Here is a 55,725-nt window from a genome sequence, read left to right as displayed (position 1 = left end):
GTGCTGTTGCCCGTGAAGCCCTCCTCGACGAAGAGCCGCCGCACCAGGCCGGGCACGGAGTCGACGTCCTCGGCCAGCCGGTCCAGCTCGGCGAGCCAGGGAGCGGGGTCGAGGTCCGGGTCGGCGCCGGCGGCGAGGGCGAGGGCGGCCTCGTCGAGCGCCGGTTCGGCCCGGGCGACGAGTGCGACGAAGCGGGCCACCGGCCCGTCCTGCTCCACGGCTCAGCCCGCCCCGCCGTGCGGCTCGACGAGCAGCCGGACGGTGGTGCCGGTCGCGTCGCTCCAGACCTGCAGGACGTCGCTCAGCTCGGAGGCGAGCCAGAGCCCGCGCCCGCGCGCGCCCGCCGCGGGCGGCGCCACGATGCCGGGGAACGGCACGGCCATGCGGCCGACGTCGTGCACCTCGGCCACCAGGCCGTTCCGCGTCCACAGCCGCAGCCGGCCGTGCCCCGGGCCGTGCTCGACGCTGTTCGTGGCGATCTCGTTGACCGCGAGGACGAGGTCGGCGGTGCCCTCGGGGTCCAGACCGGCCAGCGGCGCGGTCCGGGCCACCAGCCGCCGGACGGCCGGGAGGGCGTCGATCGTGACGGCCAGTTCGGCAGCGGGCGGGCCCAGGTCCGGCGGGGGCGGCGGGGGGTAGTCGGCGAGGAGCTCCACCGGGTCGCGCACCCCGGCCGTCGGCAGGCTCTCCCCGCCGACCCGCAGCGCCGCGTGCGTGGCGCGGACCAGGTCGAGGTCACGGTCGGCGGGACACGGGCAGAGCATGGTGACCGGCAGGCCGTCGAGGGCCACGTTGAGGGCCGCGTCGAGCCGGATCCAGTGCCCGCGCTCGACCCCGGGCAGGTCCAGGTGCTGGGCGATCACGGTGGTGCGCGCGTCGGGGTGCGGGTCGCGGCGGATCGCCCGCGCCCAGCGGCCGGCGACGGTGAAGGCCGGGACGCGGTGCACCTCGGCGGGCTCCCGCCACTCGATCCCGGACGCGGCGGACCCGAGCAGGGACTCGAGCGCGGCGCGGTTCGGCCCGTCGAGGACGGCGACGACCCGGCCCCCGCCGCGGAGGGCCTCGTCGACCGGCGCGTGCAGCTCACGGGCCAGGAGCGCGGGCTCGCGGTAGGGAACGCCCTCGTGGACCATCCCGTCGGGCCGCTGCCGGGCCGCCCCCTGGACCGTCCCCTGGTCCATGCCCTGCCCCACCCCCGGTCGACGCTTCGCCAGCGCAGAGTAGTGCGCAGGCACGGGGCACGCCGAACGGAGCAGTACCGGTCGCGGAGCGTGCGGGTACCGGGCCCCGCAGCGGCTGCTACCGGGCCCGCGACAGCACCGTCGCGGCCGCGCCGCCGACGAGCAGCAGGCCCGCGGCCGGCCACACCGCCGCGGAGCCGGGCAGGTCGGTGAGTGCCGCCGCCGGGACCGAGGCCGCGGCGGCCGGGGCGACGGCGAACAGGAAGGTGCCGCTGCGGGTGCCCGCACCGTCCGGCACCCGCCGGTCCACGGTGTAGCTGCCGGCGCTGAGCCCGTCGTCGAGTCCGACGGTCGCGGTGCACGCGCGGAACACGAGGCCCGGGGCCAGCGCCGCGACCGCGATCACCGACCGCCAGGTCCGCACGCGGGAACGGTACGGAAGCGAAGCGCTCGCGGAATTTCCTGCGGGTGACCGATGATCCCGAGGGCGCGGCCCGGAATGGCCCGCGGCCGACGTGACCCGGAAGCGGCCCGATCATGGCTCGGACGGGTGGGTGATGTGACGTGGCCGACGGAACCGCAGGTGACCTGCGTGTCGGCCGGCCCGGGTCGCGCTGCACGATCGGGTGCGATTCCGTGGTCGCACGGTCACGGAATGCGGTCGTCGCGCCTTTTCCGTCGATTCCGGAGAAAAACCTCGAACGCGCTCCGTCGTTGTGCGGCCGGAGTGCGATCGGCCCGTCGCCCGGCGGGGAGTGGCGATCCGCGGGTGGCGAGGAGGTGGGCTGCATGACGGCCGAGCTCACCGATCCCGCGCGCTCGCCGGACCCCGGCGCGTCGGCCGTGCACCTGCTCGACGTCGCCTCCGCCGAGGCGCTGATCCGCCGGTCGGGCGGGGAGGACCTGCCCGCCGCCGTCGGCTGGGGGGTGCTGGTGCTCCCCGTGTTCGGCGCCGATCCCGAGCTGAGCGTCGAGTTCACCGGCCGGCCGGACGCGGGACCCGACGGCGGGGAGTCCGAGGAGGACGCCCCCGCCGGCCCGCGCTGGCTCGCCTGTGCCGACCTGCGCCGGGTCCGGCACGACGTCGTCGCGGTCCGCGGGTTGCTGCGGGCCGGTCCCGCGCTGGCCGCCCCGGCCGAGGAGCCGCCGCCGCCCGAGGGTGCGGCGCACCGGGTGCAGGGCGTGTTCCGGATGCGGCCGATGCCGGGCCGGAAGATCGAGATCCGGCTGGCCGCGGCGCTCGCCCCGGCGGGTGGCGTCGAGCCCGGTGCGGGCGCCCCGGCGCGCCTCGAGCTGCGGGGCACCTTCGCCCGGTGACCCGGCCCGGCGGCCGCGGACGGGGTGCCGTGGGGTCGGCCACGGACGCCCGCCGGACCCTCTCCGATGTGGCAGGGTTGCGGGCGGAAACCAGGCAGGTACTGCACGCACTTCACGAGGTGGTTCGATGCGCGTCTTCAACGGTGTGGACGAGGTCCGCGAGGCCAAGGGCACCCGGCTCGGCGAGTCCGAGTGGGTCACGGTCGAGCAGAAGCACATCGACCAGTTCGCCGAGGCCACGGGCGACCACCAGTGGATCCACGTCGACGCGGCGAAGGCCGCCGAGGGTCCCTTCGGCAAGACCATCGCGCACGGCTTCCTCAGCCTGTCGCTGCTGCCGGTCCTGGTGAAGGACGTCTACTCGATCGAGGGCGTCCGGATGGGCATCAACTACGGCCTGAACAAGGTGCGGTTCACCGCGCCCGTGCCCGTGGACAGCAAGGTCCGCGGGGTCGTCGAGCTCGTCGACGTCGAGGACACCAAGGACGGCGCCGTCCAGCTGACCACCAAGGTCACGGTGGAGCTGGAGGGCTCGGAGCGGCCCGCGGTCGTCGCCGAGTGGCTGACCCGCCAGTACGTCTGAGCGGGAGAGGAGGGACATCATGCGCGACGCGGTGATCTGCGAGCCGCTGCGGACCCCGGTCGGGGGTTTCGGCGGGTCGCTGCGGGACGTGCCGGTGAAGACGCTGGCGTCGACCGTGATCGCGGCGCTGATGGAGCGCACGGGCCTGCCGCCGGAGTCGGTCGACGACGTGCTGCTGGGCAACTGCTACCCCACGATGGACTCGCCGGCGATCGGCCGCGTGGCCGCGCTGGACGCGGGGCTGCCGGTCACGGCGTCGGGGCTGCAGATCGACCGGCGCTGCGGGTCGGGCCTGCAGGCGGTGCTCTACGCCGCGATGCAGGTGCAGACCGGGGCCAGCGAGGTGGTGCTGGCCGGCGGCGCGGAGTCGATGTCCAACGCGTCCTTCTACTCCACCGCGATGCGCTGGGGCGCCAAGGGCGGGCCGGGCGTGATGCTGCACGACTCGCTGGCCCGTGGGCGGGTCACCGCGGGTGGGGACCACTACCCGGTGCCGGGCGGGATGATCGAGACCGCGGAGAACCTGCGCAAGGAGTACTCGATCCCGCGCGAGGAGCAGGACGAGTTCGCGGTGAAGTCCCACCAGCGGGCGGCGGCGGCGCAGGCCGAGGGCCGGTTCGCCGACGAGATCGTCCCGGTCACGGTGAAGGGCCGGAAGGGCGACACCGTCGTGGAGGCCGACGAGCACATCCGGCCGGACTCGAGCGTGGAGACGCTGGCGAAGCTGCGCCCGATCATGGGTAAGCAGGACGCCGAGGCCACGGTCACCGCGGGCAACGCGTCCGGGCAGAACGACGGCGCGGCGATCTGCATCGTCACCAGCCCGGAGAAGGCCGCCGAGCTGGGCCTGCGCCCGCTGGTCAAGCTGGTCTCCTGGGGCGTCGGTGGCGTGCAGCCCAAGACCATGGGCATCGGCCCGGTCCCGGCCGTCGCCAAGGCCCTCGACCAGGCGGAGGTGGCGCTCAAGGACGTCGACCTGATCGAGCTGAACGAGGCGTTCGCCGCGCAGGTGCTCGCGTGCACCCGGGAGTGGGGCTTCACCCCGAGCGACTTCGACCGGATGAACGTCAACGGCTCCGGCATCTCGCTGGGGCACCCGGTCGGCGCGACCGGCGGCCGGATCCTGGCCACCTTGGCCCGGGAGATGGTCCGTCGGGACGCCCGCTTCGGGCTGGAGACGATGTGCATCGGCGGCGGGCAGGGCCTCGCCGCACTCTTCGAGCGCGTCTGAGGTGTCCGTGGGCCTCGACCCCCACAGCCCCGACCCGCACGGGGTGGACGAGGCGGACGAGCTGGGCACCCAGCTCGTCCGTCTCATCCGGCTGGTCGACCGCGCCCAGGCGCAGCACCAGGCCGCGAACCCCGACGCCGTCGACCGCGCGGCGTACCTGCTGCTGGTGCACCTGGTGAAGGGCGGGCCGCGGCGGACCGGCGCGCTCGCCGAGATGGTGCACTCCGACCCCTCGACCGTGAGCCGGCAGGTCGCGCAGCTCGTGCGGCTGGGCTACGTGGCGCGCACCCCGGACCCGGAGGACGGGCGCGCCTACCTCGTCGCCGCGACGGCGGAGGGCGAGCGGGTGTTCGCGGAGAACCGGCGGCTCCGCAACGAGCGGATCGCCGCGATCATGGCCGACTGGACGCCGGAGGAGCGGGCCACGCTCACCCGGCTGCTCGGCCGCTTCACGACCGGCATGGAGGAGCAGTGGTCGCGGCCCTGAGGCCGCGACCCTCCCGTTCCCGTGGTCAGTGCTCGGCTCAGTGCTCGGCGGACTCGCCCTCGGCCTCGGCCTCGGCGGCCAGGCGCGCCCGCTCCCACGATGCCTTGATCTCGCGCTCGGCGTCGGCGCGGCCGACCCACGAGGCGCCCTCGACGCTCTTGCCCGGCTCGAGGGTCTTGTAGATCTCGAAGAAGTGCTGGATCTCCGCCCGGTCGAACTCGGGCAGGTGGTGGATGTCGCGCAGGTGCTCCTGGCGCGGGTCGTCGGCCGGGACGCAGAGGACCTTGTCGTCGCCGCCCTTCTCGTCCTTCATCCGGAACATGCCGATCGCGCGGGAGCGGATCAGGCAGCCCGGGAACGTCGGCTCCTGGACGAGCACCAGCGCGTCGAGCGGGTCCCCGTCCTCGCCGAGGGTGTCCTCGATGAAGCCGTAGTCCGCCGGGTACTGGGTGGCGGTGAACAGCGTCCGGTCGAGGCGGAGCCGGCCGCTCTTGTGGTCCACCTCGTACTTGTTCCGGCCGCCCTTGGGGATCTCGATGAGAACGTCGAAGTCCACGGGATGCTCCTTGTGGTCGGTCGTGCCTTCAGGTCGTGACTGGTGCAGGCCGCGACGGCGACGGCGCGGCGACTACCTCTAGTGTGGGGGACCGCGTCGCGCCGGTCGTGACCGGCCGGGGCCGGGAACCGCGCCCGGCGCCGCCGGTGTCAGCGGTCGGAGGGAGCGGTGGGCAGGTGGGACTGGGCCGCCGGATCGGCGACACCCTGAGGCTGCCGACGAAGCCGGGGCGGATCGTCCTCGTGGTCCTCGTCGTCCTGGCGCTCGCCGCCGGCGCGGGTGGCGCGGTGGCCGTCCAGGCCCCGAACGTGCTGTCCGACCTGGGGCTCACCCGTGCCGCCCGGGCCGCGAAGGATCTCCCCGCGCCCGTCCCGGAGCTCACCGGGCTGCGCGCCGACGCGCCCCTGCCGAGCTCCGCCGGGCTGGGTTCGGTGCTCGACCCGCTCGCCTCGTCGAGCGCGCTCGGCGACTTCGCCGGCGTCGTCGTGGACCCGGCGGCGCAGGCCGGTGCCGGGTCCCCGACCGCACCGCTGTGGCAGCAATCACCGGAGGAGCCTCTCGTTCCGGGCAGTACCGGCAAGCTCCTGACGGCGGCGGCCACCCTGCTGACCCTCGACCCGACCGACCGGCTCGTCACCCGCGCCTTCGCGGGCGCCGAGCCCGGGCAGGTCGTGCTCGTCGGGGGCGGGGATCCCACGCTCACCGCGCTGCCCGAGGGCCGCACCGGCACCTACCCCGAGCCCGCCCGGCTCGACGACCTCGTCGCCGCCGTGCAGAAGGCGACGGCCGGGCAGAAGGTCACCTCGGTCGTGGTCGACACCAGCGCGTGGACCGGGCCGGTGCTCGCGCCCGGCTGGGACCCGGCGGACATCCCGGGCGGCAACGTCACGCCGATCGTGCCGCTGATGCTCGACGGCGGCCGGCTCGACCCGACCCTGCAGGACGGCCCGCGCACCACCACCCCGGCGGTCGACGCGGGGGAGGCGTTCGCGAAGAAGCTGGGCCTGTCGGCGTCGGCGGTCACCGAGGGCACCGCCCCGGCGAACGCGAAGCCGCTCGGCCAGGTCTACTCGGCGCCCGTGTCGTCGCTGGTCGAGCACCTGATGACCAGCTCGGACAACGTCCTCGCCGAGACCCTGGCCCGGGACGTCGCGCTGAGCCGCAAGGCCGATCCCTCCTTCGCCGGCGCGTCCGAGCAGGTCCTGGCAGCACTGTCCCAGTCCGGGTTCGACGTCACCGGTGCCCACATGGCCGACGGCAGCGGGCTCTCCACCGAGGACCGGGTGCCGCCGCGGCTGCTCGGCGCGATCCTGGCGGCGGCCGCCGCACCGACCGGGCCGGGCGAGGGCACCGAGTTCCTGCGCCCGATCGTCTCCGGGCTGCCCGTCGCGGGCGGCGACGGCACGCTCGACGACCGGTTCGCCACCGGCAGCGCCTCCGCGGGCCGGGGCGTGGTGCGGGCCAAGACCGGCACCCTCACCGGGGTGAGCGCGCTGGCCGGCGTGGTCACGGACGTCGACGGCCGGCTGCTCGTCTTCGCGCTGATGTCCAACGGCCAGTCCCCGGCCACCGTGCGGCCGCGGCTCGACACCATCGCGGCCACGCTGAGCCGCTGCGGGTGCCGCTGACTCCCGCGTAGCGTGGCGGAGGTGAACGCCCCCACCGGTTCCGCCGGCGCCGACGTGTCGGCCCCCGACCCCGACACCGTGTCCGGCCTGCCCGTGAACTGGGGCCTGGCCCGGCGCACCGCCGCCCGCCTGGTCCCCGCCGGCCCGCCGGTGAGCGCCGCCGTCGCGACCGAGCTGGTCGAGCGGCTGCGCACGGACGCGGCCGTGGCGGAGGGGCACGTCCGGGCCGTGACCCGGATGGGCGAGGGCCTGCCCCTGCTGCCCGCGGACGTCGTCGACCGGCCGGCGTGGGCCGCCGCGGCCGTCGACGGGATGGCCGAACTCACCGCGGGTGCCCGGTTGCCCCGCACCGCCCGGGCGGCCCGCGCGGTCACCTCCACCACCTCCGGCCTCCAGATCGGCGGGGTGCTCGCCTTCGTCGGCGCCCGGGTGCTGGGCCAGTACGACCCGTTCGGCGGGCCGGCGAAGGACGGTCGGCTGCTGCTCGTCGCCCCGAACGTCTACGCCGCCCAGCAGGCCCTCGACGTCCCGTCCGAGGACTTCGGGCTGTGGGTCTGCCTGCACGAGGCCACACACCGGCTGCAGTTCACCGCCGTGCCCTGGCTGCGCGAGCACTTCGCCGCCGAGGTCGGCCGCTTCCTCTCGATGAGCACGGCCAACGGCAGCGCCATGATCGAGCGGCTGCCGGAGGCGGTGCGGGCCTTCAAGGAGGCCAAGGGGGACTCGCTGGCGCTGGTCGAGCTGCTGCAGGGCCCCGAGCAGCGCGCGGTCCTGGACCGGCTGATCGCGCTCACCACGCTCCTGGAGGGGCACGCGGACCACGTCATGGACGCGGCCGGGCCCGAGGTCGTCCCCACCGTCGAGACGATCCGGGCGCGGTTCACCGTGCGCCGCCGCGGCGGCGGGATCGTCGACCGGGTGCTGCGCGCGCTGCTCGGCGTCGAGGCCAAGGTCAAGCAGTACGCCGTGGGCTCGGCGTTCACCAAGCACGTGGTGGGCGCCGCCGGCATGGACGGCTTCAACAAGGTCTGGAACTCGCCGAACACACTGCCCACGCGCGCGGAGCTCGCCGCCCCGGACCAGTGGCTCGCCCGCGTGGCGTGACCGACCCGCCCGCGGCCGACGCCCTTGCCGAGGTCCGGCGGGCGGTCCGGGCGGCGCTCGGGCGGCTGCCCGCGCAGGTCCGCGAGGCCCCGCTCGTCGTCGGGTGCTCCGGCGGGGCGGACTCGATGGCCCTGCTGCTCGCCGCGCACGCCGAGCGGCCGGGCGGCGTGGTCGCCGCGATCGTCGATCACCGGCTGCAGGAGGGGTCCACCGACCGTTCCGAGGCCCTCGCCGTGGCACTGCGCGCACGGGGCATCGACGCGCGGGTGCACGCCGTGACCGTCGAGGGTCCGGGCGGCACCGAGGCGGCCGCGCGCCGGGCCCGCTACGCCGCCCTGGCGGCGGCCCGCCCCCACCCCTGCTCGCCGGTCCTGCTCGGGCACACCCTCGACGACCAGGCCGAGACGGTGCTGCTCGGGCTCGGCCGCGGCTCCGGGGCCCGGTCCCTCGCCGGCATGCGGGAGTGGGACGAGCCCTGGCTGCGCCCGCTGCTCGGCCTGCGCCGCGACCGGCTCCGCGCGGCCGCCTGCGGCGGCGATCCCGTGCCCTGGGAGGACCCGCACAACACCGACCCGCGGTTCGTCCGGGCCCGGCTGCGGGCCGAGGCCATCCCCCTGCTCGACGACGTGCTGGCCGGCGGGGTCGCCGAGGCCCTGGCCCGCACGGCCGCCCAGCTGCGCGAGGACGACGAGGCGCTCACCGTATGGGCGGACCGCGTGCGTGAAGCGGCGCGGGACGGGAACACCCTGCGGGTCGACGTCCTCGGGGGAGCTCCCGCCGCGGTCCGCAGGCGCGTGTTGCGCGCGTGGCTCCTCGAGTCGGGCGCGACCGCGGTGACGGACGCCCACCTCCGTGCCGCCGACGACCTCGTCGGCGCGTGGCGCGGGCAGGGCGGGCCCCGGCTGCCCGGTGGGTTGGACGTCGTCCGCGAGCATGGAAGGCTCGTACCCGCACGGCCGGGCTGACCGCCCGCGCCCAGCAGAACGACCGCCGAGCGAGAGGGTCACACCCCGTGTACGACGAGGACATCGCGTCCGTCCTGGTCACCGAGCAGCAGATCGGCGAGAAGACCGCCGAGCTCGCCGAGCAGATCGGCAAGGACTACGCCGACATCTGCGGTCCCGGCGGCCGTGACACCGACCTGTTGCTCGTCGGCGTCCTCAAGGGCGCCGTGATGTTCATGACCGACTTCGCCCGGGCCATGCCGCTGCCGGTGCAGCTGGAGTTCATGGCGGTCAGCTCCTACGGCTCGTCGACCTCGTCGTCGGGAGTGGTGCGGATCCTCAAGGACCTCGACCGCGACATCGCGGGCCGGCACGTGCTGATCGTCGAGGACATCATCGACTCCGGGCTCACGCTGTCGTGGCTGCTGAAGAACCTGGAGTCCCGGCAGCCCGCCTCGCTCGAGGTCGTCACGCTGCTGCGCAAGCCCGACGCGGTGAAGGTCGAGGTGCCCGTGAAGTACGTGGGCTTCGACATCCCCCACGAGTTCGTCGTGGGCTACGGGCTGGACTACGGCGAGCGCTACCGCGACCTGCCCTACATCGGCACGCTCGACCCGTCCGTCTACGCCTGACGGGCGCGGCTCAGGAGGCCGCGCCCACCGGCGGCCCGGCCGGCGGGGCCAGGTCCTCCACCGCCACGCCGGGCGGGGTCGAGGTGAACGGCGCGGTGCCGTCGACCAGCGAGAGGTCGCCGAGGTCGCCGTGGGTGTTGGCGTAGGCCAGCACCCGGGACAGGTCGGACACGCCGTTGCTGACCGGCAGCGGCGCCAGGTTCAGCGTGGAGAGCAGGCCGATCGCGCGGCCGGAGGAGTCGAGGAACGCGCTGCCGGAGTCGCCCGGGACGCCCGGGCTGACCGTGTAGACGATGTGCCCCCAGCCGTCGCCGACGTCGCCGGCGCTGACGCCCGCCTTCGGGCTCAGCGCGCTGACGCCGCCGCGGACCGGCGAGTTGCCGTAGCTGAAGGTCTGCGCGCCCTCCGGCAGCCCGCCCGTCGCGACGCCGGTGGGGCCGCCGAACCACGGCACCGTCGGGTTCGTGACGGCCACGGCCTCCGGCGGCAGCTTGACCAGCGCGAAGTCGTTGTAGGCGCAGGTGGTGGGGTCGGTCTCGCCGCGGCGCTGCATGGTGACCCAGGAGCTGTAGACCATCGTCCCGGTCGCGGTGAAGCCGCGGTCGCCGCGCACGGTCACCGCGGTGCCGGCGGGCATCGTGGCCGAGGTGCAGCCGTCCGTCTCGGAGGACTGGCCGGTGCCCGCGCAGTGCGCGGCCTGCCCGAGGTAGACCGAGCCGTCGCCGCCGCGGAACACGAAGTTGCTGGTGCAGGCGCCGCCGCCCTGGGTGGTGGTGCCGACGCCGGGGTGCACCGCCGCACCCTCCCGGGGCGCCCAGGTGGGCGCGGGCGCGGCCGCCGGGGCCGTCGGCGCGGGGCGCGCGCTCGCCGTCGAGGGGAGGAGCACGGCCGCTGCGGCGACCCCCGCCACCGCGGCGGCCACCGCCGCCCGCCGGGCCCACGAACCCGGCCCCCGAACGGCACCGCCCGACCCCACACGCATCCGCCACCCCTTGCTTCCCCGACGACCGTGACGACCGCCCGCCACGATTCGGTCCCGCGAGTACCCGCCGCCAGGGTCCAACGACACGTCCGGCGCCGGGATACCCCACCATCACGTGAACGTCCGTCGCGAGCGGGGTGGCCGGTTCGGTGCGCGCCCGAGACGGCACCGAGACCGGTCGGGGCGGCTCCGGGCCTCGGGCCTGCGGGGACGCGCGGGAACACCACCCGGCCGTCGATCGTTGACCTGGCACGATCACCCCGCCGGCCCGCGCCCGGCGCGGTGGCGCGCCCTCGGCCGGCGGAAGCTATCCTGGCGGATCAGGCCGGTCGGCGCGTCGCCGCCAGCGCGGGACCGGAACGCACACTCGGGAAGGTGAAGGCCACCAGGGCCGAAGCTGCATGGACCGCAAGCGCCTGCTCCGCAACCCCTTGATCTGGATCCTCGTCGTGGTCCTGGTCTATTTCGCGTTCTCCGTGCTCTTCGACGACACCCGCGGCTACACGCAGGTCCCGACCTCGACGGCGCTGCAGCAGATCGACGCCCGGAACGTGGCCGACGCCACGATCGAGGACAAGGAGCAGCGGCTCCGCCTCGACCTGACCAACCCGGTCGACGGCAGCACGAAGATCATCACGCAGTACCCGGCGGCGTCCTCGAACGCGGTGTTCACGAAGCTGCAGGACGCCGGGGTCGCGAACTACAACACGATCGTGCGGCAGGACTCGTTCCTGACCACGATGCTGATCTACCTGATCCCGCTGGGCCTCGTGCTCCTCGTCCTGTTCTGGATGATGAACAACGCCCAGGGCGGCGGGAACCGGGTCATGTCCTTCGGCAAGTCGAAGGCCAAGCAGCTGTCCAAGGACATGCCCAAGACCACCTTCGCCGACGTCGCCGGCGCGGACGAGGCGGTCGAGGAGCTCTACGAGATCAAGGACTTCCTGCAGAACCCCGGCCGTTACCAGGCGCTCGGCGCGAAGATCCCGAAGGGCGTGCTCCTCTACGGTCCGCCCGGCACCGGCAAGACGCTGCTGGCCCGCGCGGTCGCGGGCGAGGCGGCCGTGCCGTTCTACACGATCTCCGGCTCGGACTTCGTCGAGATGTTCGTCGGCGTCGGCGCCTCCCGCGTGCGGGACCTGTTCGAGCAGGCCAAGCAGAACTCGCCCTGCATCATCTTCGTCGACGAGATCGACGCGGTCGGCCGCCAGCGCGGCGCCGGCCTCGGCGGCGGCCACGACGAGCGCGAGCAGACCCTGAACCAGCTCCTCGTCGAGATGGACGGGTTCGACGCGCGCGGCGGCATCATCCTCATCGCGGCCACCAACCGGCCGGACATCCTCGACCCGGCGCTGCTGCGCCCGGGCCGCTTCGACCGGCAGATCCCGGTCGGCGCCCCCGACCTCGCGGGCCGCAAGGCGATCCTGTCCGTGCACTCGAAGGGCAAGCCCTTCGCCAACGACGTGGACTTCGACTCGCTGGCCAAGCGCACCGTCGGGATGTCGGGTGCGGACCTGGCGAACGTGATCAACGAGGCCGCACTGCTCACCGCGCGGGAGAACGGCTCGCTGATCAACGGGGCCGCGCTGGAGGAGTCCGTCGACCGCGTCGTCGGCGGCCCGCGACGCAAGGGCAAGATCATCTCCGAGCAGGAGAAGAAGATCACCGCCTACCACGAGGGCGGGCACGCGCTGGCCGCGTGGGCGATGCCGGACCTCGAGCCGGTCTACAAGCTCACGATCCTGCCGCGCGGCCGCACCGGCGGGCACGCGCTCGTCGTCCCCGAGGACGACAAGGGCCTGATGACGCGCTCCGAGATGATCGCGCGGCTGGTCTTCGCCATGGGCGGGCGCTCGGCCGAGGAGCTCGTGTTCCACGAGCCGACCACCGGCGCGTCGTCGGACATCGACCAGGCCACCAAGATCGCCCGCGCGATGGTGACCGAGTACGGCATGAGCGCCCGGCTCGGCGCGGTCCGCTACGGCCGCGAGCAGGGCGACCCGTTCCTCGGCCGCTCGATGGGCAACCAGGCGGACTACTCGCTCGAGGTCGCCCACGAGATCGACGAGGAGGTGCGCAAGCTCATCGAGGCCGCGCACACCGAGGCGTGGGAGATCCTCAACACCTACCGGGACGTCCTGGACAACCTGGTCGTCGAGCTCCTGGACAAGGAGACGCTGACCCGCCGGGACCTGGAGCGCATCTTCGGCGACGTCGAGAAGCGGCCGCGGATCACGGCGTTCAACGACTTCGGCGAGCGCACCCCGTCGGACAAGCCGCCGATCAAGACGCGCGCCGAGCTGGCCCGCGAGCGGGGCGAGATCTGGCCGCCGGAGACCGAGCGCGAGCCCGCTCCCGTCGGGTCGTACCCGGGCGGCGGCCACACCGTCCCGGCGCCGGGGCCGAACGGCGGGCCCGGGCCGCTGCCCAGCCCCGGCCCCAACGGCGGCGGCTACCCGGGCGGGTTCCCCGCCGAGCCGTCCGCGCACGGGGCGCAGGGCAACGGCGCGCACGCCCAGGGCAACGGCGCGGCCCACGGCGCGGCCCACGGGGCGGGCAACGGCCACGGGCACGTCCCGCAGGCGGCCGGCGGCCAGCAGGACCGGCAGCCGCCCTACGCGGTCGCGCCGAACTACGGTGCCCCGCCGGACTGGCGCCCCGCGACCACCCCGGCCGGGCAGACGTGGCCGCCGCCGAACTGGGCCGCCCACCAGGGTGACCGGACGGCGCAGGGGCACGCACCGGGTTACGGTCGTGAGCAGGGGCAGGGCCAGCAGGCCTCCCCGGAGCAGCCGACGCAGCAGTTCGGGCAGGAGCCGCCCGCGCAGCGTCCGGCCGCTGAGGGTCCGGACGCGCCGGGCCCGCAGGGCCCCGACGCAGGGAGCAGGAACTGAGCACCGGAACCACCGACGGCGAGGCGCCGGCCTACACGGCGGCGGAGCGGCGGGCCGCTGCGGGCGTCGACCACGCACGCGCCGAGGCCGCGATCCGCGAGCTGCTGATCGCGCTCGGGGAGGATCCCGACCGCGAGGGCCTGCGGGACACCCCCGGCCGCGTCGCGCGCGCCTACGAGGAGATCTTCGCCGGGCTGTACGTCGACCCGGCGACGGTCCTCGAGCGGACGTTCGACGAGGGCCACGGCGAGCTCGTCCTCGTCAAGGACATCCCCCTGTACAGCACCTGCGAGCACCACCTCGTGCCCTTCCACGGGGTGGCGCACGTCGGCTACATCCCGTCGGTCGAGGGCCGGGTCACCGGGCTGTCGAAGATCGCCCGCGTGGTCGACCTCTACGCGAAGCGGCCGCAGGTGCAGGAGCGGCTGACCGGGCAGGTCGCCGACGCGCTGGTCCGCAAGCTGGACCCGCGCGGCGTGATCGTGGTGATCGACGCCGAGCACCTGTGCATGGCGATGCGCGGCATCCGCAAGCCGGGCTCGCGCACGACCACCTCCGCCGTCCGGGGGCTCTTCCAGACCTCCCCGTCCTCGCGCGCGGAGGCGTTGTCGCTGATCCGGGGCACGTGATGGCCGGCGGGCTGGACGGCCGCGTCCCGCATCCCGGCCGCTGTGTCGTGATGGGCATCCTCAACGTCACGCCGGACTCGTTCTCCGACGGCGGGCGCTACCTCGACCGGGAGCACGCCGTCGCCCACGGGGTCGCCATGCGCGACGCCGGGGCCGACCTCGTCGACGTCGGCGGGGAGTCCACGCGGCCCGGCGCGGGCCGGGTCGACGCCCCGACCGAGCGCGACCGGGTGGTCCCGGTGATCCGCGACCTGGTCGTCGAGGGTGTCCGGGTCAGCGTCGACACCACCCGCGCGTCCGTGGCCGAGGCCGCGGTCGAGGCCGGTGCGGTCGTGGTCAACGACGTGTCCGGCGGGCTGGCCGATCCGCGGATGGCCGCCGCGGTCGCGTCGCTGCGCGTGCCGTGGATCCTCATGCACTGGCGCGGGCACAGCGACCGGATGCAGGAGCTGGCGTCCTACGAGGACGTCATCGGCGAGGTGCGGCAGGAGCTCGTCGCCCGGGCGGACGCGGCGGTCATGGCCGGGGTGGACCCGGACCGGCTGATCCTCGACCCCGGGCTGGGCTTCGCGAAGACGGCCGCACACAACTGGGCGCTGCTGCGCCGGCTGGACGTGCTGGTCGCGCTGGGCTTCCCGGTGCTGGTCGGGGCCTCGCGCAAGCGGTTCCTCGGGCAGCTGCTGGCCGACGCCGAGGGCAAGGTGCGGCCGCCGGCCGGCCGGGACGGGGCCACCGCCGCCATCAGCGCGCTCGCCGCGCACGCGGGGGCCTGGGGCGTCCGGGTGCACGACGTGGAGTCCACGATGGACGCCGTGGCCGTCAGCACCGCGTACCGGCTCGGCTCCTCGCGCGCCCGCACCGGGCCGTGGCTGGGGGAGCCGCCGGCGTGAGCGGGCCGGAGACGGATCGCATCGAGCTGCGCGGCCTGCGCGTGCGCGGGCACCACGGCGTGTTCGACCACGAGAAGCGGGACGGGCAGGACTTCCTCGTCGACGTCGTGCTGTGGCTGGACCTGCGGGAGGCCGCCGCCACGGACGACCTCACGAAGACGGTGCACTACGGCGAGCTGGCCGAGCGGGCCGCGGCGATCGTCGCGGGCGAGCCGCGGGACCTCATCGAGACGGTGTCGGCCGAGATCGCCGACGCGGTCATGGAGGACGAGCGCGTGCAGGCCGTCGAGGTCACCCTGCACAAGCCGAACGCCCCCATCCCGCTGGACTTCGCCGACGTCGCGGTCGTCGCCCGCCGCTCCCGGCAGGACGGCGGCCGGGGCCGGGTGATCCCGGCGTGAGCCGCGCGGTGCTGTCGCTGGGCTCCAACCTGGGGGACCGGTTCGCCCACCTCCGCGGGGCCGTTGCCGGCTTCGGCGACGCGGTGGTCGCCGCCTCGCCGGTCTACGAGACGGCGCCGTGGGGCGGTGTGGAGCAGCCGGATTTCCTCAACGCGGTCCTGATCGTCGCTGACCCGGCCGTGGACCACTGGGGCTGGCTGCGCCGTGGCCAGGAGCTGGAGAAGGCCGCCGAGCGGGTCCGCGAGGTCCGGTGGGGCCCGCGCACGCTCGACGTCGACGTCGTCACCGTCGACGGGGTGACCAGCGACGATCCCGAGCTGTTGCTGCCGCACCCGGGTACCCCGGAGCGCGCGACCGTGCTGATCCCGTGGCTCGACGTGGAGCCCGACGCGGTGCTGCCGGGGCACGGGCGCGTCGCCGACCTGCTCGCCGCGCTGCCCGCGGGCGAGGCGGACACGGTGCGGCCGCGGCCGGACCTGGTCCTGCGGTGAAGCCGATCCGGCACCGCGACCTGCTCGTCGCCTTCCTGGGCGCCGGGATCGTGGCGCACCTGGTCGTCAGCCTGACCTACGGCACGCTGCCGTCCTTCCCCGCGCCCGCGGGCGTCACGCTCGGCGTGCTCGGGCTCGCCGAGGCCGTCGCGGGGTGGATCCTCAAGGGCCGCGTCGAGCGGCGGTCCGGCAGCAAGCCCGTCGAGCCGCTGGTGGCGGCCCGGGCGGTGCTGGTGGCGCAGGCGTCGGCCGTCGGGGGCGCGCTCGTCGGCGGGCTGTGGGCCGGACTGCTGGCGTACGTGCTGCCGCGGGCCTCCACGGTCACCGCGGCGGCGTCGGACACCACGGCGGCGGTCGTCGGGCTGGTGTGCGCGCTCGTGCTGGTCGGCGGGGCGCTCTGGCTGGAACGGTGCTGCCGCACGCCGGACGACCCGGACGAGCAGCGTCGCGACGGCGGCTCCGGGGGCGGGGCGGCCACCCGGTAGGGCGCCCGGTGACGGCCGGTGGATGTCGGTGGCGGAAAGTAGGCTCGCCGCATGGGCTACCCCGTGCCGACCGGACACCCGCCCGCGGAGCCGACCACGCGGCACACCCACGCCGCGCGCCGCAAGGGCGTGCTGCTGCCGGTCGTCGGCCTGGTGGCGCTGGGCGTCTGCGGGCTCGTGGTGCTGGGCCTGGTCGGCAACTCGGTCGGCCCCGGCGGGGTGCTGGTCGGGGCGCTGTGTGCGCTGCTGCCCGTCGGTCCCGTCGTCGCGACGTTCCTGTGGATCGACCGTTGGGAGCCCGAGCCGCCGCGGATGCTGCTGATCGCGTTCCTGTGGGGTGCGTGCTTCGCGGCGCTGTCCGCGCTGATCATCAACTCCAGCGCGGCCCTGGCGGTCGACGCCCTGTTGGGCCGCGGCAGCGGGGACGTGCTGGGCTCGGTCGTGATCGCCCCGTTCGTCGAGGAGGCGCTCAAGGGGCTCTTCCTGGTCGGGCTGCTCGTCTGGCGGCGCCGGGAGTTCGACGGCATCGTCGACGGGATCGTCTACGCGGGCCTGGTCGCCGCGGGCTTCGCCTTCACCGAGAACATCCTCTACATCGGCCGCGCCTTCGCGGAGGACGCGGTGGCCGGGCAGAGCGGCGGGGTGCTCGCCGTGCTACTGCTGCGCGGGGTGTTCTCGCCCTTCGCACACCCGCTGTTCACGTCGATGATCGGGATCGGGGCGGGCATCGCCGCCGCCAGCCGCAGCACGGCGGTGCGGGTGCTCGCGGTACTCGCCGGCTACCTGGTCGCGGTGCTGCTGCACGCGATGTGGAACGGCGCCGCGTCGGTCCTGGGTGGGACCGGGTTCGTGCAGGTCTACGTCGTGATCATGGTGCCGCTGTTCATCGGGCTGGCGGTCGTGGTGATCTGGCAGCGGCGGCGCGAGGCGAAGACGGTCGCCGAGCAGCTGCCGTCGTTCGCGCAGGCGGGCTGGATCGCCTGGAGCGAGGTGCCGCTGCTCGGCAACCTGGCACAGCGGCGGGGCTGGCGCCGGGCCGTCAAGCAGCGGTCGGGGCCGCACGCCGCCCGCGCGGTCGCCGACTACCAGACCGCGGTCACCGAGCTGGCCTTCCTACGCTCCCGCATCGCCCGCGGCGCGGTCCGGGACAGCGCCGAGGAGCTCGAGCACGAGCGGCTGCGCGCCCTCGCCAAGGCCCGCGCACGGGCCCTCGGCATGCCCGACGCCCTCACCGCCGCCTGGGGCAACCAGCACCCGCCGGGCTGGACGCCGCCGCCCGCACCCGCTCCCGGCTGGGCCCCGGTTCCGCAGGGGTACGGCCCGGGGGACTACGCGACCCCCGGCTACGGCCCGCCCTCGCAGGGCTACACCACCCCGGGCTACGGCCCGCCGTCGCAGGGCTACGGCCCGCCCGGCCAGGGCCAGGGGCCCCCGCCCACCTACGGCGCCCCCGGCCTGCCCCCGCGCGGCCAGCAGCCGCCCCCCGGCCCGCCGCCGGGGTGGGGCCCGCCGCCCCAGCGCTGACGGCCGAGTCCGCGGCCTCTGACTCGGCGGTCGGAACGCCCGGAGCGGTCGGCCGCGCGGTCCGGGAATCCGACCACGCGTCGCGTCCCGGCCCTCGTCCATCGGTTCTGCCCGCCTCACCTCCGCCAGGTCGGTCGCACACCCGCTCTCGCCCGGCCGCACACCCAGCAGGTCGCCGCACACCCCGTCGTGCCCAGCCGCACACCCGGCAGCTCAGTCGCACACCCGTTCCTGCCCGGTCGCACCCCCGCTAGGTCCCTCGCGCACCCCGTCGACTGGGTGTGGGGGCGCTTTCGGGTGTGCCGGTCGCGGCGCGGCTTCCAGGAGCGCGCTCCGAGGCCCCCGACGAGCGTGCGAGAGCACGCTTCCCGTCGCGGCACACCCGAAGGAGCGCGGCACACCTTGTCGACCGGGTGTGCGACGAGCTTCGCGGGTGTGGCACCACGCCCCGCCGGGTGTGCGACGTCCCAGCAGGTGTGCGACGCCGCCACTGGTCGCCGCATCGCCACTTCGCCTCTGCATGCCACTCATCATCACCACATGACGCCCTCGTGAGCGGTGTGTGAGCCGCCCGGCCCGGTGAAGCCCGTCACGCGCTCTCCCCGGGATGGTCCACACCCGCCTACCCTCGTGCCGTCGTCGCCGATCGATGTCGACCACAACGTCCGGTACCCCTGGTGGACTGGAACGGAGCAGGAGCGCGTGATGAGTGCTGGCCGGCCCGCCCGGCTGGCCGTCGGAGTGGTCTCCGCCGGCCGTGTCGGGGCCGTTCTGGGTGCCGCGTGGGACGCGGTGGGACACCGGGTCGTGGCGACCTCAGGGGTCTCCCGGGCGTCCGTGCACCGCGCCGGGACCCTCCTGCCCGACGCCCCGCTGCTCGCTCCGGACGAGGTGATCCGCAGGGCGGACCTCGCCCTCCTCGCCGTCCCGGACGACGTGCTGCCCGGCCTGGTCCGCGGCCTCGCCGCCTCAGGCGCCTTCCGCCCCGGCCAGATCGTGGTCCACACCGCCGGCGCGCACGGCGTCGAGGTGCTGGACCCGGCCGTCGAGCACGGGATCCTGCCGCTCGCCCTGCACCCGGTCATGACCTTCACCGGCCGGCCCGAGGACGTCCAGCGCCTCACCGGCTGCTGCGTCGCGGTGACCGCGCGGGCGGACGACGAGGCCGCCTGGAACGTGGGCGAGGCGCTGGTCCTGGAGCTCGGCGCCGAGCCGGTCCGGGTCCCCGAGCAGGTCCGGCCGCTGTACCACGCCGCCCTCGCGCATGGTGCGAACCACCTGGTCACGCTCGTGCGGGACTGCGCCGACCTGCTCGACAAGGCCGGGGTCAGGCCTGCCGAGCGGCTGATCGGACCCCTGCTCTCCGCCGCGCTGGACAACGCGCTGCGCCACGGTGACCGCGCGCTGACCGGGCCGGTCGCCCGCGGCGACGTCGGCACCGTCCGCACCCACCTCCGCGAGCTCGACCGAGCCGATCCCGAGCTCGCCGACACCTACCGCACCCTCGCCCGTCGCACCGCACACCGCGCGGCGGAGGGCGGGTTGCTGCCCGACCACGCGGCCGACGAGGTCCGCGCCGCCCTCGACGACTCTGAGGAGCACCGGTGACCGCACCCGCCCGCACCCGCAACGGCTACGCCCGCGGCCGTCTGACCGTGCACGACGACCCGGCCAAGCTGACCCCCGTCACCCGCGCGCTGCGGGCGGCCGGGCGCAAGGTCGTGCTCGTGCCGACGATGGGCGCGCTGCACGAGGGCCACCGCGAGCTGATCCGGCACGCGAGGTCGGTGCCCGGCAACGTGGTCCCGGTCGTCAGCATCTTCGTGAACCCGCTGCAGTTCGGGCCGAACGAGGACCTGGAAAGGTACCCGCGGCCCCTCGAGCGGGATCTCGACGCGTGCCGCGAGGAGGGCGTCGAGCTCGTCTTCACGCCCTCGGTCGACCACATGTACCCGCCGGGCTCGGACACCCGGATCGTCGCCGGGGCGCTCGGCTCCGACCTCGAGGGCGGATCGCGGCCGGGGCACTTCGACGGGATGCTGACCGTCGTCGCGAAGCTCTTCCACATCGTGGGGCCCGACGTCGCGCTGTTCGGCGAGAAGGACTACCAGCAGCTCACGCTGGTCAAGAAGATGGTGCGGGACCTGGACTTCCCGCTGTCCGTGGTGGGGGTGCCGACGGTCCGCGAGCCGGACGGGCTCGCCCTGTCCTCGCGGAACGTCTACCTGTCCGCCGACGAGCGCCCCCGCGCCGTCACGCTCTCCCGCGCGCTGCGCGAGGGCGCCGCCGTCTCGGCCCACGGGCCCGCGGCGGTCCTCGAGCGGGCCCGCGCGGTCCTCGACACCGAACCGGCACTGCAGGTCGCGTACCTGGAGCTGCGCGACGCCGACACCCTCGGCGAGCCGGTCGACGGCGGCCGGGCCCGGCTGCTCGTCGCCGCCCGGATCGGCACCACCCGCCTCATCGACAACCTCCCCGTCCAGCTCTAGGAGTCCCCGTGCTGCGCACCATGATGACCTCGAAGATCCACCGCGCCACGGTGACCCAGGCCGACCTGCACTACGTCGGCTCGGTGACCGTCGACCGCGACCTGATGGAGGCCGCCGACCTGCTGGAGGGCGAGCAGGTCGCGATCGTCGACATCACCAACGGCGCCCGGCTCGAGACCTACGTGATCCCCGGCGAGCGGGGCAGCGGCATCATCGGCATCAACGGTGCCGCCGCGCACCTCGTGCACCCCGGCGACCTCGTCATCCTGATCGCCTACGGCCAGCTCGACGAGGCCGAGCTGCTCACCTACTCGCCGCGCGTGGTGTTCGTCGACGAGCACAACCGGATCGTCGAGCAGGGCTCGGACCCGGCGCACGCTCCCGAGGGCTCGGGGCTGCTTTCCGGCTCCCGCTGATGCTGCTCTGCATCGACATCGGCAACACCCAGATCGCGCTGGGTGTGTACGAGGGCGAGCTCCTCGTCCGGGACTGGCGGATGCGGACCGACCCGCGGATCACGGCCGACGAGCTGGAGGTCGCGGTCGGCGCGATGCTCGGCGAGTACGCCCCGCGGGTCGACGGCGTGGCCGCGCTGTCCACCGTCCCGTCACTGCTGCGCGAGCTGCGGCTGATGCTCGAGCGGCGGGCGGTACGGATGCCCACCGTCGTCGTCGGCCCGGGGGTGCGGACGGGCGTGCCGCTGCTGGTCGACAACCCGCGCGAGGTCGGCGCGGACCGGGTGGTGAACACGCTCGCCGCGCACCACCGGCACGCGACGGCGTGCATCGTCGTCGACTTCGGGACCTCGACGAACATCGACGTCGTGTCGGCCAAGGGCGAGTTCCTCGGCGGTGCGCTCGCCCCCGGGATCGAGATCTCGATGGACGCGCTCGCCCACCGCGCCGCCGCGCTGCGCACCGTGGAGTTCGTGCCGCCCCGCTCGGTCATCGGCAAGAACACCGTGGAGTGCCTGCAGTCCGGCGTGCTCTACGGCTTCGCCGGCCAGGTCGACGGCCTGGTGCGCCGGATCATCAGCGAGCTCGGCCCGGGTGCGGGCCCGGTGACCGTGCTCGGCACCGGTGGCCTCGCGCCGCTGATGAAGGGCATCTCGGACACCATCACCGAGTACGCCCCGGACCTGACCCTGGAGGGTCTGCGCCTCACGTACGAGCGCAACGTCCGCACGGGTGCGGCTCCCGGCGGCGTGCAGGAGCCGCGGGCGGACACCGCGCGGACGGCGCGCGGTACCGCCGTCTAGCCTTACCCGGCGTGACCGACGAGCCGCGCACCCCCGCCGACGACCTGCCCGAGCAGATGCAGGTGCGCGCGAAGAAGCGCGCGGAGATGCTGGAGGCGGGCGTCGACCCGTACCCCGTCCTCGTGCCGCGCACCCACACGCTGCGCGCCGTCCGCGAGGCGCACCCCGACCTGCCGGCGGACACCGAGACCGGTGAGGTCGTCACCGTCGTCGGGCGCGTCATGTTCCTCCGCAACACCGGCAAGCTCTGCTTCGCCCAGCTCACCGAGGGCGACGGCACGGAGCTGCAGGCCATGCTGAGCCTCGCGAAGGTGGGGGCGGACGAGCTGTCCCGCTGGAAGGCCCAGGTCGACCTGGGCGACCACGTGGCCGTCACGGGCGAGGTCATCACCTCCCGCCGCGGCGAGCTGTCGGTCATGGCGGACTCGTGGGCGATGGTCGCCAAGTCGATCCGCCCGCTGCCCAACGCGCACAGCGACCTGTCCGAGGAGACCCGCGTCCGGCAGCGCTACGTCGACCTGATCATGCGCCCGCAGGCGCGCGAGATGGTCCGGGCGCGCTCCACCGTGCTGCGCACGCTTCGCCGGGAGTTCGAGGACAGGGACTTCGTCGAGGTCGAGACGCCGATGCTGCAGCTGCTGCACGGCGGGGCCACGGCGCGCCCCTTCGTCACGCACGCGAACGCCATCGACACGGATCTGTATCTGCGGATCGCCCCCGAGCTGTTCCTCAAGCGGGCGGTCGTCGGCGGGATCGAGCGCGTTTTCGAGCTCAACCGCGTCTTCCGCAACGAGGGCATCGACTCCACCCATTCACCCGAGTTCGCGATGCTCGAGGCCTACCAGGCCTATGCCACCTACGACGACATGGCCGTTCTGACCCGCGAACTGGTCCAGCAATGTGTACGCGCCGTGTTCGGTTCCACCGTCGTGCGTCACGCGGACGGGTCCGAACACGATCTCGGCGGCGAGTGGCGCTCGGTCGCGCTGCACGAATCGGTCGCCACGGCCGTCGGGGAATCCGTGACGCCGGACACGTCGGCCGAGGAACTGCGGAAGATCGCGGCGACGCACGACGTGGCGCTGCAGGATTCGTGGGGCGCCGGCGAAATCGTGCTGGAGCTGTTCGAGAAGCTCGTCGAGCACACGCTGCAGGAACCGACCTTCGTCCGCGACTACCCGGTCGAGGTGCGCCCGCTGACCCGTCAGCACCGCGACGACCCGCGGCTCGCCGAGGCCTGGGACCTCATCGTGTTCGGGCACGAGCTGGCCACGGCCTACTCGGAGCTGGTCGACCCCGTCGAGCAGCGCGCGCGGCTGCACGCCCAGTCCCTGCTGGCGGCCAAGGGCGACCCCGAGGCCATGCAGCTCGACGAGGACTTCCTGAGGGCCATGGAGTACGGAATGCCGCCGACCGGCGGCATGGGAATGGGCATCGACCGCCTCCTCATGACGCTGACCGGCGTCGGAATCCGGGAGACGATCCTCTTCCCGCTGGTCCGCCGCGAGCTATAACGCGTTCCAGAATCTCGCGAGTTCGACCCCTGCTCGACACGCCTTCGGTAATCGCGTTATATTTCCCCGACGGCGCGGCCGTGCATTCAGCAGGAACTATTCGAACCAGGAGGCTGCGGCGGTGGCGCAGATCCGCGAGATCAAGCTGGTCGACGACCTCGACGGCGAGAAGGCCGACGAGACCGTCGAGTTCGGCATCGACGGGAAGAGCTACGAGATCGACCTGTCGACGGCGAACGCGAGCAAGTTGCGGGACGCACTGGCGTCCTACGTGGGTGCGGCCCGGCGGGCCTCCGGGCGGCGCCGCGGCGGTGGCGGATCGTCGCCCGGCGGCACGAACCGGCGGCCGTCGATCGACCGCGAGCAGAACCAGGCCATCCGCGACTGGGCCCGCAAGCGCGGGATGAAGGTCTCCGACCGCGGCCGGATCCCGGCCGAGGTCCTGGAGGCCTACCACCAGGAGAACTGAGCGAGGCACGTCGGAAGGGCCGGCCGGGCGCGTCCCGGCCGGCCCTTCTGCTGGGCGGAAGCAAGGATTGCCTCACCTCGCTCCGGGCGTAGCGTGGGGCGAAAGCCCGCCGCTCCCGGAGGTACACCCCGTGGCACGCCGCATGACCACCCTCGAGGTCGCGCGCACCGAGCGGATCGGCCCGCACATGGTGCGCGTCGTCGCCGCCGGGCCCGAGCTCGCGTCGTTCCCCGACACCGCGTTCACCGACCGCTATGTGAAGATCCTGTTCCCGGTGCCGGGCGTCGACTACGCCGAGCCGCTCGACATGGAGGCCGTCCGGCGGGACCACCCGCGCGAGGAGTGGCCGCGGGTGCGGACCTACACCGTGCGCGCGTTCGACCCCGCCGCGGGCGAGCTGACCATCGACTTCGTGCACCACGGCGACAGCGGCCTCGCCGGCCCCTGGGCCGCCTCGGCCCGCCCCGGCGACGTACTGCGGCTGCTCGGCCCGGGCGGGGCCTACGCGCCCGATCCCGAGGCGGATTGGCACCTGCTCGTCGGCGACGAGGCGGCGCTGCCCGCGATCGGCGCCGCGCTGGAGCGGATCCCCGCCGGCGTCCCGGTCCACGCGATCGTCCAGGTCGACGACGAGGCCGACCGGCAGGACCTCGCGTGCGCCGGTGACCTGCGGCTGCGCTGGCTGCACCGCGCCGGCGCCCCCGACGGTGGGGCGGGCGCCCTGCTGGAGGCCGTCCGGGCCCTGGAGTTCCCGGCCGGCCGGGTGCACGCGTTCGTCCACGGCGAGGCGGGCGAGGTCCGCGAGGTCCGGCGGCACCTGCTGCGCGAGCGCGGCGTCGACCGGGACGCGCTGTCCGTCTCCGGCTACTGGCGGCGGGGCCGGGACGAGGAGGGCTTCCGCGTCTACAAGCAGGAGCAGGCGCGGCTGGAGGAGGCCGAGCAGGCGGCCTCGGCCTGACGATCTTCGCAGGTCGGCGGCGTCCCTGGCCGTTCGCGCAGGGCTGAACTCCCGCCGACGGGGAATGGACGTCGAGGTCACACCGTTGTGTCGGTGTCGGTGCGTACCGTGCGCGTTACGCGGGCCCGCGGTGGAGGCGCCGACCGGTCGGCGACCGATACAGTGGTATGGGGCGTCCGCGGCGCAGTGTCACAGGGATGCTGGACGCGTCGCACGTGTGGGCGCAGCAGGCAAGGAGTGCGAATGTTCGAAAGGTTCACCGACCGAGCAAGGCGTGTTGTCGTCCTGGCGCAGGAAGAGGCCAGGATGCTCAACCACAACTACATCGGCACCGAGCACATCCTCCTTGGCCTGATCCACGAGGGCGAGGGTGTGGCCGCGAAGGCGCTCGAGTCGCTCGGGATCGCCCTGGAGGGCGTCCGGCAGCAGGTCGAGGAGATCATCGGCCAGGGCCAGCAGGCGCCGTCGGGACACATCCCGTTCACGCCTCGGGCGAAGAAGGTGCTGGAGCTGTCGCTGCGCGAGGCGCTGCAGCTCGGCCACAACTACATCGGCACCGAGCACATCCTGCTCGGCCTGATCCGCGAGGGCGAGGGCGTCGCGGCGCAGGTCCTGGTCAAGCTGGGAGCCGACCTCAACCGCGTCCGCCAGCAGGTCCTCCAGCTGCTGTCCGGCTACCAGGGCAAGGAGCCCGCCGAGGCCTCCTCCGGCCGCGGCGAGGGCACCCCGTCGTCCTCCCTCGTGCTCGACCAGTTCGGTCGCAACCTCACCCAGCAGGCCCGTGAGGGCAAGCTGGACCCGGTCATCGGCCGGGAGAAGGAGATCGAGCGGGTCATGCAGGTCCTCTCCCGGAGGACCAAGAACAACCCCGTCCTCATCGGCGAGCCCGGCGTCGGCAAGACGGCCGTCGTCGAGGGGCTGGCCCAGGGCATCGTCAAGGGCGAGGTCCCGGAGACGCTGAAGGACAAGCAGCTCTACACGCTGGACCTGGGCTCCCTGGTCGCCGGCTCCCGCTACCGCGGTGACTTCGAGGAGCGCCTCAAGAAGGTGCTCAAGGAGATCCGCACGCGCGGCGACATCATCCTGTTCATCGACGAGATCCACACCCTCGTGGGTGCGGGTGCCGCCGAGGGCGCGATCGACGCCGCGAGCATCCTCAAGCCGATGCTGGCCCGCGGCGAGCTGCAGACCATCGGCGCCACCACGCTCGACGAGTACCGCAAGTACGTCGAGAAGGACCCGGCCCTGGAGCGCCGCTTCCAGCCGATCCAGGTGGGCGAGCCGAGCGTCACGCACACCATCGAGATCCTCAAGGGCCTCCGCGACCGCTACGAGGCGCACCACCGGGTCACCATCACCGACCCGGCGCTCGTCGCCGCGGCCACGCTGGCCGACCGCTACATCTCCGACCGCTTCCTGCCGGACAAGGCGATCGACCTGATCGACGAGGCCGGCGCCCGGATGCGCATCCGCCGGATGACCGCGCCGCCGGACCTGCGGGAGTTCGACGAGAAGATCGCGAACGTCCGCCGGGACAAGGAGTCCGCGATCGACGCGCAGGACTTCGAGCGCGCCGCGCACCTGCGGGACTCGGAGAAGCAGCTGCTCGGGCAGAAGTCGGAGCGCGAGAAGCAGTGGAAGTCCGGTGACCTGGACGTCGTGGCCGAGGTCGACGACGAGCAGATCGCCGAGGTCCTCGCCAACTGGACCGGCATCCCCGTCTTCAAGCTGACCGAGGAGGAGACCTCCCGGCTGCTCAAGATGGAGGACGAGCTGCACAAGCGGATCATCGGCCAGGAGGAGGCGGTCAAGTCCGTCGCCCAGGCGATCCGCCGCACCCGTGCCGGCCTGAAGGACCCGAAGCGCCCGTCCGGCTCGTTCATCTTCGCCGGCCCGTCCGGTGTCGGTAAGACCGAGCTGTCCAAGGCGCTGGCGAACTTCCTCTTCGGCGAGGACGACGCGCTCATCCAGATCGACATGGGCGAGTTCCACGACCGCTACACCGCCTCGCGGCTCTTCGGTGCCCCTCCCGGGTACGTGGGCTACGAGGAGGGCGGCCAGCTCACCGAGAAGGTGCGCCGCAAGCCGTTCTCGGTCGTGCTGTTCGACGAGATCGAGAAGGCCCACCAGGAGATCTACAACACGCTCCTGCAGGTCCTGGAGGACGGCCGTCTGACGGACGGCCAGGGCCGCACGGTGGACTTCAAGAACACGGTGCTGATCTTCACCTCGAACCTGGGCACCCAGGACATCTCGAAGGCCGTCGGGCTCGGCTTCGCGCAGAGCAACGACGAGCAGTCGAACTACGAGCGCATGAAGACCAAGGTCAACGACGAGCTGAAGAAGCACTTCCGCCCGGAGTTCCTGAACCGCATCGACGACATCATCGTCTTCCACCAGCTCACGCAGCCGCAGATCATCTCCATGGTCGACCTGATGATCACGCGGGTGGAGAAGGCCCTGGCCAACAAGGACATGGCGATCGAGCTCACGGACGCCGCCAAGGGCCTGTTGGCCCGCCGCGGGTTCGACCCGGTGCTGGGCGCCCGGCCGCTGCGCCGGACCATCCAGCGGGAGATCGAGGACCAGCTGTCCGAGAAGATCCTCTTCGGCGAGGTCGAGCCGGGGCAGATCGTGATCGTCGACGTCGAGGGCATCGACGAGAGCGTGCCCGAGGGCAACCCGGCGCACGACGACAAGGCGACGTTCACCTTCCGCGGTGAGCCCCGCCCGGCCGCGGGCGTCCCGGACGCTCCGCCGGTCGACATCGCCGCCGGTGGCGGCGAGGAGTAGGACCAGGCAGCACGACGGCGGCCCGCCTTCCTTCGGGAGGCGGGCCGCCGCCGTTCTCACCCGACCCGCGAGTCGGCAGTTCCGGCACCGCGAGTCGGCAGTTCTGGCACCGCGAGTCGGCAGTTCCGGCACCGCGAGTCGGCAGTTCTGGCACCGCGAGTCGGCAGTTCCGGGCCACGGCCCCCCGGCGGGTCCGGCCCGCCGTCGCTACCGTGGCGGCCATGAGCTCGGTCCGCGCCGTCCCGGAGACCGAGCTGATGTCGGGCGAGCTGCTGTCCGCCGACGACGCCTGGCACACCGTCCGCCGCTACGGCCTGCGCCACCTCCTCGTGACGGGCTTCGTGCGCTTCCGCTACGGCGACGGCTTCTCCCACGCCCGCGCCTTCGCGCTCCAGCTCGCGCTGGCCGCGGTTCCGCTGGTGATCGCCGGCGCGGGGCTGGCGACCACGCTCGGGGTGGAGTCCTTCTCGGAGGTCGTCGCCCGGACGGTCGTCGCCATCTCGCCCGGCACCAGCGACCAGCTCGTCGGGCAGGCCGTCGAGGGTGAGGTGGACGGCGAGGAGCGCGGCGAGGTCGTCGTCGCGCTGGCGCTGATCACGGCCTTCCTCGCAGCGACCTCGGCCTTTGCGCAGCTCGAGCGCGGCGCCAACCGGATCTACGGCACCGAGCGGGACCGGCCGGCGCTCCGCAAGTACGTCCGCGCCGCCCTGCTGACGGCGACGGCGGGTGTGGCGATGGCGGTCGGTCTCCTGCTCATCGTCGCGGGCGAGCCGTTCGGCGAGGCGATGGAGCAGGTCTACCGGTGGGGCGACGTCGCCGAGGAGATCTGGGACGTCCTGCGCTGGCCCGCCGGCCTCGCGGCGCTGATCGTGGCGGTGACGGCCCTGCTGCGCTTCGCCCCGCGCCGCCGCCAGCCGGGCCTGAGCTGGCTCGTCGTCGGCGGGACGGTCACGGTCCTGGCGTGGCTCGCGGGCTCGGCGCTGCTGGCCGGGTACGTGGTGCTCGGTGCGAACTTCGACGAGACCTACGGCCCACTGACGGCGATCATGGCCTTGTTGCTCTGGGCCAACGTCAGCGGCATCGCCCTCCTGGCCGGCTTCGCGCTCGCCGCGCAGCTCGAGGCCGTGCGCGCGGGGCAGGGCGACCCGCGCCTGCCCGACACCGACGACGACGGGATCCCCGACCACCTCGACGAGGCCCCGGACACCCCGGCTCGCTGAGTCGGCGCCGGCGCAGGACGTCGTCCGGCCGGTCTCCCCACGTCGCCGACTCGGTGCCCCGAAACTGCCGACTCGCGGTGCCGGAACTGCCGACTCGCGGTGCCGGAACTGCCGACTCGCGACGCCACGCCCGGGCCCTCGTTCGGGTCAGGGGCGGCGCTGGGGTGGGGGCCACTCCTGGGCCCGGGTGCGCGGCTGGGGGCGGCGGCGGCCCGGAAGGGGCTCCTGCGGGGCTGCAGGCCGCTCCTGAGGGACTGCAGCCCATCCCTGGGGAGCTGCGGGCCAGCCGCGGGGGCCGGGGACGGTATCCATCCGCGGTCCACCCTCGGCCGCCCGGCCGGGAGCCCACGCCCCGCTCGGCACCGGCGCCGGAGCGCCCTCACGCTGAACCGGGCTCGGAGCGCCCTCGCGGGGCGTCGGCGCCGGAAAGCCCTCGCGCGGCGCCGGGGCGCCCTGTCGCGGCACCACCGGCAGCACCTCGGTCGCCGGCATCTCGGCGATGCGCCGGGCGGTGGCCTCGGCGAGGGTCCGCGGCCGGAGGACGGGGCCCTGGCGCACGGCGTCGTCGTCCTTCTTCCGGCGGGCCGCCGCGGCGCGTTTCCCTCCCGGCAGGATCTGCAGCGGCCGGCGGGCGGCGAGGTCCTCGACCCAGCCGAAGCAGGCCACCCCGATCACGATGATCACCACGGAGCTGAGCACCAGCCAGCCGCTCGAGTCCGGGAGGCCGAGCCGGTCGTTGGCCCAGGCGGCGACGTCGATCGCCGGGTTGTTCAGCAGGTAGATCGTGATCGCCCGCGCGTTGACGACGGAGATCAGCCGGCCGAGCCCGGGCACCTTGTCGACCCAGCCCATGGCCGGGTTGACCCGCAGCACCAGCAGCACGAATCCGGCCGAGACCAGGGCCTGCGCCATCGGGATCTCGTTGAGGTCCAGCCCCGCGTCCGGCGACGGGTGCCCGACGGCCCAGAACATGCCCGCCGCGATCCCGGCCGCGGCCAGCCCGAGCAGGGCCGGCAACGGGAGTCTGCGGATCATGCCCTCGCGGTGCGCGAAGCCGAGCATCCAGCAGGCACCGAAGGTCACGAAGTCGAGCAGGCCGGCGCCGAGCCCGCTGGCGTCGGACAACGGCGACCCGAGCAGGCCGTCAACGATCACCAGGGCCAGTGGGACCAGCACGCTGATCACCGGGCTCTTCCGGAAGGCCTTGAGCATCACCGGTGTGAGCAGCACGAACCACAGGTAGGCGCGCAGGTACCAGAGCACCTCGACGGTGTCGAGGCCCCACTCGCTGCCCGGCGGGTCCATGATCGGGAAGACCCACCAGATCAGGTCGCTCCACGGGATCCCGTTGCCGGGGCTCTCGGCGTCGGCCCCCTCGGCGGCCCAGCCCTGCCACACCATGATCGGCACGAAGATCACGGCCATCAGCCACAGCGGCGGCAGGAGGCGCCGGATCCGCTGCCCGATGACGTCGATCGCCGGGGTCTTCCGCATCGACTGCACCATCAGCGACCCGCCCAGCGCGAACATCACGCCCATCGACGGGAAGACGATCGACAGCCAGCCGAGCCCCAGCGCGTGGTAGACGACCACGCGGACCAGCGCGAGCCCGCGCAGTGTGTCGAGCCACCGCTCCCGGCCCCGCGGTCGCGCGACGGGGGCGGGGAGCGGTGACCCGGGGTCGTCGGGCCCGGCGGACCGGGGCTCCGGGACGGCCGCGACGGCGGTCGGGGCGGGCACGGCCGGCATGCTCGGGAACGACGGGTGCCGCCCGGCCGCGCCCGCGGGCGGCACCGGGGCGGGGGAGAGCAGCGCGTCGACCGCGCCCGTGCGCTTGAGCTTCTGCCAGCGCACCCGGACACCGCTGATGGCGCTCACCGCGGACTGCACGAGCACCACGTACATCAGCTGCCGGTAGACGAACTGCTGCACCGGCAGCACCCACAGCGCGCCCTTCGGCTCGCCGTCGACGTGGAAGGCGTAGATGCCGCTCGCGACCTGAAGCCCCATCATCAGGCTCCAGAGCACGATGGTGGTCGCGGGGTCCTCGAACAGCAGGCCGTAGAGCAGGAAGATGTCGACCAGCGGCGCGGACAGCGGCAGCATGATCTGGAACAGCAGGACGTGGGCGAGGCCGAGCCAGCCGAACGAGCCGGGCTCGCGGACCGCGCGCCGGTGCTTCCAGATGGCCTGCATGGTCCCGTAGCTCCACCGGTACCGCTGCCGCCAGAGCTGGCCGGCGGTCGCGGGCGCCTCGGTCCAGGCCAGCGCGCGGTCCTCGAACACGACCTTCCACCCGGCCCGGCCCAGGGCGATGGTGAGGTCGGTGTCCTCGGCGAGGGTGTCGTCGGACAGCCCGCCGACCTCGCGCAGCGCCTCCTTGCGGAAGGCGCCGGCGGCACCGGGGATCGTGGTGATCGACGACGTCGTGTCCTGCACCCGGCGGTCGATGCCGAACCCGACCACGTACTCGACGTGCTGCAGCCGGCCGATCAGCGTGTCGGTGTTGGCGACCTTCACGTTGCCCGCGACCGCACCCACCCGCGGGTCGGCGAAGGGCTGCGCGAGGTGCCGCACGGTGTCCGGCTCGAAGACCGTGTCGCCGTCCATCATCACGACGACCTCGTACCGCGCGTTCGCCGTACCGGTGTTGAGCGCGGCCGGTTTGCCCGCGTTGAGCTGGCGGATCACCCGCACCCTGGGCAGGTCGAGCGACTCGACGAGCTCGGCCGTGCCGTCCGACGACCCGTCGTCGACGACGATCACCTCGAGTGGATGGTCGTTCGCGAGGATCGACCGCACGGTCGCCTCGATGTTCTTCGACTCGTTGTACGCGGGGACGATCACCGAGACGGGCTGCGTGTACGTCGGCCCCCAGGCCCAGTCAGGGTCGCGTCGGCGCTTGTCGTGCCGCCGCGCGGCCACGACCATCAGGATCAGCCGCAGGACGACCAGGGTCGCGACCCCGGCCAGGAGCCAGCGGGCGGCGTCGGAGACCCACCAGGCCGCGCCGATGACGCCGAGCAGCAGCTTGCCGAGCAGGACGTCCGTGCTGCTCGCCGCCGGGGCGGGCGGCAGGTTCATCGCCTGCTCGACGGTCTTGAACGTGTAGCCGGCCGCCTGCAGCTGGGGGATCAGCTTGTCGAGCGCCGCGATGGTCTGGGTGCGGTCACCGCCGGAGTCGTGCAGCAGGATCGTGCCGCCGGTGCCGTCCTTCGGCGTGGCGTTGCGGACGATCTGGTCGACGCCGGGGCGCTTCCAGTCCTCGCCGTCGACGTCGGTCAGCACGGTCAGGTAGCCCATGGCCCCGACCTGCTTGACGGTCTGGTAGCCGATGTCGTCGAGCGCCGCGGCGCTGGAGGAGTACGGCGGCCGCATGAGGTAGGTCGATTCGCCGGTGGCGCCCTGGATCACCAGCTGGGTCTCGGCCATCTCGCGCTCCACCCGCCAGCTCGCCGACGTGCCGAGGTCGGGGTGCGAGAAGGAGTGGACGCCGAGCTCGGAGCCCTGCTCGTGGATGTCGCGGATCAGCTCCGGGTAGCGGCTGGCCATCGAGCCGACCACGAAGAAGCTGCCGGGCACGTTGTGCTTGCGCAGGATCGAGAGCACCTGCGGCGTCCACGTGGGGTCCGGCCCGTCGTCGAAGGTGAGGACGACGGTGCCCCTCGGGATGCTCGTCGACCGCACCGGCTCGTGCTGGCCGTCGATGATCGGGCCGCCCGAGAGGATCTCGTCGGGCACCTGCTCGGACGAGCCCTCCTCGTGGGCGCCGGTCGCGTCGTTGCCGATCTTGCCGGCGGTCAGGCCGCAGACGACGAGCACGACGAGGAAGGCGACGAGGAGCGAACCGACCAGCAACCACGACGGCGCGGGCCGGACCGTCGCGCGAGGGCGGGGCACGGCGAACCTTTCCCGACAGGGGGGAGCGCCGCGCCGGCGGGGTCCGGGCAGCGGCCTGTCACTCGGCTTTCGACCGCTCGCGGGGTCCTGTTACACGCCGTGACCTGAATCCCGTTCCCACTGGGCCGGGCGGGTGCGTAGTCCTACTCCGAGTTGCCGCGACAGTCGGGATGAAAAGGACAAAACAGTCGCAGAGTGTGTCCGGTGCCGACTGCCGCCGGACGACCGGCGCCATGGTGGCGATCGCACGGTCGGGGCTCGTGGGCCTGCGACGGCTCGGCACGACCACTCGGACCGGACACCCCCGTCGACAGGGTGTGCGGGCGGCAATTTCGTGCTGCGAGCGGCAGATCGCCCACGCGGCTCACTGAACCCCTCAGCGCGGGTCGAGGCCCGCCAGGGTGCGGCGCGGGTCGCCGGTCGGCAGCAGCACCCCCAGCCGCTCCCGCACCTCCTCGTCCGACTTCCCGTCCTCCGTGCGGGCGTAGGACCACACCGCCTCGGCGTCCCCGCTGCGCAGCACCAGGGACCGGACGGCGACGGCGAGGGCGTCCCGTTCCTCGCGGACGGCGGGGGCGTCGGAGGCGGGCAGGAGCTCGCCCCGGTGCAGGTCGGCGGCCTCCCGGGCCCGGCCCAGCCGCAGGACCTCGCGGAGAGCGAGGAAGTCGACGTCGACGGCGGCCTGCAGGCGGTAGGGCTGGGTGCGGACGATGCCGGCGTCGAGCTGGACCCGCAGCCGGTGCATCTCCGCGCGGACGGTCACGGCCTTGCCCGCGTCGCCGTAGAGGGCGGTGGCGAGCCGGTCCGCGGTGAGGCCCTCCGGGTGCAGCGCCAGCAGCGTGAGCAGTTCGGCGTGCCGGGTCGAGAGCCGGACGGCCCGGCCGTCGAGGCGGGCGACCGGCCGCTCAGCGCCGAGGAAGCGCAGCGCGAGCGAGGGGCGGCGGCGCGCGCCGGGACGGTGGAGTCGCAGCAGGTACCCCTCCGCGAGCTGCTCCAGGACGCCTTCGCCGTGGGCGCCCAGCGCCACCCGCATGCCGTCGGCGGGGTCCATGCCGAGGTCGACCCGCTCGGCGAGCCAGCCGTCCGGCTGGGCGGCGAGGACCCGCCCGCGCGGGCTGAGCAGCGCACCGGGCTCGTCCCGGAGCCCGATCAGGTGCGGCAGGTTGCGGGTGAGCAGCCGTTCGTCCCGGACCGCGATCCGTGTCTCGAGGTGCTTCTCGGCCAGCTTCGCCGCCGCGCTGACCAGCGCGAGCGTGGTCGGGTGGAAGGTGCGGGCGGGCCCGGTGATGTCGACGACGCCGATCATCTCTCCCGTGTCGGGGTCGTGGACGGGGGCCGCGGCGCAGGTCCACGGGTGGTAGGCGCGGACGTGGTGCTCCGCCGAGTGGATCCGCAGCGCCCGGTCCTCGGCGAGCGCGGTGCCCATGGCGTTGGTGCCGATTGCGTCCTCGCTCCAGCGGGTGCCCTCGACGAGCCCGACGCCCGCGGCGCGGCGCAGCACGTCCTGGTGCCCCTCGCGCCACAGGATGTGCCCCTGCGCGTCCGTGACGATCATCATGTGCATCGCCTCGTCGGCGATCTGCAGCAGGGTGTCCCGCAGCAGCGGCAGCACCTCGGCAAGGGGATGGCCCGCCCGGACGTCGGCGACCTCGCGGTGCTCGAAGACGTGCGGCGGCAGCCCGTGGTCGGGGTCGACCCGGGCCGCGTGCGAGCGGCGCCACGAATCGGACACCAGATCACGGATCTGCTCGCTCATGTCAGCCCTCCGCCGACGTCGCCGTCCCGCTCGATCGTCCTCCCACCTGCGAGGGCAGGCAACCCAAAGCTGTCTCCGCCCGTTCGGACTGTCCGATCGGAGAGGTCCGCATCTGCGTGCAACGCGGCCGCAACCCCCACCTTCCTAGTGTCCGCCATCACGAGCTGGACCCAATGTTGTGGAAGGACGGACATGGCCAAGTACGCCAACCCCGGGCAGCCGGACAGCGTCGTCAGCTTCAAGCCCCGCTACGACCATTTCATCGGCGGCGAGTACGTGGCCCCTGCGAAGGGTCAGTATTTCGAGAACCCGACGCCGATCACCGGCCAGGCGTTCACCGAGGTCGCCCGCGGCACGGCGGAGGACGTCGAAAAGGCCCTGGACGCGGCGCACGCCGCCGCCCCGGCGTGGGGGAAGACCTCCGTCGCCGAGCGCGCGAACATCCTCAACAAGATGGCCGACCGCATCGAGGCGAACCTCGAGAAGATCGCCATCGCCGAGTCGTGGGAGAACGGCAAGGCCTGCCGCGAGACCCTGGCCGCCGACATCCCGCTCGCGATCGACCACCTCCGCTACTTCGCCGGCGCGGTGCGCGCCCAGGAGGGCGGCATCTCGGAGATCGACGAGAACACGATCGCCTACCACTTCCACGAGCCGCTGGGCGTCGTCGGGCAGATCATCCCGTGGAACTTCCCGATCCTGATGGCGATCTGGAAGCTCGCGCCCGCCCTGGCCGCCGGCAACGCGGTCGTCCTCAAGCCCGCCGAGCAGACCCCGGCCTCGATCCACGTGCTGCTGGAGACGGTCGCCGACCTGCTGCCCGCGGGCGTCGTCAACATCGTCAACGGGTTCGGTGTCGAAGCGGGCAAGCCGCTGGCCTCGTCGAACCGCATCCGCAAGATCGCCTTCACCGGTGAGACCACGACCGGCCGGCTGATCATGCAGTACGCGTCGGAGAACCTGATCCCGGTCACCCTGGAGCTGGGTGGCAAGAGCCCGAACGTCTTCTTCGACGACGTCGCGGCCGCCAACGACGCCTTCTACGACAAGGCCCTCGAGGGCTTCGCGATGTTCGCCCTCAACCAGGGCGAGGTCTGCACCTGCCCGTCCCGCGCGCTGATCCAGGGCGGCATCTACGACGACTTCCTGCAGCAGGCGGTCAAGCGGACCGAGCAGATCAAGCAGGGCCACCCGCTCGACACCGACACGATGATCGGTGCCCAGGCGTCGAACGACCAGTTCGAGAAGATCCTGAGCTACATCGACATCGGCCGGCAGGAGGGCGCGAAGGTCCTCACCGGTGGTGAGAAGGCCGACCTCGGCGGTGAGCTGTCCGGCGGGTACTACATCCAGCCGACCGTGTTCGAGGGCAACAACTCGATGCGGATCTTCCAGGAGGAGATCTTCGGGCCGGTCGTGTCGGTCGCGCGCTTCAGCGACTACGACGACGCCATGAAGATCGCCAACGACACCCTGTACGGCCTGGGTGCGGCGGTCTGGTCCCGCGACGGCAACACCGCGTACCGCGCCGGTCGCGACATCCAGGCGGGCCGGGTGTGGGTGAACAACTACCACGCCTACCCGGCGCACGCGGCCTTCGGCGGCTACAAGCAGTCCGGCATCGGTCGCGAGAACCACAAGATGATGCTCGACCACTACCAGCAGACCAAGAACATGCTGGTCAGCTACTCGCAGAACGCCCAGGGCTTCTTCTGATGGGCGGTTCCGCGGTCGACCGAGCCGAGGCCCCGGTGGCAGAGGTCCCGGGTTCGGGTACCGAGCGGGTGGCGCTGACGCCGGCGGCGGCGGAGCTGCTGGTGAAGCTCACCGACATCCACGGCCCGTTGATGTTCCACCAGTCCGGCGGGTGCTGCGACGGCAGTGCGCCGATGTGCTACCCGGACGGTGACTTCAAGACCGGCGGGCAGGACGTCCACCTGGGCGACCTGTCCGTCGAGGGGCTGGCGGAGCCCATCGGGTTCTGGATGTCGAGGTCGCAGTTCGAGTACTGGAAGCACACCCACCTCACCGTCGACGTGGTGAAGGGGCGCGGCAGCGGGTTCTCGGTCGAGGCGCCCGAGGGCGTCCGGTTCCTGATCCGCTCGCGGCTGTTCACCGACGAGGAGTGGGAGCGACTGAAGGACGACCTGTGACGGCCTGAGCGCGCCGACCTGATCGCACCAACGGCACTTTCGTGCGGACCTACCGCACGAAAGTGCCGTTCGTGCATTCAGGGTGGCGTGATCAGAGGAGGGCGTCGAGGGACTGCAGCGTCGCGGCGGCGGGGGCGGGAATCCCGATGCCGCGGCCGTGCCGGACCTGCGGCTCGCGCACGTTGATCCGGACGAGTGCGCCGGTCGCGGCGCTGGCGAGCTCGGCCTGCCGCCGGACCGTCGGCACCGCGGTGCCCGCCCCGATCTCGACGACGGCGAGCCTGCCGCGGTGCTCCCGGATCCAGCACTGCAGATCCTCGACCCGAGGCCCGCAGTGGGAGGGGTCCCAGGACCAGTCGCCGAACATCAGGATGTTGGGCCGGGCGAGCCCGCCGCACGCCGGGCACGAGGGCAGCGGCTCGCGCGCCCGCATCGACACCGGGTCCACGTCGACCTCGATGCCGTCGGCCGCCCAGACCGGGTGGCCGCACCCCCGCAGGCACTGCAGGTGGTGGATCGAGCCGTGCACCTCGGCGACCTCGTCGAAACCGGCCCGCTGGAACTGCCCGTCGACGTTCGAGGTGAACACCCGCGTCGGCTTCCGCTCCGCCCACCGGCGCAGCACGGCGAACCCCGCGTGCGGCACGGTCGCGCGGTAGAGCGCGAGCCGGTGTCCGTAGAAACCCCAGGCCAGGGCCGGGTCGTCGGCGAAGTGGACCGGGTCGGCGATCTCCTCGAACCGCAGCCCGAGGGCCTCGTACGGCGGGTAGGCCCGCCAGAAGCCCTCGGTGCCGCGGAAGTCCGGCAGCCCCGAGTCGACGCCCATCCCGGCGCCGGCGCACACGAGCAGCGCCTCGGCCCCGCGGAGCAGCTCGACGGCCTCGGCGATCGCTGGGTCGACGGTCGTCAAGCGCGGGTCAGAGCTCCACGACCTCGAACTCCAGCAGGTCCGCCCCGCTCGCGACCGGCTTGCCGCCCGCGTCGGGGGCGCGCTGCCCGGCGTGCGCCTCGACGGCTGGGCCCGTGCGCCACGCCTCGAACGCCTCGTCGGACTCCCAGGTGGTGACCACGAAGTAGCGGTCGTCGCCCTTGACCGGGCGGAGCAGCTGGAAGCCGAGGAAGCCCGGCTGCCCGTCGACGGCGTGCTTGCGGTTCGCGAACCGCTTCTCGAGCTCGGGGCCCGCGCCCTCGGGGACGTGGATTGCGTTGATCTTCACGACGGCCATGAGCCCCACGTTAGCCTCACGGGTGATGGAGGGGCGGCGATCGGTGCGGACGTCCGACGGGACCTACCTCGCGGTCGTCGAGTTCGGGGGTGGGGGTCCGCCCGTCCTGCTGCTGCACGGGCTGATGGGCCGGGCCACGACCTGGTGGTCGGTGGCCCGCAGGCTCACCGACCACGGCCGCGTCCTCGGGCTCGACGCGCGCGGACACGGCCGCTCCCAGGCCGCCGGCCCGTGGACCACCGACCGGATGGCCGACGACGCCGCGGACCTCCTCGAGCAGGCCGACGCCGGACCGGCGGTGGTGATCGGGCACTCGATGGGCGGGCTGCACGCGCTGGCGCTCGCCGCCCGCCGTCCGGACCTCGTGCGCGGGGTCGTCGTCGAGGACATGGCGGTGGACCTCACCGGTCTCGCCGGCCGGCCGATGGCCGACATGGCCGCGTGGTTCCGGGCGGTCCCGCAGCCCTTCGCCTGCCGCGAGGCCGTGCGGGAGGCCTTCGGGTACCCCCGTCGCGAGCTGGGCGACTACATGGCCGAGTGCGTGGAGGAACGGGCCGACGGGCTGCACCTGCTGACCCGGGTCCGTGACGCCCTGGAGATCGCCACCGGCTGGACGCGCGAGGCCCGGTGGGCCGATCTCGACGCCGTCGGCTGCCCGGTGCTGCTGGTCGAGGCGGAGGAGTCCGTCGCCCCGGCGGGCCAGATGGCGGCGATGGCCGAGCGCCTCGGGGCCGAGCACCACGTGCTGCCCGGAACGGGGCATCTGGTGCACGCCGACGAGAAGGCGTTCCTCGGCGTCGTCGAGCCCTTTCTCACCCGATGTCGGTGACGACCGGATCGGCGGCCACGCCGCGGTTTCGGCCGACCCCGTCCCGTCGGCCGTTCCCGGCCTTGCTCCGAACGGCGGTTCCTGAATTACGTACCTGGCGTTCCCGCGCTTTGTGATCTGTGTTCACCCAGGTCACCGTGACATCGGTCGCCGAATGTGACCTTGGTGTGCCACATCGTCACCGGGTTGCTGAGACGCACTCAGAAATGCCCTTGTGGGCCGCGACGGCGCTGTGCAAGCCTCTGGCCACTCCATTCGGGAGCCGCGAATCCGCCGGGGCGCAGGCGAATTCCGGGTACAACGTCGAGAGCTGCGCGCCGCCGGCCAACCCGCCGACGTGTCGCGGGGTCCCGGGTCGCCCGAGCCGGGACACCGGTGGGGGACGCGCCCGAGGTGTGGGGATGTACCAGGAGCGGAGAAGCGTCCTGGCCGCGGACGACCCGCCCGCGGCGGAACCGGAGCGGGCCGGGGGACCCGGGGCCCGGATCGACGAGCTGGTGGCGCCGGCCCGTCGGGGGGACGAGCGTGCGCTGACGGAGCTGCTCGAGCTGGTGCGGCCGCTCGTGCTGCGCTACTGCGAGAACCGGCTGCACGGGTCGGCGGTGCCGGCGGAGGACGTCACGCAGGAGGTCTGCATCGCCCTCCTGCGGTCGTTGCCCTCCTACCGGGACCGCGGACGGCCCTTCCTCGCGTTCGTGCACACGGTGGCGAGCCACCGGATCGCGAGCGCGTGCACCACGGCGGTACGCACGCACGAGCGCGCGGTCGCCGAGCCGCCGGAGCCGGGCGAGGGGTGCGAGCGCCGGGACCAGCCGGAGCTGAACGCCCTCGACCGGGCGGCCGCCGCCGAGGTCGACCGGCTGTTGCACCGGTTGCCCGGGCGTGCGCGCGAGATCCTGCTGTTGCGGGTGGTGTGGGGGCTGTCGGTGCGGGAGACCGCCGAGCACCTGGCGCTGAAACCGGAGTCGGTGCGGCTCAACCAGCACCGGGCCCTCCAGGCGCTGCGCCGGATGCTCACCGGCGGCACGGTCTGGCAGCTACGGCCGGAAGCGGGCTGATCCGCACGATGACCCCCGACGGCGACGGCACCCCCGCCGGCCGCCGGCCCCTCGACGAGGAGCCGGCGGTGGGTGGGTGCTGCCCGCGCGCCCCGGAGCCGGTCGATCTCTCCGCCATCCTGGCCGACGACGCCCTGCTCGACGCCCTGGGCCGGCACGAGGTTCCCGACGACCGGATCCGCGAGTGCTACGGCTCCGATCCCGTCCTGGACCTGCTGCTCGAGTGGCGCGGCGTCCGCCGGTCGGCCGACGCACCGCCGCCCGAGGAGGACGAGGAGCCCGTCGCCGAGCCGGCCCTCGCCGCGGCGCGGCCGCCGGCCGAGGAGGTGCGCCGCGCGCGCCGGCTCCCGATGGCCGCCGCGGCGGCGCTAGTGGTCGGTTGCCTGCTCGGGGCGGGGCTGGGGCAGGGGCCCGGGACGCTCGCCGTCGGCTCGGCCGACGCCGCCCGCATGGTCGACGCGCGGCTCGACCGCGCCGCGGCGGAGCTGGCGCTCGGGGACCGCGACGGCGCCCGCATGCAGCTCGCGGGCGCGCGCCGGATGCTGCTCGGGGTCCGCACCGAGGACGGCCGCGACACGCTCCGCGCCCGGCACGAGTCCCTGGCGCGGGCGGCCACCGGCCCGAACGCGCTCGCCCCGCCGCCCGCGCAGCAGCACCCCGCCCAGCCCGGCCGTGGCCCGGCCCGGGACGCCCAGGACGACGCCCCGCCCCCGAAGGCGCCGAGCCGGTCGACGCCCGCGTCCGTGGACCCGCAGCCGGACCGCGAGCAGCCGCGCCCGACCGGGAACGCCGACCGGCAGCACCCCGCGCCGGGTGGGCGGCCGGTGACGTGGCACGCCGAACGCTCGAACCGCACCGAGGGCGCACGGGCTTCGAGCAGGCCGGCTCCGCAGCAGCGCCATGAGGTCCGCGCCACGCACCCCGCGCCCGAGCAACCTGCGCCGCAGGAGCACCGCGACGCGGGTGGCACCGGGCGGGTCGACCCGCCACAGGGGCACCGCGAGGCCCGCGGTGAGAACCGGGCCGACGCGCCGCAGGAGCGTCCCGAGGTCCGCGACCGGTCCGACGTCGTGACGCGCACCCGCGCGTCGGCGCCGGACGCCCCGGACACGCGGCCCGGGAAGTCCGACGACGGGCTCCGCGAGAACCGGGGCGATGCGCCGCTCCCGTCCGGCGGCCGGGCCGGGGAGTCGGAACGCGAACGGACGGAGTCGTGGCAGAGCGACGACGACCACCGCGACGCCGACGGTCAGGGCTCCGGCTCTCGGATCGATCGCGACGCCGTGGGTCAGAGCGACGCGCGGAACCCGGCGCGCGGCGACGACTCCGCCGCCCGGACCGACCAGCCGCGTGACGACCGGTCCTCCCGGCCTTCCGACGAGCGAAGCCGGACCTCCGACGGGGCCCGCCACCACCGCCGGGACACCGGGCGGACCGAGGCGACGGATCCCCGTCACGACGAGGGGAACACCTCGACGCAGCAGGAGCGGCGGCGGGCCGACGGGCCCGGCGACCGGACGGCGCGGTCGGAGGGGGCGCGGAACCACCGCGAGGACGCGGGACCGGAGAATCGGGACCGGTCCGCCCGGGCGGCCACCGAGACCCGCTCCGAGACCCGCTCAGAGACCCGCTCAGAGACCCGCTCAGGCTCGGCGGACCGCTCCCGAAACCGCTCCGACAATCACTTGAACTCCGACCACTCGACCTCCGGGAACCGCGAACAGCGCGGTCACCCACGCCGCAGCGGCGCCGGCAACGAGGGCTCCGGTGGCTCGGCCGGCTCCCCGGAAGAGCCCGCCGCCCGCGGCGGCGAGCAGGACCGGACGTACCCGGCCGCCGGGACCGACCCCCAGGTGGACGAGGAATCCCACGACGGCGTGGATCCGACGACTGCGTGGCAGCAGCCCTGAACCTCCGCTGCTCTTTCCGGGTGAAGAGGAGTGGCGAACGCAACACGAGGTCGGTGGCCCTGGCTGTCTCGGTCCTCTCGTCCGAGGGGCACGCCGTGCGCGAGATCTTCCGCCGGTTCGGGCCGGACGCGCGTCCCTTCCGGCGCCGGATGGCGGTCGTGCTCCTGCTGGTCGTCGTGACCCCGTTCCTCGACGCCGCCGTCGTCTGGCTGTTCAAGCTGCTGATCGACGACGTGCTGGCGCCCCGGAACTTCGCCGCCTTCCCGGCGCTCGCGGCGTACTACGTGGGCGCACCTCGGTCCCGGCCCCGGCGCACCCGGTGCGGCTGGCGCCCCCGGGTCCCGGCCCGACCCCGGTCCACCGGGTCCGCGGCGAGCTGAGGCTGGAGGAGGTCGGCTTCCGCTACCCGGAGAAGACCGTCGACGTGCTCGACGACGTGTCCGTCACGGTCCCGGTCGGTGGCACCACGGCCCTCGTCGGCGCCAGCGGGGCCGGCAAGACCACCCTGGTCAAGCTGCTCCTGCGCTTCTACGACCCGACCCGCGGCCGGATCCTGCTCGACGGCCTCGACCTGCGCGACCTCCAACCCGCGGACCTGCGCGCGAACATCGCCGTGGTCCTCCAGGAGACCCTGCTGCTCGACGGCACCATCGCCGAGAACATCCTGGCCGGCCGGCCCGGCGCGAGCAGGGAGGACCTGGTGCGCGCGGCGCGGGCCGCCGACGTCGACGACTTCGTCGACGCGCTGCCCGAGGGCTTCGAGACCCGTGTCGGCCAGCGCGGCCGCCTGCTCTCCGGCGGCCAGCGGCAGCGGATCGCCGTGGCCCGCGCGATGATCCGCGACGCGCCCGTCCTGCTCCTCGACGAGCCGACGACGAGCCTCGACGCCGAGTCCGCCGAGCGGGTCCTCGGCCCGATGCGCCGGCTGATGGCCGGCCGCACCACGGTCGTCATCTCGCACAACCTGCTCACGGTCACCGACGCCGACCAGATCCTCTACCTCGAGGGCGGCCGGGTGACCGAGGCCGGCACCCACGCGGAGCTGCTCGCCCGGGACCGGCGCTACGCCCAGCTGTACCGGCTGCACCACGACTCGGCACCGGTCCCTCTCGACCTCGCGGCCCGCCGGACGGGCGGGCCCGCGGTCCGCGACAGGAAGGCGGCACGATGAGGATCGTCTGTGTCGGCGGGGGTCCCGCCGCGCTCTACTTCGCGATCTCGGCCAAGCGGCGCGACGCCGGGCACGAGATCACCGTGCTGGAGAAGGACCCCCGCGGGGCCACGTACGGCTGGGGAGTCGTCTGTCACGACGCGCTGCTGGACCGCCTCTACCGCAACGACCGCGAGTCCGCCCGGGCGATCCGCGCCCGCTCCCACCTGTGGCAGGAGCAGGAGGTGCACCTGCGCGACGAGGAGGTCGGCTACCTGCCCGGGTACGGCTTCAGTGTCCCCCGCGCCGGGCTGCTGGAGGTGCTGGCGAACCGCGCGACCGACCTCGGCGTCGACGTCCGGTACGAGAGCCCGGTCCCGGAGACCGCACTGGCCGACGGCACCTTCGACACCGGTGAGCTGGCCGCCGATCTCGTCGTCGTGGCCGACGGGGCGCGCAGCCGGCTACGCGACCACGTCGCCGACGACTACGGCACGAGGCTGAGGACCGGGCGCAACCCCTACATCTGGCTCGGGACCCGCAAGGTCTTCTCCTGCTTCACCTTCGCCTTCGAGGAGACCCATGCCGGCTGGGTCTGGTGCTACGGCTACCCCACCAGCGCGGGGGTGAGCACGTTCATCGTCGAGTGCTCCCCCGAGACCTTCGCCGGCCTGGGCCTGGACACGCTGCCGCACGAGGACGGCATCGAGATGCTCCAGAAGATCTTCGCGCACACGCTCGACGTGCAGGCGCTGATCAGCAGCTCCCGCGGCCGGCCGTCGCCGTGGCTCCGGTTCCTGGAGGTGCGCAACGAGACCTGGCGGCACGCGAACACCGTCCTGCTCGGCGACGCCGTGCACACGACCCACTACACGATGGGCCAGGGCACCCGGTTCGCGATGATGGACGCGGTCATGCTGGCGCAGGCCCTGCAGGAACAGCCGTCGCTGTCGGCGGCGCTGGGCACGTTCGACCGGAAGGGCCGCGAGGCCCTGCGGACGGCGCAGGCCGCGGCCCGGACCGGGTCGGCCTGGTTCGAGAACGTCGACCGCTACCTGGACCGCGACGCCGTGGAGTTCGCGTACGCCCTGTCCTACCGCTCGGGAATGCAGCCGCCCTGGCGCTACCAGTGGCACATCGCCACCCAGATCACCCCGGTGCGCAAGGGGCGGCGGCTGGTGCACACCGGGCGTCGCTGGTGGCGGGCCCGCAAGCGCGGCGAACAGCCCTTCGTGCCGCGCGGCCTGCTGCACGCCGGGTGATCGGGAGCCGGCCGGTCAGGCGAAGAGGGGCTCGCTCGACCCGTCGCGGGTGTCGGCGATCTCCACACCCTCGATCGCGGCCCGGACCGGGCGGACGGGGTGCAGGATCGCGAACGCGTCGGCCGGCCGCTCGTGCGCCAGCACGACGTGCGGGAGCCACGCGCCCGGCAGGTAGGAGCCGAAGGGCGAGCGCACCTTGCCGGCCAGCGCGTCGTGCACCGCGCTGTGCACCGCGAGCAGCTCGGTGTCGACGATCGCGGAGAGCACCAGGTCGTCGTCGTGCCCGGCGACCGAGCCGAGGGTCGGCAGCCAGAGCGAGGGCAGGCTGAGCCCGCGCAGGGCCTCCGTGAGCTCGACGCGGGCGACGGCCGGGATCTGCGCGGCGGCGGCGAAGGTGACGGTCGGGATCTCGTGCGGGACGCGGAGGCCCTCGGCGCGGAGCCGGTCGCGGAGCTCCACCACGCGCTCCTCGGCGGCCATGTCGAGCCGGAAGCGGACGATCTGCGCCATCGAGCTCCTCGTACCCAGGGACCTTAGGGCGGTCAGTCTGTCGTATGCGCGGCCGTGCCGCCCAGCGCGAAGCGGCCGTCCGCGGTCTGTTCGGCCAGGCCGTCGACCAGCAGGGAGTCCAGACAGCGGTCCCGCTGCGGCCCGTCGGCCCAGACCGCGTCGAGCGCGGCCTTGGGCACCGGGTGCTCGGCGACGCGCAGCACGTCCATCAGTCTGCCGCGCACCTGGCGGTCCGTGCCCGCGAAACCCTGGACCGGACGGCGGGGCCCGGTGTACTCCGGTCGGCCCGCTGCCACCCACGCGCACTCGACCTGGACCGGGCACTCCGCGCACCGCGGCGACCGGGCCGTACACACCACGGCGCCCAGCTCCATCAGGGCGGCGGAGACGACCGCGGCCTCGGCGTCGTTCCCGGGCAGGAGGGCGTCGACGTCCGCCAGGTCGGCCTTCGTGCGGGCCGGGCCGGCGTCGCCCGCCCCGTGGACGGCCCGGGCGACCACCCGCCGGACGTTCGTGTCGACGACCGGGGCGCGCAGCCCGTACCCGAAGGCGGCGACCGCGCGGGCGGTGTAGCTGCCGACACCGGGCAGGGCCTCCAGCGTCGCGACGTCCGACGGCACCCGGTCGTCGTGCTCGGTCGCGATGGCCTGGGCGGCGGCGTGCAACCGCATCGCCCGGCGCGGGTACCCGAGCTTCCCCCACGCCCGGACGACCTCGGCGCGCGACTCGGCGGCGAGCGCCGAGGGCACCGGCCACTGCTCCATCCACCGCAGCCACACGGGCTCGACGCGCGACACCGGCGTCTGCTGCAGCATGAACTCGCTGACCAGGACGGCCCAGGGCGTGGTGCCGGGACGCCGCCAGGGCAGGTCGCGGGCGTGCGCCCGGAACCACTCCGCGGAACGCACGCCGAGACCGGCCGGGACGGGGCGGTGCAGCACGGAGGTCACGCCGCGATCGTCGCACCGGCGGTCCGGGGGCCGCGCGACCGGGTGGGTGATCGCCCGATACGGTCCCCCACACCGGTGGAACCGGCGCGCCGCGCCGCGCGAGATCCGGCGACGTGTAGTAATCACGCATCTACTCTGCGTGACATGTGGGAGCCGGTGGGACCGCTGCCCGCGCACGTCTACTGGAAACGGCGCTGGCTGGCGCTCGTGTCCGTCATCGCGTTCTTCGTCGTGATCGGCTTCTCCGTCGCCGCGCTCACTCGTCCCACCCCGAACCCCGGCCCCACCGACGAGGCCACCAGCCGGGCGGCCAACAGCTCCGCGCTCCCGTCCGGCTCCTCGGTCGCCTCCGTCGCCCCGTCGGCCGGCGCCACCATCGACCCGACGACCGGGACGCCGTCGGCCGAGCCCGGCACCTCCGGCGGCGCCCCGCTGTCGGCGACCGGGGTGCCGATCGGCACCTCCGCCCCGGGCACGACCTCGGGCGGGACCTCCCCGGGCGCCTCGGCCGAGGGCGGCCCGGCGAGCACGACGGACGAGTCGAAGCGCCCCGACGACACCCCGCGCGCCTCGGTGCCGGTACCGCCGACCGAGCCCGCGCCCCCGACCGGCCCGCCGCCGTGCACCAACGACATGATCGCCGTCGGGGCGGAGATCGACGCGCCGCAGCACAAGGTCGGCGACCGCCCCGAGCTGCGGCTGACCGTGGTCAACATCAGCAACCAGGCCTGTGTCCGCGACCTCGACGGCGCCCTGCAGGAGATCGTCGTCTGGGACCGCCCGATCAAGACCCGGCTGTGGTCGAGCAACGACTGCGTGAACCCGTCCACCCAGGACCTGCGGACTCTCGTACCCGGCCAGCCCGTGGCCTTCGAGGTCACCTGGTCGGGGCTGTCGTCGAACCCGGGCTGCACGGCCGCGCGGACCCGGCTGCCGGCCGGCGACTACACGCTGCTGACCCGGGTCGCCGACAAGATCAGCGGCCCGACCCACTTCACGCTGACGCCCGCCTGATCCGCGCCAGCACCTGCGACACGTCCGAGACCTCGGTGACCTTCATGCCGGTCCCGGTGCCCGCGTCGCTGTCCGGCGGCACCAGGGCGTGGGTGAAGCCGAGCCGGGCGGCCTCGGCCAGCCGCCGGCGCACCCCGGAGACCCGGCGCACCTCGCCGGCCAGGCCCAGCTCGCCGAGCACCACGAGGTCCGGCGGGAGGGCGACGTCGTTCTTCGCGGAGGCCACGGCCATGGCCAGGGCGAGGTCCGCCGCCGGCTCCGTGACCTTCATCCCGCCGACCGTGGCGGTGTAGACCTCGGAGTCCTGCAGCCGCACCCGGCCGCGTCGCTCGAGGATCGCCAGCAGCATCGCCACCCGCGAGCTGTCCAGCCCGCTCACGGCCCGGCGCGGCGTGGGCATCGACGACGAGGCGACCAGCGCCTGGACCTCGGCCAGCAGCGGCCGCCGCCCGTCCATGACGACGGTGACCGCGGTCCCCGGCACCACCGACGCCCGGGTGGCACCGAACCGGGCCAGGAACAGCCCGGAGGGGTCCGGCAGCCCGACGATGCCCTCGTCCCGCAGCTCGAAGCAGCCGACCTCGTCCGCCGGCCCGAAGCGGTTCTTCACCCCGCGGACCATCCGCAGCGTGGAGTGCTTGTCGCCCTCGAACGCCAGCACCACGTCGACCAGGTGCTCGAGCACCCGGGGGCCGGCGATGTTGCCGTCCTTCGTGACGTGCCCGACCAGCAGCACGGGCAGCCCGCGCTCCTTGGCGAGCGCGGTGAGCGCCACGGTGACCGCCCGGGTCTGCGTGACGCCGCCGGGCGAGCCGTCGACCTCCGGCGAGGTCATGGTCTGCACCGAGTCGACGATCAGCAGGTCGGGCCGCAGGGCGTCGACGTGCCCGAGGATCGACGAGAGATCGGACTCGGCGGCCAGGAACAGCCGCTCGTGCAGGGCGCCGGTGCGCTCGGCCCGCAGCCGGACCTGGCCCGCGGACTCCTCGCCGGTGACGTAGAGGACCGCGCCGCCGCGCAGGGAGGCCGCGGCCTTCGCCGCCACCTCGAGCAGGAGCGTGGACTTGCCGACACCCGGCTCGCCGGCGAGCAGCACCACCGCGCCGGGCACCAGCCCGCCGCCCAGGACGCGGTCCAGCTCGTCGACCCCGGAGGGCCGGGCCCGCGCGGAGTCGAGGGCGACCTCGGCGATCGGGCGGGCCGGGGTGCTCGGCGCCCCCGCCGCGACCCGGCGCAGACCGCCGCCGGCGGCCGCGGCCCGGGCGGGCTCGGCCTGCTCGGTCAGCGTGCCCCAGGCCTGGCAGCCGGGGCAGCGCCCGACCCACTGCGCGGCGCGGTGGCCGCACTCGCTGCAGACGTACGAGCTGCGGGCGGCGCGCGTCCTCGTGGTCATCGGTGGTCAGCGCGCGCCACGGAGCCGGGCGCTCAGTGGCCGCCCTCGGCGGCACCCTCGGCCGGCGCCTCGTCCTGGCGCGGCACGGTCGGGTTCGCCACCGGGACGTCGATGGTCAGCGGGCCGGCCTTCTCGAAGACGAGCGTGAGCGGGTAGGTGCGGCCGGCCACGATGTCGTCCCGCAGCCCGGCGATCTCCACGGTGACCCGCTTGGCTCCCGGGATGGCGGCGACGTCGCCCTCGTCGCCCGAGACGAGCGGCAGCTGCGGGGCGAGGACCTGCTCGCCGGTGACGACGACCTGGGTGCCGGCCTCGCTCGAGGCGGAGACGAGCCGGTCGGCCGCCCCGCCGTCGTTCACGATGATCATCTCGACGAGCGCCTGGCCGCCCTTCTGGTAGACCGCCCCGGTCGGCGCGAGCCCGGTCGGGTAGGCGATCTCGGCGTTGCGGACCGCCACGTCGCCCACCACGCCGCCGGTGCCGCCGACGGCGGCGACCTGCTCGGCGGTCTGGGCGACCTGGCCCGCACCGCAGCCGGACAGCAGGAGGGCGCCCACGGCGGCCGTGCCGGCGGCCAGGACCTTCCACGCGCCCGGGCGCGTTGCGGAGCGTCGGGGGGAGGTCGCGCGGCTCACGGTTCGGGTGTCCTTCCTGACGGCCGGTCGTGCGGGTGCAGCGTAGTCGCCGGGTCCGACAGTCCGTGCACTCGGCTCTCACGGGTTGCTCCCGTGCACCCCCGCGTACCCGCGTCTGCACGTTTTACGCCCGTTGTCAACCCCGTGACCTGCGACGATGTCCCCTCCCGTCGCACGGGGGACGGGTCGGGCGTGTTAACCTGGGTGCAGCGAAAGGGGCCAGAGGACACATGGTTTTCAAGGTCGGAGAGACCGTCGTCTACCCGCACCACGGTGCCGCTCTCATCGAGGCGATCGAGACCAGGACGATCAAGGGCGAGGAGCGCAAGTACCTCGTCCTGAAGGTCGCCCAGGGTGACCTGACGGTTCGCGTTCCCGCCGAGAACGCAGAGGTCGTGGGCGTTCGCGATGTCGTGGGCCAGGAGGGGTTGGACCGGGTGTTCGAGGTGCTGCGCACCCCGCACACCGAGGAGCCCACCAACTGGTCGCGCCGGTACAAGGCGAACCTGGAGAAGCTCGCGTCGGGCGACGTGAACAAGGTGGCCGAGGTCGTCCGCGACCTCTGGCGCCGCGAGAAGGACCGCGGCCTGTCCGCCGGCGAGAAGCGGATGCTGGCCAAGGCCCGGCAGATCCTCGTCAGCGAGCTCGCGCTGGCGGAGGGGACGGACGAGGAGCGGGCCGAGGCCCTGCTCGACGAGGTGCTGGCGACCACCAACGCCTGACTCGCCCCGCGATCGGCACGGTACGGCCCCATGGCGTCCTCGGCGCGGCCCGCGCACCCGCGGGCGCCGCGGTGAGCGTCGCCGCGGTCGTGCCCGCGGCCGGTTCGGGCACCCGCCTCGGCGCGGGTGCGCCCAAGGCCTTCGTGCCGCTGGCCGGCGTGCCGATCGTGGTCCGGGCCGTCGACGGGCTGCTGGCCTCCGGCGCGGTCGACGAGGTGCTGGTCGCAGTGCCGGCCGACCTGCTCGACGACGCGCGGGCACTGCTCGCCGGCCGCCCCGTCACCGTCCTGGTGGGGGGCGGCGAGCGCACGGCGTCGGTGCGCCTCGCGCTCGACGTGCTGTCCGGTCCCCACGGCTGTGAACGACCGGGGGGACTCGCAGGTGACGGGCCTCCCGAGGTCGTGCTGGTGCACGACGCCGCCCGCCCGCTGACCCCGCCCGCGCTGGTCGCGGCCGTGGTGGCGGCGGTGCGGGCCGGTCACCCCGCGGTCGTACCCGCTCTCCCGCTGGCCGACACGGTCAAGCGGGTGGGGGTCGCCGCCGCGGTCGAGGCCACGGTCGACCGGACCGAACTGCGGGCCGCCCAGACCCCGCAGGGCTTCGCCTGGGAGACGCTGCGGGCGGCCTACCAGAAGTCCGGTGTGGACGCCGTCGCCACGGACGACGCCGGCCTGGTCGAGCGGCTCGGCGAACCGGTCGTCACGGTGCCGGGCGACCCCGCGGCGTTCAAGGTCACCACGCCCTGGGACCTGCGGATCGCCGAGCTGCTGCTGGAGGAGAAGGCGTGAGGACCGGGATCGGCACGGACGTGCACCCCGTCGAGCCCGGGCGGCCCTGCTGGATCGCCGGGCTGTGGTGGGAGGGCGTCGACGGCTGCGCCGGCCACTCGGACGGCGACGTCGCGTGCCACGCCCTCTGCGACGCCCTGCTCTCCGCCGCCGGCCTCGGCGACCTCGGTGCGGTGTTCGGCACCGGCCGGCCCGAGTGGTCGGGCGCGAGCGGCGTCGCGCTGCTCGCCGAGGTGCGCCGGTTGCTCACCGCCGAGGGTTGGCGGGTCGGCAACGCGGCCGTGCAGGTGATCGGCAACCATCCGAAGATCGGCACCCGCCGGGACGAGGCGCAGAAGGTGCTGTCCGAGGTCGTCGGCGGCCCGGTGTCGGTCTCCGGCACCACCACGGACGGGCTGGGGCTGACCGGCCGCGGCGAGGGCATCGCCGCGATCGCGACCGCCCTCCTCCTCCCCGCCACAGACTGAGCGAGCGGCACTTTCGCTCACACCTACTGGGCGAGAGCGCCGTTCGGTCATCAGATCACTCGGCGAACATCGCCTTCGTCCGCTCCTGGACCTCCTCGGGCGTGAGGTCCTCGGTCTTCTGCGCGACCATCCACTGGTGGCCGAAGGGGTCGGTGAGCCGGCCGCCGCGCTCGCCGTAGGGCTGGTCCGCCACCGGGAACCGGACCTCGGACCCGCCGGCCAGCATCGCGTCGGCCACGGCGTCGGCGTCGTCGACGTAGAGGGCGAGGATCGCCGAGCCGCCGCCGTCGGGCGGGGCCGGGTCGTACTGGTCGCCGTCCTTGACCGCCCAGTGCACCGGTCCGGCCCGCAGCAGTGCGTGCACGACGGCCCCGTCGGGTGTCGCGTACCGCTCGACGAGCTCGGCGCCGAACGCCGCGCGGTAGAAGGCGATCGCCGCGTCGGCGCCCCGGACGGGCAGGCGGGGGTACAGCTGCTCGATGCGTGTCATGCCGTCCAGCGTGCCGGGACGGCCGTCCGGCGTCTTGGAGAAATGTGATGCAGCCCTGCCGCACCTCCCGGACCAGGGCGTCCGTACCCTGGTATGGGTGAGCGTCCGACTCTTCGACACCCTGACCAGGAAGCAGCGTGACTTCGTCCCGCTGCGGGCCGGAGCTGTGTCGATGTACGTCTGTGGCGCCACGGTGCAGGGACTGCCCCACATCGGGCACGTCCGCAGCTCGCTGAACTACGACGTGCTGCGGCGGTGGCTCGCCCATTCCGAGCCCGGTCGCGAGGGGCTGGACGTCACGCTCGTCCGGAACGTCACCGACATCGACGACAAGATCCTGCGCAAGGCGGCCGAGGCCGGCCGGCCCTGGTGGGAGTGGGGCGCCACGCACGAGCGGGCCTTCGCCGCGGCGTACGACGCCCTGGGCTGCCTGCCGGCGTCGCTGGAGCCGCGCGCGACCGGGCACGTCACGCAGATGGTCGGGTACATCGAGCGGCTGATCGAGGGCGGGCACGCCTACGCCGCGGACGGGGACGTCTACTTCGCCGTCCGCACCTTCCCGGACTACGGACGGTTGTCGGGCCAGAAGGTCGACGACGTCGCGCAGGGCGAGGGCGAGCAGAACGCCAAGCGGGACCCGCTGGACTTCACGCTGTGGAAGGCCGCCAAGCCGGGCGAGCCGTCGTGGCCCACGCCGTGGGGCGCGGGCCGGCCGGGCTGGCACCTCGAGTGCTCGGCCATGGCCACGACCTACCTCGGCCCGGAGTTCGACCTGCACGGCGGCGGGCTCGACCTGGTGTTCCCGCACCACGAGAACGAGCGCGCCCAGTCCTGCGCGGTCGGGGACCCGTTCGCGCGGTACTGGCTGCACAACGCGTGGGTCACCATGGGCGGCGAGAAGATGTCGAAGTCGCTCGGCAACACGCTGTCGATCGACGCGCTGCTGCAGCGGGTGCGCGGCGTCGAGCTGCGGTACTACCTCGTCGGCCCGCACTACCGGTCGGCGATCGAGTACTCCGACGCGGCGCTGTCCGAGGCGGTCGCGGCCTTCCGGCGGATCGAGTCCTTCCTGCACCGCGTCGGCGAGCGGGCCGGTGCGCCGGGCGTCGCCGACCGGGTGCCGGCGGAGTTCGCCGCCGCGCTCGACGACGACCTGGGCACGCCCGGCGCCCTCGCCGTGCTGCACACCACGGTCCGCGAGGGAAACGCCGCGCTCGACGCCGGCGACAGGAAGACGGCGACCGCGGCGGCCGAGTCCGTCCGCGCGATGGCCGCGGTGCTCGGCGTCGACCCGCTCGATGCGCACTGGCGCTCCGGCGACCGGGGCGACGAGGCCGCGCTCGGTGCGCTGTCCTCGCTCGTGGAGGAGCTGCTGGAGCGCCGTCAGGCCGCCCGCAAGGCGAAGGACTTCGCCGAGGCGGACGCGCTGCGCGACCGGCTGCTCGCCGCGGGCATCGCCGTCGAGGACGGCGCCGACGGCCCCACGTGGTCGCTCAAGAACGCCTGAATCAAGAGACAGGGATCATGGCCGGCAACTCCAAGCGCCGCGGTGCGGTGCGCAAGGAAGGCACGAAGAAGGGCGCCGTCGTCGGCTCCGGGGGCCAGCGCCGCCGCGGGCTCGAGGGCAAGGGGCCGACGCCGCCCGCGTCCGCGCGCAAGGGGCACCCGGCCCAGCGCCGGGCGGCGGCGAAGGACCGCCGCGCCACCGCGGGCACGCGCGGCCGCCGCCCCCAGGACGGCGACGTCCCCGAGACCGTGCTCGGGCGCAACCCCGTGCTGGAGTGCCTGCGCGCCGGGGTCCCGGCCACGGCGCTGCGGGTGGTCGTCGGGGCGACGTCGGACGAGCGGGTGGCCGAGTCGGTGCACCTCGCCGCCGACCTCGGGCTGTCGATCCTCGAGGTCGAGCGCACCGAGCTGGACCGGATCTCCGGCGGCGCGCTGCACCAGGGCATCGCGCTGCAGATCCCGCCCTACGAGTACGCGCACCCGGACGAGCTGCTCGAGGCGGCGTCGGAGTCCGGGCAGCCGGCGCTGATCGTCGCGCTCGACGGCGTCACGGACCCGCGCAACCTGGGTGCGGTCGTGCGGTCGGTGAGCGCGTTCGGCGGGCACGGCGTGGTCGTGCCGCAGCGCCGCTCGGCGGGCATGACGGCGGTGGCCTGGCGGACCTCGGCGGGCACCGCCGCGCGGCTGCCGGTCGCCCGCGCCACCAACCTCACCCGTACCTTGCGCGAGTACGCGCAGACCGGGCTGATGGTGGCGGGGCTCGACGCCGAGGGGGACGTCTCGCTCGACGAGTTCGACCTGGCCACGGACCCGCTGGTGATCGTGACCGGCTCGGAGGGCAAGGGGCTGTCCCGGCTCGTCCGCGAGTCCTGCGACGTCACGGTCTCGATCCCGATGGCCGGGGAGGTCGAGTCGTTGAACGCCTCGGTCGCCGCCGGGGTGGTGCTGGCCGAGGTCGCGCGGCGGCGCCGCCTGGGCTGAGGCCCGGCGCTCCGCGCTGTGCGCGGCCGCCCGGTCGTCCACACTGTCCGCGTGAGCAGGAACGACACGTCCGAGACCCTCCCGTGGATGCGCGCGGGCACCGAGCACCTGCTCGCCGTGGTCGAGGGGATCCCGGACGCCGAGCTGACCGCTTCCAGCGCCCTCCCCGGCTGGACCCGGGCGCACGTCGTGGCCCACCTGGCGCGCAACGCCGAGGCCCTCGTCCGGCTCGCGACCTGGGCCCGCACGGGCGTCGAGACGCCGATGTACCCGAGCCCGGAGGCCCGGGCCGCGGAGATCGAGGAGACCTCCGGCCGGGCGCCGGAGGTGCTGCGGTCCGAGCTCGCCTCCACCGCCCGCGAGCTCGACGAGGCGCTGGGCGCGCTCAGCCCGGAGCAGTGGGAGGCGACGATCCGCAGCGCCCAGGGCCGCGAGATCCCCGCCACCGAGATCCCGTTCCTGCGGATCCGGGAGGTGTGGATCCACGCCGCCGACCTCGGCACCGGCGCCTCGCTCGCGGACCTGCCCGCCGGCGTCGTCGACCTGCTGCTCGACGACGTCACGGCCACCCTGTCCGGCCGGAAGGGCTGCCCCACGCTCCTGCTCGCCCCGACCGACCGCGAGCGGGTGTGGCAGCTCGGCGACCCGGGCGTGACCCCCGCACCGGTCGTCTCGGGGCCCGGCGAGTCGATCCCGGCGGAGTCGGCCCCGCTGGGCGAGATGGAGACGACGAAGGCGCCCGCCCTGGACATCGTCGCCTGGCTGACGGGCCGGGCCCCGGCGAGCGTGCTGCCGGGGACCCCGCCCGAGCTGCCCCGCTGGCTCTGACCGCTCCTCAGGCGGCGCGCACGCGGCCGCGGACCCGGCCGACCAGCCGGCACACCAGGTAGGCCAGGAACGCGATCGTGGCGACGTAGCCGGAGATCGGCAGGCCCGGCGCCAGGCTCAGCAACGTGCCGCCGAGGAGCGACAGCTCCGCGATCCCGATCGCCAGCACCGTCGCGGTCAGCGGGTTCGAGGTGACCCGCGCGGCCGCGGCGCCCGGGATGATCGTGACCGAGAGGACGAGGATCGCGCCGACGATCGGCACGGCCAGCGCCGTGGTCAGGGCGACGAGGACGGCGAACAGCGGCGACAGCACGCGCGTCGGCACCCCGCGGGCCACGGCGACGTCCGGGTCGGCACTGGCGAACAGCAGCGGCCGGTAGACCACCGCGAGTGTCGCCAGCACCAGTATCGTCACACTGACGAGAACGGTGATGTTGCTGGAGTCGACGGACACGATCGAGCCCGTGAGCAGGCCGAACTTGTTCGACGCCCGGCCCTCGTAGAGCGCCAGCAGCAGCACCCCGAGCCCCAGTCCGAAGGCGAGCACCACGCCGATCACCGAGTCGCGCTCGCGCTGGCGCAGCCCGAGCACGCCGAACACCAGCCCGGCGACCACCGCCCCGACGACCGCCCCGACGCTCACCGAGATCCCGATGAGCAGCGCCGCGGCCCCGCCGGTGAAGGCGAGCTCGGCCGTGCCGTGCACCGCGAACCCCATGCCGCGCGCGACGACGAGCGGGGCCAGCGCGCCCGCCACCAGGCCGAGCAGCGCGGCGGCGAGGAAGGCGTTCTGCACGAACGGCAGGCCCAGCAGCTCCCCGACGCCCTCGAACCCGAACAACCGGCTCACGTCACGGACTCCAGCGCGTCGTGGTGGGCGTGCTGGTCCTCGGCGCCGACGACCACGAGCCGGCCCTGCACCCGCACGACCTCGACGTCCGTCCGGTACAGCTCGGAGAGCGTCTCCGAGGTCATCACCTCGTCCGGCGTGCCGATCCGGAACCGGCCGCCGACCAGGTAGAGGACCCGGTCGACGAGCGGCAGGACCGGGTTGATCTCGTGCGTCACGAACACCACCGCCGTGTCCGCGGCGCGGCGACGCTCGTCGATCAGCCGGCTGACCGTGCGCTGGTGGGCGAGGTCGAGGGAGAGCAACGGCTCGTCGCACAGCAGCACGCGCGGATCGCCGACCAGCGCCTGGGCCACCCGCAGCCGCTGCTGCTCGCCGCCGGAGAGCCGGCCGACGGGGGAGCGGGCGTACGAGGTCGCGCCCACCGCCTCGAGTGCGGCGGCCACCCGCCGCCGCCGCTCGGCCCGACCGCGCAGGCCGGGGCCGAACCGATGCCCGTCGAGCCCCAGCCCGACGAGGTCGGCTCCGCGCAGCGGCATGTCCTCGACCAGGGCCTTCTGCTGCGGGATGTACCCGATGCCGCCCCCGCCGCGCCGGGCCGGCTCGCCGGCGATCCGGACCTCCCCGGCGTCGAGCGGCTGGAGGCCGAGCAGGACGCGCAGCAGCGTGGTCTTGCCGGAGCCGTTC

General features: G+C 74.1%; 55 protein-coding genes (2 of these 55 only partly in view). 39 read left to right on the top strand and 16 right to left on the bottom strand.

The features are described 5' to 3' along the window. From ACQP04_RS34670 to ACQP04_RS34660, 3 genes are all read right to left on the bottom strand, one after another. Positions 1 to 200, bottom strand: partial view of a SirB1 family protein gene (locus ACQP04_RS34670; protein ID WP_433504653.1) — the 5' end (the start) only. It extends 565 nt beyond the left edge of the window; the window shows 200 of its 765 coding nt (coding positions 1-200); it begins with the start codon at positions 198 to 200; its stop codon lies off the left edge, out of view. Between the two features lie 21 nt (positions 201 to 221). Then, complete coding sequence (locus ACQP04_RS34665; RefSeq protein WP_433504652.1) at positions 222 to 1,181, bottom strand: ATP-binding protein; 960 nt, start codon at positions 1,179 to 1,181, stop codon at positions 222 to 224. Between the two features lie 118 nt (positions 1,182 to 1,299). Beyond that, positions 1,300 to 1,605, bottom strand: a complete 306-nt coding sequence (locus ACQP04_RS34660; protein WP_433504651.1) for a hypothetical protein — start codon at positions 1,603 to 1,605, stop codon at positions 1,300 to 1,302. Positions 1,606 to 1,970: 365 nt separating this feature from the next. Between ACQP04_RS34660 and ACQP04_RS34655 the strand changes: the two genes are divergently transcribed. From ACQP04_RS34655 to ACQP04_RS34640, 4 genes are all read left to right on the top strand, one after another. Beyond that, positions 1,971 to 2,498, top strand: coding sequence for a hypothetical protein (locus ACQP04_RS34655; protein ID WP_433504650.1), 528 nt, complete (start codon positions 1,971 to 1,973; stop codon positions 2,496 to 2,498). 127 nt (positions 2,499 to 2,625) lie between these two features. Beyond that, on the top strand, positions 2,626 to 3,081 hold the full coding sequence (locus ACQP04_RS34650; protein ID WP_037045224.1) for a MaoC family dehydratase: 456 nt from the start codon (positions 2,626 to 2,628) through the stop codon (positions 3,079 to 3,081). A gap of 19 nt (positions 3,082 to 3,100) precedes the next feature. Beyond that, a complete protein-coding gene (locus tag ACQP04_RS34645) occupies positions 3,101 to 4,312 on the top strand; it encodes an acetyl-CoA C-acetyltransferase (protein ID WP_433504649.1) in 1,212 nt (403 codons plus the stop codon). A 7-nt stretch (positions 4,313 to 4,319) separates the two neighbouring features. Then, complete coding sequence (locus ACQP04_RS34640; protein WP_433504648.1) at positions 4,320 to 4,799, top strand: MarR family winged helix-turn-helix transcriptional regulator; 480 nt, start codon at positions 4,320 to 4,322, stop codon at positions 4,797 to 4,799. Positions 4,800 to 4,836: 37 nt separating this feature from the next. Here the strand turns inward: ACQP04_RS34640 and ACQP04_RS34635 are convergent, their stop codons facing one another. Then, positions 4,837 to 5,355, bottom strand: coding sequence for an inorganic diphosphatase (locus ACQP04_RS34635; RefSeq protein WP_433504647.1), 519 nt, complete (start codon positions 5,353 to 5,355; stop codon positions 4,837 to 4,839). A 176-nt stretch (positions 5,356 to 5,531) separates the two neighbouring features. Between ACQP04_RS34635 and dacB the strand changes: the two genes are divergently transcribed. From dacB to hpt, 4 genes are read left to right on the top strand one after another with little or no spacing between them, the layout of a single operon-like run. Then, positions 5,532 to 6,983 carry a D-alanyl-D-alanine carboxypeptidase/D-alanyl-D-alanine endopeptidase gene (gene dacB, locus ACQP04_RS34630; RefSeq protein ID WP_433504646.1) on the top strand — a complete coding sequence of 484 codons (1,452 nt, stop codon included), beginning with the start codon at positions 5,532 to 5,534 and terminating at the stop codon, positions 6,981 to 6,983. Positions 6,984 to 7,037: 54 nt separating this feature from the next. Then, entirely contained in the window at positions 7,038 to 8,087 is a 1,050-nt protein-coding gene (locus tag ACQP04_RS34625) for a zinc-dependent metalloprotease (protein ID WP_433508495.1), read from the top strand. Then, positions 8,084 to 9,052 carry a tRNA lysidine(34) synthetase TilS gene (tilS, locus tag ACQP04_RS34620; RefSeq protein ID WP_433504645.1) on the top strand — a complete coding sequence of 323 codons (969 nt, stop codon included), beginning with the start codon at positions 8,084 to 8,086 and terminating at the stop codon, positions 9,050 to 9,052. The genes ACQP04_RS34625 and tilS overlap by 4 nt, the downstream gene beginning before the upstream one ends. Before the next feature lie 47 nt (positions 9,053 to 9,099). Further along, complete coding sequence (gene hpt / locus ACQP04_RS34615) at positions 9,100 to 9,663, top strand: hypoxanthine phosphoribosyltransferase (protein ID WP_433504644.1); 564 nt, start codon at positions 9,100 to 9,102, stop codon at positions 9,661 to 9,663. A gap of 10 nt (positions 9,664 to 9,673) precedes the next feature. Here the strand turns inward: hpt and ACQP04_RS34610 are convergent, their stop codons facing one another. Then, complete coding sequence (locus ACQP04_RS34610) at positions 9,674 to 10,645, bottom strand: serine protease (protein ID WP_433504643.1); 972 nt, start codon at positions 10,643 to 10,645, stop codon at positions 9,674 to 9,676. Between the two features lie 401 nt (positions 10,646 to 11,046). On the opposite strand from ACQP04_RS34610, the gene ftsH reads away from it, so the two are divergent. From ftsH to ACQP04_RS34530, 16 genes are all read left to right on the top strand, one after another. After that, entirely contained in the window at positions 11,047 to 13,539 is a 2,493-nt protein-coding gene (gene ftsH / locus ACQP04_RS34605; RefSeq protein WP_433504642.1) for an ATP-dependent zinc metalloprotease FtsH, read from the top strand. Next, positions 13,536 to 14,168, top strand: coding sequence for a GTP cyclohydrolase I FolE (folE, locus tag ACQP04_RS34600; RefSeq protein WP_081924092.1), 633 nt, complete (start codon positions 13,536 to 13,538; stop codon positions 14,166 to 14,168). The genes ftsH and folE overlap by 4 nt, the downstream gene beginning before the upstream one ends. After that, a complete protein-coding gene (gene folP, locus ACQP04_RS34595; protein ID WP_433504641.1) occupies positions 14,168 to 15,058 on the top strand; it encodes a dihydropteroate synthase in 891 nt (296 codons plus the stop codon). Before folE ends, folP begins: the two co-directional genes overlap by 1 nt. After that, positions 15,055 to 15,459, top strand: a complete 405-nt coding sequence (folB, locus tag ACQP04_RS34590; protein ID WP_433504640.1) for a dihydroneopterin aldolase — start codon at positions 15,055 to 15,057, stop codon at positions 15,457 to 15,459. The genes folP and folB overlap by 4 nt, the downstream gene beginning before the upstream one ends. Further along, positions 15,456 to 15,950 carry a 2-amino-4-hydroxy-6-hydroxymethyldihydropteridine diphosphokinase gene (gene folK, locus ACQP04_RS34585; protein WP_433504639.1) on the top strand — a complete coding sequence of 165 codons (495 nt, stop codon included), beginning with the start codon at positions 15,456 to 15,458 and terminating at the stop codon, positions 15,948 to 15,950. The genes folB and folK overlap by 4 nt, the downstream gene beginning before the upstream one ends. Next, a complete protein-coding gene (locus tag ACQP04_RS34580) occupies positions 15,947 to 16,435 on the top strand; it encodes a DUF3180 domain-containing protein (protein ID WP_433504638.1) in 489 nt (162 codons plus the stop codon). The genes folK and ACQP04_RS34580 overlap by 4 nt, the downstream gene beginning before the upstream one ends. 51 nt (positions 16,436 to 16,486) lie before the next feature. Next, on the top strand, positions 16,487 to 17,959 hold the full coding sequence (locus ACQP04_RS34575) for a PrsW family intramembrane metalloprotease (RefSeq protein ID WP_433504637.1): 1,473 nt from the start codon (positions 16,487 to 16,489) through the stop codon (positions 17,957 to 17,959). 705 nt (positions 17,960 to 18,664) lie between these two features. Further along, entirely contained in the window at positions 18,665 to 19,567 is a 903-nt protein-coding gene (locus tag ACQP04_RS34570; protein ID WP_433504636.1) for a Rossmann-like and DUF2520 domain-containing protein, read from the top strand. Then, the gene (gene panC, locus ACQP04_RS34565) at positions 19,564 to 20,448 is read left to right on the top strand and encodes a pantoate--beta-alanine ligase (protein ID WP_433504635.1); all 885 of its coding nucleotides are present in this window, start codon (positions 19,564 to 19,566) and stop codon (positions 20,446 to 20,448) included. The genes ACQP04_RS34570 and panC overlap by 4 nt, the downstream gene beginning before the upstream one ends. Positions 20,449 to 20,456: 8 nt before the next feature. Continuing rightward, the gene (gene panD / locus ACQP04_RS34560; RefSeq protein ID WP_433504634.1) at positions 20,457 to 20,864 is read left to right on the top strand and encodes an aspartate 1-decarboxylase; all 408 of its coding nucleotides are present in this window, start codon (positions 20,457 to 20,459) and stop codon (positions 20,862 to 20,864) included. Further along, positions 20,864 to 21,706: a type III pantothenate kinase gene (locus tag ACQP04_RS34555; protein ID WP_433504633.1), complete on the top strand. Its 843-nt coding sequence runs from the start codon at positions 20,864 to 20,866 to the stop codon at positions 21,704 to 21,706. Before panD ends, ACQP04_RS34555 begins: the two co-directional genes overlap by 1 nt. Positions 21,707 to 21,762: 56 nt before the next feature. Further along, a complete protein-coding gene (gene lysS, locus ACQP04_RS34550) occupies positions 21,763 to 23,220 on the top strand; it encodes a lysine--tRNA ligase (protein ID WP_433508494.1) in 1,458 nt (485 codons plus the stop codon). Positions 23,221 to 23,341: 121 nt separating this feature from the next. Next, positions 23,342 to 23,689 (top strand): histone-like nucleoid-structuring protein Lsr2, encoded by a 348-nt coding sequence (locus ACQP04_RS34545; RefSeq protein WP_037045250.1) that lies wholly within the window; start codon positions 23,342 to 23,344, stop codon positions 23,687 to 23,689. Positions 23,690 to 23,831: 142 nt separating this feature from the next. Continuing rightward, the gene (locus ACQP04_RS34540) at positions 23,832 to 24,647 is read left to right on the top strand and encodes a siderophore-interacting protein (protein ID WP_433508493.1); all 816 of its coding nucleotides are present in this window, start codon (positions 23,832 to 23,834) and stop codon (positions 24,645 to 24,647) included. Between the two features lie 243 nt (positions 24,648 to 24,890). Beyond that, entirely contained in the window at positions 24,891 to 27,440 is a 2,550-nt protein-coding gene (locus ACQP04_RS34535) for an ATP-dependent Clp protease ATP-binding subunit (RefSeq protein WP_433504632.1), read from the top strand. Positions 27,441 to 27,661: 221 nt separating this feature from the next. Further along, positions 27,662 to 28,660 carry a YihY/virulence factor BrkB family protein gene (locus ACQP04_RS34530; RefSeq protein WP_433504631.1) on the top strand — a complete coding sequence of 333 codons (999 nt, stop codon included), beginning with the start codon at positions 27,662 to 27,664 and terminating at the stop codon, positions 28,658 to 28,660. A gap of 147 nt (positions 28,661 to 28,807) precedes the next feature. On the opposite strand, the gene ACQP04_RS34525 is transcribed toward ACQP04_RS34530, so the two are convergent. Both ACQP04_RS34525 and ACQP04_RS34520 read right to left on the bottom strand, forming a co-directional pair. Beyond that, on the bottom strand, positions 28,808 to 32,560 hold the full coding sequence (locus ACQP04_RS34525) for a glycosyltransferase (RefSeq protein WP_433504630.1): 3,753 nt from the start codon (positions 32,558 to 32,560) through the stop codon (positions 28,808 to 28,810). Between the two features lie 376 nt (positions 32,561 to 32,936). Beyond that, positions 32,937 to 34,316, bottom strand: coding sequence for a GAF domain-containing protein (locus ACQP04_RS34520; RefSeq protein WP_433504629.1), 1,380 nt, complete (start codon positions 34,314 to 34,316; stop codon positions 32,937 to 32,939). Positions 34,317 to 34,508: 192 nt separating this feature from the next. On the opposite strand from ACQP04_RS34520, the gene exaC reads away from it, so the two are divergent. Together exaC and ACQP04_RS34510 are read left to right on the top strand one after the other, a co-directional pair. Beyond that, entirely contained in the window at positions 34,509 to 36,032 is a 1,524-nt protein-coding gene (gene exaC / locus ACQP04_RS34515; RefSeq protein WP_433504628.1) for an acetaldehyde dehydrogenase ExaC, read from the top strand. Beyond that, complete coding sequence (locus tag ACQP04_RS34510) at positions 36,032 to 36,469, top strand: DUF779 domain-containing protein (RefSeq protein ID WP_433504627.1); 438 nt, start codon at positions 36,032 to 36,034, stop codon at positions 36,467 to 36,469. The genes exaC and ACQP04_RS34510 overlap by 1 nt, the downstream gene beginning before the upstream one ends. 91 nt (positions 36,470 to 36,560) lie before the next feature. Here the strand turns inward: ACQP04_RS34510 and ACQP04_RS34505 are convergent, their stop codons facing one another. Together ACQP04_RS34505 and ACQP04_RS34500 are read right to left on the bottom strand one after the other, a co-directional pair. Further along, positions 36,561 to 37,295, bottom strand: coding sequence for an SIR2 family NAD-dependent protein deacylase (locus ACQP04_RS34505; protein ID WP_433508492.1), 735 nt, complete (start codon positions 37,293 to 37,295; stop codon positions 36,561 to 36,563). 91 nt (positions 37,296 to 37,386) lie between these two features. After that, complete coding sequence (locus ACQP04_RS34500; protein ID WP_037045259.1) at positions 37,387 to 37,695, bottom strand: antibiotic biosynthesis monooxygenase family protein; 309 nt, start codon at positions 37,693 to 37,695, stop codon at positions 37,387 to 37,389. A gap of 25 nt (positions 37,696 to 37,720) precedes the next feature. On the opposite strand from ACQP04_RS34500, the gene ACQP04_RS34495 reads away from it, so the two are divergent. The 6 genes from ACQP04_RS34495 (at position 37,721) to ACQP04_RS34470 (ending at position 43,904) form a co-directional block, all read left to right on the top strand. Further along, entirely contained in the window at positions 37,721 to 38,524 is an 804-nt protein-coding gene (locus ACQP04_RS34495) for an alpha/beta fold hydrolase (RefSeq protein ID WP_433504626.1), read from the top strand. A 401-nt stretch (positions 38,525 to 38,925) separates the two neighbouring features. Continuing rightward, positions 38,926 to 39,582, top strand: a complete 657-nt coding sequence (locus ACQP04_RS34490; protein ID WP_433504625.1) for a sigma-70 family RNA polymerase sigma factor — start codon at positions 38,926 to 38,928, stop codon at positions 39,580 to 39,582. 8 nt (positions 39,583 to 39,590) lie between these two features. Further along, positions 39,591 to 41,492, top strand: coding sequence for a hypothetical protein (locus ACQP04_RS34485; protein WP_433504624.1), 1,902 nt, complete (start codon positions 39,591 to 39,593; stop codon positions 41,490 to 41,492). Positions 41,493 to 41,545: 53 nt separating this feature from the next. Then, complete coding sequence (locus ACQP04_RS34480) at positions 41,546 to 41,872, top strand: hypothetical protein (RefSeq protein WP_433504623.1); 327 nt, start codon at positions 41,546 to 41,548, stop codon at positions 41,870 to 41,872. After that, on the top strand, positions 41,812 to 42,663 hold the full coding sequence (locus tag ACQP04_RS34475; protein WP_433504622.1) for an ABC transporter ATP-binding protein: 852 nt from the start codon (positions 41,812 to 41,814) through the stop codon (positions 42,661 to 42,663). Before ACQP04_RS34480 ends, ACQP04_RS34475 begins: the two co-directional genes overlap by 61 nt. Then, the gene (locus ACQP04_RS34470) at positions 42,660 to 43,904 is read left to right on the top strand and encodes an FAD-dependent monooxygenase (RefSeq protein WP_433504621.1); all 1,245 of its coding nucleotides are present in this window, start codon (positions 42,660 to 42,662) and stop codon (positions 43,902 to 43,904) included. Before ACQP04_RS34475 ends, ACQP04_RS34470 begins: the two co-directional genes overlap by 4 nt. Positions 43,905 to 43,919: 15 nt before the next feature. Here ACQP04_RS34470 and ACQP04_RS34465 read toward each other — a convergent pair whose 3' ends face one another. Together ACQP04_RS34465 and ACQP04_RS34460 are read right to left on the bottom strand one after the other, a co-directional pair. Beyond that, the gene (locus ACQP04_RS34465) at positions 43,920 to 44,414 is read right to left on the bottom strand and encodes a 2'-5' RNA ligase family protein (protein WP_433504620.1); all 495 of its coding nucleotides are present in this window, start codon (positions 44,412 to 44,414) and stop codon (positions 43,920 to 43,922) included. A gap of 32 nt (positions 44,415 to 44,446) precedes the next feature. Continuing rightward, positions 44,447 to 45,355 carry an A/G-specific adenine glycosylase gene (locus ACQP04_RS34460; protein ID WP_433508491.1) on the bottom strand — a complete coding sequence of 303 codons (909 nt, stop codon included), beginning with the start codon at positions 45,353 to 45,355 and terminating at the stop codon, positions 44,447 to 44,449. Between the two features lie 153 nt (positions 45,356 to 45,508). Here ACQP04_RS34460 and ACQP04_RS34455 point away from each other — a divergent pair, with 153 nt between their 5' ends. After that, a complete protein-coding gene (locus tag ACQP04_RS34455) occupies positions 45,509 to 46,378 on the top strand; it encodes a hypothetical protein (RefSeq protein WP_433504619.1) in 870 nt (289 codons plus the stop codon). On the opposite strand, the gene radA is transcribed toward ACQP04_RS34455, so the two are convergent. Together radA and ACQP04_RS34445 are read right to left on the bottom strand one after the other, a co-directional pair. Continuing rightward, complete coding sequence (gene radA, locus ACQP04_RS34450; RefSeq protein WP_433504618.1) at positions 46,359 to 47,771, bottom strand: DNA repair protein RadA; 1,413 nt, start codon at positions 47,769 to 47,771, stop codon at positions 46,359 to 46,361. The two genes, ACQP04_RS34455 and radA, sit on opposite strands and share 20 nt — an antisense overlap. Before the next feature lie 32 nt (positions 47,772 to 47,803). After that, the gene (locus ACQP04_RS34445; RefSeq protein ID WP_433504617.1) at positions 47,804 to 48,406 is read right to left on the bottom strand and encodes a copper chaperone PCu(A)C; all 603 of its coding nucleotides are present in this window, start codon (positions 48,404 to 48,406) and stop codon (positions 47,804 to 47,806) included. 230 nt (positions 48,407 to 48,636) lie between these two features. Here ACQP04_RS34445 and ACQP04_RS34440 point away from each other — a divergent pair, with 230 nt between their 5' ends. The 3 genes from ACQP04_RS34440 (at position 48,637) to ispF (ending at position 50,383) form a co-directional block, all read left to right on the top strand. Then, the gene (locus tag ACQP04_RS34440; RefSeq protein ID WP_037045267.1) at positions 48,637 to 49,128 is read left to right on the top strand and encodes a CarD family transcriptional regulator; all 492 of its coding nucleotides are present in this window, start codon (positions 48,637 to 48,639) and stop codon (positions 49,126 to 49,128) included. A gap of 71 nt (positions 49,129 to 49,199) precedes the next feature. Next, on the top strand, positions 49,200 to 49,916 hold the full coding sequence (gene ispD, locus ACQP04_RS34435) for a 2-C-methyl-D-erythritol 4-phosphate cytidylyltransferase (protein ID WP_433504616.1): 717 nt from the start codon (positions 49,200 to 49,202) through the stop codon (positions 49,914 to 49,916). Next, on the top strand, positions 49,913 to 50,383 hold the full coding sequence (gene ispF / locus ACQP04_RS34430) for a 2-C-methyl-D-erythritol 2,4-cyclodiphosphate synthase (protein WP_433504615.1): 471 nt from the start codon (positions 49,913 to 49,915) through the stop codon (positions 50,381 to 50,383). The genes ispD and ispF overlap by 4 nt, the downstream gene beginning before the upstream one ends. A gap of 55 nt (positions 50,384 to 50,438) precedes the next feature. Here the strand turns inward: ispF and ACQP04_RS34425 are convergent, their stop codons facing one another. Then, the gene (locus tag ACQP04_RS34425) at positions 50,439 to 50,873 is read right to left on the bottom strand and encodes a VOC family protein (protein WP_433504614.1); all 435 of its coding nucleotides are present in this window, start codon (positions 50,871 to 50,873) and stop codon (positions 50,439 to 50,441) included. 97 nt (positions 50,874 to 50,970) lie between these two features. On the opposite strand from ACQP04_RS34425, the gene cysS reads away from it, so the two are divergent. From cysS to ACQP04_RS34410, 3 genes are read left to right on the top strand one after another with little or no spacing between them, the layout of a single operon-like run. Further along, positions 50,971 to 52,380, top strand: a complete 1,410-nt coding sequence (cysS, locus tag ACQP04_RS34420; RefSeq protein WP_433504613.1) for a cysteine--tRNA ligase — start codon at positions 50,971 to 50,973, stop codon at positions 52,378 to 52,380. A gap of 17 nt (positions 52,381 to 52,397) precedes the next feature. Beyond that, entirely contained in the window at positions 52,398 to 53,360 is a 963-nt protein-coding gene (rlmB, locus tag ACQP04_RS34415) for a 23S rRNA (guanosine(2251)-2'-O)-methyltransferase RlmB (RefSeq protein WP_433504612.1), read from the top strand. Between the two features lie 51 nt (positions 53,361 to 53,411). Further along, on the top strand, positions 53,412 to 54,188 hold the full coding sequence (locus ACQP04_RS34410; protein WP_433504611.1) for a maleylpyruvate isomerase family mycothiol-dependent enzyme: 777 nt from the start codon (positions 53,412 to 53,414) through the stop codon (positions 54,186 to 54,188). Positions 54,189 to 54,195: 7 nt separating this feature from the next. On the opposite strand, the gene ACQP04_RS34405 is transcribed toward ACQP04_RS34410, so the two are convergent. Continuing rightward, positions 54,196 to 55,038 (bottom strand): metal ABC transporter permease, encoded by an 843-nt coding sequence (locus ACQP04_RS34405; protein WP_433504610.1) that lies wholly within the window; start codon positions 55,036 to 55,038, stop codon positions 54,196 to 54,198. Further along, a protein-coding gene (locus ACQP04_RS34400) for a metal ABC transporter ATP-binding protein (RefSeq protein ID WP_433504609.1) crosses the window boundary here: on the bottom strand, positions 55,035 to 55,725 show its 3' portion. 137 nt of this gene lie beyond the right edge of the window; only the last 691 of its 828 coding nucleotides appear in the window; its start codon lies off the right edge, out of view; it ends in the stop codon at positions 55,035 to 55,037. Before ACQP04_RS34400 ends, ACQP04_RS34405 begins: the two co-directional genes overlap by 4 nt.

Origin of the sequence: Pseudonocardia halophobica (assembly GCF_050948485.1) — a bacterium.
Taxonomy (GTDB): domain Bacteria; phylum Actinomycetota; class Actinomycetes; order Mycobacteriales; family Pseudonocardiaceae; genus Pseudonocardia; species Pseudonocardia halophobica.
This window is presented reverse-complemented; position numbering and strand designations above follow the sequence as displayed.

What these genes read in the sequence shown, in the direction of transcription:
- ACQP04_RS34510 (WP_433504627.1), top strand. Translation starts at nt 36,032, where the DNA reads ATGGGCGGTTCCGCGGTCGACCGAGCCGAGGCCCCGGTGGCAGAGGTC.
- ACQP04_RS34465 (WP_433504620.1), bottom strand. Translation starts at nt 44,414, where the DNA reads ATGGCGCAGATCGTCCGCTTCCGGCTCGACATGGCCGCCGAGGAGCGC.
- ACQP04_RS34650 (WP_037045224.1), top strand. Translation starts at nt 2,626, where the DNA reads ATGCGCGTCTTCAACGGTGTGGACGAGGTCCGCGAGGCCAAGGGCACC.
- ACQP04_RS34455 (WP_433504619.1), top strand. Translation starts at nt 45,509, where the DNA reads ATGTGGGAGCCGGTGGGACCGCTGCCCGCGCACGTCTACTGGAAACGG.
- ACQP04_RS34520 (WP_433504629.1), bottom strand. Translation starts at nt 34,316, where the DNA reads ATGAGCGAGCAGATCCGTGATCTGGTGTCCGATTCGTGGCGCCGCTCG.
- ACQP04_RS34645 (WP_433504649.1), top strand. Translation starts at nt 3,101, where the DNA reads ATGCGCGACGCGGTGATCTGCGAGCCGCTGCGGACCCCGGTCGGGGGT.
- ACQP04_RS34610 (WP_433504643.1), bottom strand. Translation starts at nt 10,645, where the DNA reads ATGCGTGTGGGGTCGGGCGGTGCCGTTCGGGGGCCGGGTTCGTGGGCC.
- exaC (WP_433504628.1), top strand. Translation starts at nt 34,509, where the DNA reads ATGGCCAAGTACGCCAACCCCGGGCAGCCGGACAGCGTCGTCAGCTTC.
- ACQP04_RS34570 (WP_433504636.1), top strand. Translation starts at nt 18,665, where the DNA reads ATGAGTGCTGGCCGGCCCGCCCGGCTGGCCGTCGGAGTGGTCTCCGCC.
- ACQP04_RS34655 (WP_433504650.1), top strand. Translation starts at nt 1,971, where the DNA reads ATGACGGCCGAGCTCACCGATCCCGCGCGCTCGCCGGACCCCGGCGCG.
- ACQP04_RS34530 (WP_433504631.1), top strand. Translation starts at nt 27,662, where the DNA reads ATGAGCTCGGTCCGCGCCGTCCCGGAGACCGAGCTGATGTCGGGCGAG.
- ACQP04_RS34505 (WP_433508492.1), bottom strand. Translation starts at nt 37,295, where the DNA reads ATGGGCGTCGACTCGGGGCTGCCGGACTTCCGCGGCACCGAGGGCTTC.
- folP (WP_433504641.1), top strand. Translation starts at nt 14,168, where the DNA reads ATGGCCGGCGGGCTGGACGGCCGCGTCCCGCATCCCGGCCGCTGTGTC.
- ACQP04_RS34540 (WP_433508493.1), top strand. Translation starts at nt 23,832, where the DNA reads ATGACCACCCTCGAGGTCGCGCGCACCGAGCGGATCGGCCCGCACATG.
- ACQP04_RS34555 (WP_433504633.1), top strand. Translation starts at nt 20,864, where the DNA reads ATGCTGCTCTGCATCGACATCGGCAACACCCAGATCGCGCTGGGTGTG.
- ACQP04_RS34500 (WP_037045259.1), bottom strand. Translation starts at nt 37,695, where the DNA reads ATGGCCGTCGTGAAGATCAACGCAATCCACGTCCCCGAGGGCGCGGGC.
- radA (WP_433504618.1), bottom strand. Translation starts at nt 47,771, where the DNA reads ATGACCACGAGGACGCGCGCCGCCCGCAGCTCGTACGTCTGCAGCGAG.
- ACQP04_RS34535 (WP_433504632.1), top strand. Translation starts at nt 24,891, where the DNA reads ATGTTCGAAAGGTTCACCGACCGAGCAAGGCGTGTTGTCGTCCTGGCG.
- ACQP04_RS34495 (WP_433504626.1), top strand. Translation starts at nt 37,721, where the DNA reads ATGGAGGGGCGGCGATCGGTGCGGACGTCCGACGGGACCTACCTCGCG.
- ACQP04_RS34575 (WP_433504637.1), top strand. Translation starts at nt 16,487, where the DNA reads ATGGGCTACCCCGTGCCGACCGGACACCCGCCCGCGGAGCCGACCACG.
- lysS (WP_433508494.1), top strand. Translation starts at nt 21,763, where the DNA reads ATGCAGGTGCGCGCGAAGAAGCGCGCGGAGATGCTGGAGGCGGGCGTC.
- ACQP04_RS34425 (WP_433504614.1), bottom strand. Translation starts at nt 50,873, where the DNA reads ATGACACGCATCGAGCAGCTGTACCCCCGCCTGCCCGTCCGGGGCGCC.
- ACQP04_RS34440 (WP_037045267.1), top strand. Translation starts at nt 48,637, where the DNA reads ATGGTTTTCAAGGTCGGAGAGACCGTCGTCTACCCGCACCACGGTGCC.
- ACQP04_RS34490 (WP_433504625.1), top strand. Translation starts at nt 38,926, where the DNA reads ATGTACCAGGAGCGGAGAAGCGTCCTGGCCGCGGACGACCCGCCCGCG.
- rlmB (WP_433504612.1), top strand. Translation starts at nt 52,398, where the DNA reads ATGGCCGGCAACTCCAAGCGCCGCGGTGCGGTGCGCAAGGAAGGCACG.
- ACQP04_RS34665 (WP_433504652.1), bottom strand. Translation starts at nt 1,181, where the DNA reads ATGGACCAGGGGACGGTCCAGGGGGCGGCCCGGCAGCGGCCCGACGGG.
- ACQP04_RS34470 (WP_433504621.1), top strand. Translation starts at nt 42,660, where the DNA reads ATGAGGATCGTCTGTGTCGGCGGGGGTCCCGCCGCGCTCTACTTCGCG.
- ACQP04_RS34485 (WP_433504624.1), top strand. Translation starts at nt 39,591, where the DNA reads ATGACCCCCGACGGCGACGGCACCCCCGCCGGCCGCCGGCCCCTCGAC.
- ftsH (WP_433504642.1), top strand. Translation starts at nt 11,047, where the DNA reads ATGGACCGCAAGCGCCTGCTCCGCAACCCCTTGATCTGGATCCTCGTC.